Source organism: Amycolatopsis sp. NPDC043887 (genome assembly GCF_056435665.1).
Genome location: NZ_JBWKEB010000006.1, coordinates 337,492 through 395,162 on the forward strand (window position 1 = coordinate 337,492; position 57,671 = coordinate 395,162).

The following is a 57,671-nucleotide window of genomic DNA, read 5'->3' on the forward strand; positions in this document are numbered from 1 at the left end:
CCCTGGAGCCCGGCGAGCAGCAGGATGATGCCGAAGCCGATGTACTTCCAGGTGATCACCGCGAACAGGGTGTAGAGCACGATCCCCGGGTCGGCGAGCCAGTGCTGGACCAGCCCGCCGAGGCCGACACCGCGCAGTATCTGGTCCACGAAACCGTTCGGCTGCAACATCAGCAGCCAGATCACCGCGGTGATCGCCTCCGACAGCACGTAGGGCGCGAACACGAGCGCGCGGAGGACGGCGCGCCCGCGCAGTTTGCGGTTGAGCAGCAGCGCGAGCCCGATGGACAGCGGCAGCTGGACCACAAGGGACAGTCCCGCGATGATCAGGTTGTGCCCGATGGCGCCCTGGAACACCGAGCCGGACAGGGCGTCGGCGTAGTTGCCGAGGCCGACGAAATCGTCGAGCGGCCCGAAACCGTTCCACTCGTAAAGGCTGTAGAACGCCGCGATCCCGATCGGGACCAGCACGAACCCGGCGAACAGCACCAGCGCCGGGCCGAGCAGGAAGGTCAGTTCCAGCTTCTTGCGCACTCCCGGCGTCCGCCCCCGGACAGCGGTGGGTGCGGACGGCCGCGCCGCCGCCCGCACCCGCGTGGCCGTCGCCGTCACTTGTCGCCCGCCGCGGCCTTGTTCACCGCTTCGACGATGCCTTCCGGCGTGCCTTGCCCGGCGAAGAAGTTCGCGACGGCGTCGTTGAGCGCGGCCCCCACCGCGGTCGGGAACGCCTTGTCGAAGTACATCTGCACGTACGGGGCCTTCTGCCCGTAGTCGAAGACGGTCTTCAGCGACTCGGTCTTGAGGGACTTGGCCGCGGACGCGGTCATCGGCAGCCCGGCGCCCTTCGCCGCGAGCTGGTTCTGCACCGGTTCGCTGCCGAGGTACCGCAGGAAGTCCGCGCACGCCTTGGCCGCGCGAGTGGTGCAGGAGAAGCCGTCGCCGCCGCCGAGTACCGCGGCGGGATCACCTTGACCACCGGGGACCGACGGGAACGGGAACCAACCGACCTTCGAGTCGAGGTCCTTGTCCTCGGTGAGCGAGGACATCGTGCCGGGCTCCCAGTCGCCCTGCAGTTCCATCGCCGCCTTGCCGTTGGCCACCAGCCCGGCCGAACTGCCCGCGCCCTGTTGGGCGGGAGTGCCGGTGAAGCCGGGCTGGAACGGCTGGGTGGCCAGGAAAGCCTCCAGGTCACGCCCGGCCTTGGTCCAGCAAGGATCCCCGAGTTTCACCGCTTTCACCGACTGCTTCAGCGTGTCCGCCGAGCAGGCCCGCAGCGCGAAGTAGTTCCAGTAGAACGCGTCCGGCCAGCGATCCTTGCCCCCGACCGCGATCGGCGTGATCCCCGCCTGCTTGAGCTTGGCGACCGCGGCGTTGAGCTCGTCCAAAGTGGACGGCGGAGCGGTGACGCCCGCCTGCGCGAAAAGGTCCTTGCGGTACCAGAAACCGACGAAATGCTGCTCCCACGGGATCCCGTACTGCTTGCCGTCGACCAGCCAGCTCTCGGCGAGTTTGCCCACCGAGGAGAGCCAGTCCTTGGCCACGTCGGTCAGGTCCGCGACCTTGCCCGAGGTGGCCTGCGACGCCAGTTCGCCGCCGCCCCAGGACTGGTAGACGTCCGGCGGCTCGTTCGACTGCAGGGCGAGCGGGACCTTGGTGGTGAACTCCTCGTTCTGCAGCGGCTGTCCCTTGATCGTCACCTCGGGATGCGCCTTCTGGTAGTCGGCGACGACCTGGGCCCAGATCGATTTGATCGGGTCGGTGGTGCCGTTGTGCCACCAGGTGAGGGTGACCGGTCCGCTGGGCTCGGCCGCGGTCTCGGTGCCCCCGGAGCAGCCGGCGAGCGCGAGCGGGACGGCCGCCGCCAGCGCGGCGGCGGCGGCGGCGGGGATTCGGCGGTTCGAAAGCATGGTGAGTCCACTCCTGACGACTTCGGCCGAGTAGGACGGGGCGTGACTGCGCCCGGACTGGCGATGAGTTTGCGCGCCCGAAATTCCGATGTCAATCGTTGTCGATAACGTTTTACATGGCTAGTCTGACCGTATGCAGCCCAGTTCGAGGGTCACTATCCGTGACGTCGCGGCCCGCGCCGGCGTCTCCGTGGCCACGGTTTCCAAAGTGATCAACGACCGCTACGGCGTCGCCGCCGCGACGCTGGCCAAGGTCCGCGCGGTGATCGACGAACTCGGCTACGAGGCGAGCCTGGTCGCCCAGAGCCTGCGCAATCACAAGACGAACGTGATCGGGATCCTGGTCGCCGACCTCGAACCGTTCTCCACCGAATTGCTCAAGGGCGCGGCCGACGCCATCCGCGGCACCGGCTACGAACTCGTCGTCTACTCGGCGGGCGGCCGGGTCGGGGACGCGTCGGGCTGGGAGAAGCGTTATCTCTCAAGGCTTTCCGGCACTCTGGTCGACGGTGCCGTGCTGGTCACGCCGGTGGCTTCGCTGGAGGCCGTCCCCGGAACGCCGGTGGTCGCGGTCGACCCGCACACCGGTCCCTCGACGGTGCCCACCATCGATTCCGACAACCTGCGCGGCGCCCAGCTCGCGACCGAGCATCTGCTGGAGCTCGGTCACCGCCGCATCGGTTTCCTCGCCGGACGGCCCGATCTCGAATCGGCCGAACTGCGCAAGACCGGGTACCTGCGGGCACTCACCGCGGCGGGAGTGCCGATCGACGAGGACCTGATCCGGCTCGGCGCCTACGATCCGGAGATCTCCGCCCGGTCCGCCCGCGAGCTGCTGACCGGCGCGGACCGGCCGACGGCGGTGTTCGCCGCCAACGACATCTCGGCGATCGCGACCGTCGGGGCCGCCGCGGAACTCGGCTTGTCCGTCCCGGACGACCTGTCGGTGGTCGGTTTCGACAACGTCCCCGAATCCGCGCTCTGCACTCCGCCTCTGACGACGGTGGACCAGCCCATCCGCGAAATGGGCCACCGCGCCATCACTCTCCTGATCTCGCTGATCAGCGGGGAACCCGAAAAGGAAACCCACATCACCTTGTCCACGGGTCTCGTGGTGCGCCGCTCGACGCGGGCCCTCGGAGCCACGACGAAGGGCGGACGGCCTTGACCACCCAGCCCAGTGAGTCATCCCGGCCATGGCACGACACCACGGCGGATCCCGCCGATCGCGTCCGCGCGCTGATGGACCGGATGACCCTGCGGGAGAAGCTCGCCCAGCTCTACGGCGTCTGGGTCGGCATCGACTCCGGCGGCGAGATGGCCCCGCACCAGCACGACTTCGCCGACGCGGCACTGGACTGGGACGAACTGGTGCGGCACGGGATCGGCCAGCTGACGAGGGTGTACGGCACCCGGCCCGTCGATCCGGTGATCGGCGCGCACAGCCTGGCGCGCTCCCAGCGGGAGATCGTCGGAAGCGGCCGGTTCGGTATCCCGGCACTGGTCCACGAGGAGACGCTCACCGGTCTCGCCGCCTGGCAGGCCACCGTCTATCCGTCGCCGCTGTGCTGGGGAGCGAGTTTCGACCCGGACCTCGTGTACCGCATGGGCGCGCGGATCGGCGGCACGATGCGACGGCTGGGGGTCCACCAAGGACTCGCGCCGGTGCTGGACGTCGCACGCGACCTGCGTTGGGGCCGGGTCGAGGAGACCATCGGCGAGGATCCGCATCTGGTCGGCACGATCGGCGCGGCCTACGTGGCCGGGCTCGAATCCGCCGGAGTCATCGCGACGCTGAAGCATTTCGCCGGCTACTCGGCCTCGCGCGCCGGTCGCAACCTCGCACCGGTTTCGGTCGGCCCCAGGGAACTGGCCGACGTCCTGCTGCCGCCGTTCGAGATGGCGTTGCGCGCGGGCGCCCGGTCGGTGATGAACGCCTACATCGACAACGACGGCGTCCCCGCCGCCGCGGATCCGGCGCTGCTCACCGATCTGTTGCGTGACACCTACGGCTTCGAGGGAACCCTGGTCGCGGACTACTTCTCCGTGTCGTTCCTGCACACGCTGCACGGCGTCGCGGCCGATCGCGGTGAGGCCGCCGCGCAGGCGCTCGCCGCCGGAATCGACGTGGAACTGCCCACTGTGGACTGCTACGGCGAGCCGCTGCTCGCCGCGGTGGAACAGGGTGCGGTCGACGCCGCCGTCGTCGACCGCGCCCTCGAACGGGTGCTGCGGCAGAAATGCGAACTAGGCCTGCTCGACGAGGACTGGGCACCGGAAGTACCGGACGAGATCGACCTCGACGACCCGGACTCCCGTGCGCTGGCAAGGGAAATCGCCGAACGCTCGATCGTGCTGCTGCGGAACGACGGGGTCCTCCCCCTCTCCCCCGGCCGCCGGATCGCCGTGGTCGGCCCGCGGGCCGACGAACCCGGTGCGATGCTCGGCTGCTACTCGTTCCCGATGCACGTCGGCGTGCACCATCCCGACGTGCCCATCGGGATACCGGTTCCGACGGTGCTCGACGCGCTCGGCGAGGACCACGAGGTCACCTACGCCCTCGGCTGCCCCGTACTCGGCGGCGAGGACGCCGACATCGCCGCCGCCGTCACCGCGGCCGAAGAAGCGGAGATCTGCGTCGCGGTGCTCGGCGACCGCGCCGGCCTGTTCGGCGGTGGCACCTCGGGGGAAGGGTGCGACACTTCGGACCTCAAGTTGCCGGGACGACAGGAAGAACTCCTCGAAGCGCTCCTGTCGACCGGGACACCGGTGGTCCTGATCCTCCTCTGTGGACGCCCGTACGAACTGTCACGACAGGCCGATCGCCTCGCCGCGATCGTGTGCGGTTTCTACCCGGGCGAAGAGGGCGCCGCCGCGCTCGCCGGTGTCCTCAGTGGACGGATCGACCCTTCCGGCAGGCTCCCGGTCGGCTTCCCCGGCGACAAGGCCTCCCAGCCGTCGACCTACCTCACGGCTCCGCTCGGGCAGCGCAGTGAGGTCAGCACGGTCGACCCGACACCGCTTTTCCCGTTCGGGCACGGACTTTCCTACGGCGCCGTCAGCTGGGACGACGTCACGATGCCGGATCCCGCATGGCCCACGGACGGCCGCTGCCGGGTCCGGGTGACGCTGAGCAACACAGGCGATCGCACCACGACGGAGGTCGTCCAGATCTACCTGCACGACCCGGTGGCGGAGGTCGCCCGCCCGGTCCAGCAGCTGATCGCGGCGAAGCGGGTCGACCTGGCGCCCGGCGCGACCCAGGTGATCGAGATCGGGCTGCACGCCGATCTGACGTCCTACACCGGGCGGGCGGGCGAACGGATCGTCGAACCCGGCGACGTCGAACTGCGGATCGGGACGTCGAGTACCCGGATCGTCACGACCCTCCCCTGCGCGTTGACCGGCCCACGCCGCGAAGTGGGCTTCGACCGCGTGCTGACCCCGGACTTCACGTGAACCACCCGGCACGCGGATCTGGCCGCGTGCCGGGTGGCCCACCGAAGTGGCGCCGTTCGGGTCAGTCGTCGAGGGCGTCGAGTACGCGCTTGAGGTCGACGAACTTGAAGTTCGTGGCGTCCCGGCCCGGCTCCCCCGGCTTGTCGTCACCGTCCTGGACGACGAGCAGGCCGTTCGGGTACTTGCTGCCGAGTGGCTCGTTGAGGACGGCGGCGCCGTCGCTTTCCTCGGTGCCGTCGAGGGTCGCGGACGCGGCGATCACCCGGAAGCCGCCTTCGTACTCGTTGTCGTCACCGAGTTCGCGGTCGTAGGCGGCGAAGCTGTTGTCCCCCTGGCTGGACGCGAGGAGGTAGCCGTCACCGTCTTTCTGCTTGAGCAGGGTGAGACCTTCGACGTCGGCCGACAGGCGCGTGCCGCCGTAGCCCGGGTCGGATCCGGGTACGCACTCTTCGGTCGCCTCGTCGTAGGTCCCGGGGATGCCGTACTCGCGGACCTTGTCGATGAGCTTCGGAGTGCCTTCGAGGTCGGCGTCCACCCGCCAGATGCCCACGTCCTCCTGCCCGGCATAGAGAATGCCGTTCGCAGGATCGACGACCATCCCCTCGACCTGGGGCAATTCGCCCGGCTCGCCGCACGGGGTCCACGACTTGCCGTTCGGCAGCCTGAACTCGGACGGCAACGCGAGAGTGCGCACCTTGCGGTAGGAGACCGTGCCTCCGGCGCCCGCGGTCAGCTCCAGCAGGCTGAGAGCGGTGCGTTCCCGCTGGCTGACCACCGCGAACGAGCGGCCGCTGGAGGGATCGGTCCACGTCGCGAGACCGTAAGCGGTGCGCTGCTCGTTGATCTCCTCCTGCGACGAGGAGAAGATCGCCGGCACCGAGGGATCGGTGACGTCGGTGAGCGGGGCACCCACGTTGCCGCCGTCGATACGGTAGATCCGCAGCCGGTCACGGCCGCGATCACTGGCGACGGCCAGGTCGCTCACCCCGGAGCCGACCTTCATCCGGTGCACGAGGTCGACGTTGTTGAACCGGCCGGGGGCATCGTCCGGGCCGGGCGCTTTCGGCGCCGGTATCGACTGCACTTCGCGGCCGTCGAGGTTGTATACGCGCAGGCCACCTTCCTTGACCGTGGCGACGACGAGGCTGCGATCCGGAGCCGCCGCGTTACGCCAGATCGCCGGGTCGTCGGCGTCCGCGTTGCCGCCTGCTTCGTCGTCGTACACGGCAGGGGTTTCGGTCGTCGGCTTCACGCTCGGCAGTTCGTCGGCCGCGACGGCCGAAGGGGGCAAAGCCGCGACAACCGCCGCGACGAGCACGAGACCGCCGACGGTGACGCGGGCTCTGGAGGCCTGAGCCATCAAGGTGTTCCTTCCCTGGAGTGAATCGGGACAGCCCACTATGAAGTCACGGCGTGACAAGTTACCCGAAAGTAACGGCACATCCAGATGACCAGGACATGAACACCGCCGACCGTTCCCGGCGATCCGCTCACACAACACTCCATTGTGGACATTTACCACCGAAGGTCATCTCGCCCTACAGTCGGCGACATGGATGAAACCGAGACCGCTTGCGTGTTCTGTGAGATCGCGGCCGGCCGAGAGGGCGCCGGGCGCGTGCTGTTCGAGGACGAGCGGACGATCGCGTTCCTCGACCACACCGCCGTGATGCCGGGGCACACTCTGGTGACACCGCGGGCCCACGCCGCGGACCTCTGGGAGATCTCCGCCGACGACGCGGCCGCCGTCATGCGGACCGTCCATTCGATGGCCGCCCGGATCCATGAGGTACTGCGGCCGGACGGACTGACCTTGTTCCAGGCCAACCGATCCGCCGGCTGGCAGGACGTCTTCCACCTGCACGTCCACCTGGTGCCCAGATCGACAGGTGATCATCTGATCAGACCTTGGGTCGCCGCGGCGAAAGGCGACGAGGAGCTGGCGGCCATGCACACCCTGCTCGCGGCGCCACCCGAACCTCGAGTTTTCCCTTGACAGCGGGACCATCGTGCCTGCATCCTTAATTAGGAAAGTTTCTTTACTATAACCGGCCGCGCCGTCGCGGATCCGGACGAACTGGGGGACAGTTCACGGCTTTGTCCTATATGGACGCTGAAGGACTCCTCCTTTGTCATGCCCGCCAGCAGAGAAGGAAGTCCGCCGCTGTGACGCGTTCCGAGACCGCCGTTCGTCGCGCCAGAATGGCCGTGACGGGCGTTTTCGGGCTCTGCGGGCTGATCTGCGCCGTCTGGAGCGCGTCACTGCCGTCGATCAACACCCGGTTCGATCTCGGCGAGAGCCGGATCGGGCTGGTACTGCTGGTCACCGCGCTCGGCTCGATGGCCTGCATGCCGGTGGCCGGGCGGCTGGCCGACGCCTGGTCCAGCCGAGCGGTGTTACGGGTGATCGCGCCTGTCGCGGCGCTCGCGCTGCTCGGTCCCGCGCTGGCACCGAGTTTTCCGGTACTGCTGGCCACCGCGTTCGTGCTCGGCGGTGCGCTCGGTTCCTTGGACGTCGCTATGAACGGGCAGGCCGTCGAGGTGGAAGCCCGCTACGGACGCTCGATCATGTCGACGTTCCACGGGGTGTGGAGCCTGGGCGGGGTGGCCGGCGGCCTCACGATCACCGTCGGCTTGCATCTCGGCACGGGAGGCACGGCGCTGATGGTCGGCGCCGGCGTGGTCGCGGCAGTGCTGTTCCTCTTTCCCGGCAAGCATTTGCTGACCGGCGAGGCGCGGCACGGGGTGGCCGGTGACCCGGTCGTCTCTTCCGGTGGGCTGCCGACGAGCACCATCATGCTGCTCGGCCTGGTCGCGCTGGCCGGTTTCGTCAGCGAAGGCGCCGGTTACAGCTGGGCTTCCCTGCACGCACAAGGGATGCTCGGCGCGGATCCGGCGACGGCGTCGCTCGCGTACACGGCGTTCGCCGCCGCGCTGACCGTCTCCCGGCTCACCGCCGATCGGCTCCGGTCGAAGGTGAACCCGGCGAGCTGGATGCGGTACGCGGGATCGGTCGCCGTGCTGGGGTACGCGCTCGTTCTCGTCGCGCCACTGCTTCCCGGGGGACGGCTGGCTCTCGGCCTGGTCGGCTGGGTGGTCGTGGCGGCCGGTCTGGCGACCGTCGTACCGGCGATCTTCAGCGCCGTCGGCGCGGGTGGCGAGAACGCCGGGCGCGCGCTTTCCTGGGTGACCACCATGGCCTACGCCGGGCAGCTGGGCGGGCCCGCGGTCATCGGCCCGCTCGCCGACGTCACCTCGCTGGGCACCGCCATGGTGGTACCCGGCCTGCTCGCGGCGGTGATCGCCATCGCCGGACCGATCGTCGTCCGACGGGCGACCGTCAGGCATCTCACCACCGCACGACTGGATTGAGAGACACGCACCATGGGGGTAAATCGATGCTGTACGCCGGAATCGGCTGGACCGACGCGGGTTTCGAGATCGCGGTCCTCGACGGGAACGGGCACGGTGACCGGCCCGCCGTGCGGTTCGCCGCGGACCGCAGCAAGGAGATCGCGTCCTATCTGAACGGCCTCGGCGGCCCCGTGACCGCGGTCGTCGACAGCACCAACGGCATGCTCGACGGCGGTTTCATGGCCGCCGGCCTGGACATGTACCGCGCCGACCCGGCCATCCTGCCGCCGAGGCCGGGCTTCGGCTCGGTGCCCGCCGTCGAGCTGGCACGCGCGGCCTGGCGAGATCCCGCTTCCGTGGTGCGCCTGGAGATCGGGTCGGGGTCGCTCACCGGGCGGCTGGACGAACATCATGCGGCGATGGCCTCCAGTGACGAAGCGCTGGCCGCGATGACGGCGGCCGGGCGCTCGCTGGAACACGGCGACCGGACGCGCGCGCAGATCGCGCTCACGTTCGACGACGGCCCGCATCCTCCTTACACCGGGCGGATTCTCGATATTCTCGAGTCTTACGGCGTCTGCGCCACCTTCTTCTGTGTCGGGCTGAACGCGGGCGCGCGCGGCGAAGAGCTGCGCCGGATGGCGGAACAAGGCCATGGCGTCGGCAATCACACGTGGTCCCATCCCTATCTGCCGGATCTCTCGGCGACCGAGCTCACCGACCAGCTCAACCGCACCGGTGACGTGATAGCGGACGCCTTCGGCACCGTGCCCGCGTTCTTCCGCCCGCCCTACGGATCACGGACCCCCGCGGTGCTCCGCTCGTTGACGAACCTCGGCGCGCGGCTCGCGCTGTGGGACGTCGACACCGAGGACTGGGCGATGCCCGGCCCGGACGTGATCGCGCGAACCGTGCTGCGGCAAACGATTCCCGGCTCGATCGTGCTCATGCACGACGGTGGCGGCGACCGTTCCCAGACCGTCACCGCCTTGCCGTCGGTGATCGAAGGACTGCTTGACCGCGGACTCGAGTTCGTCCGCGTCGAAGACCTGGTGACCCCGAACTTCGCGACAGGAGAGAGATGACGATGCATCCCATCGAGCTTGCGGAGACCCACGTCGGACCGAGCATGCTGCGCAGGCTGGCGGCGGCCTGGCCCAAGCGCGCGACCATCCGCACCGACATGGCCGGGGTGGTCAACCCCGGTGACTACGATCCCAGCCTGCTGGACTACCCGCTGCACCTCATGCCGTTCTCGGAGCACCCGCGGTTCCTCGAAGCGTCGGAGGAACAGCGGCTGCTCGTCAACACGCTGGCGTGGATCGCCTACAACGAGCGTGTCATCGCCGCCGAGGAACACGTGGCGAACCCGACCTTCGAGAAGCTCGCGCACGGCGTCTTCCCCGGCGTCGACCGCTACGAGGTCAAGGAAGTCGTCCAGCAGTCCCATATCGACGAGGTGTGGCACACCTACATGCACATGATGGCGATGCAGCGCACCCGCGAGGCACGCGAGATCAGCCTCGAGGAATCCTTTGTGGAGCCGGTGACGAACCGCAGGCTCTACGCGCTCGCGGAGAGCATGGACGAGCAGTGGCAGCGCGATCTGCTCTATCTCATGTGGACGGTCGTCGGCGAGGTCAGCATCAACGCCTTCCTCGACCTGCTGGCGGGCGACAAGTCCATCCAGCCGATGCACGCGCTCATCGCCCGGCTGCACGCCCGCGACGAGGCGGCGCACGGTCCCGTGCTGGCCGAGCTGATGAAGGAGATCTACCCGAAACTGGAGCCGGAGCGGCAGGAGTTCTTCATCCGGTACCTCCCGGAGGCGATCACCGCGTTCGGCGCCGAGGACTACGAACTGTGGCCGCAGGTGCTCCGGTTCGCCGGGATCGAGCACGTCGACGAGATCATCGCCGACTGCCGCGCCGAGGAGGACGGCGAGGTCATGATGAACGATTTCGCCACCGTGCAGAGGCTGCTGCGGGACCTCGGGATCGAAGACAAGGTGAAGTACCGCTTCGTGACGGCCAAGGGCGGGGTGAAATGATCCTGACCGGGCCGGAGATCACCGAATCGGTGACCGACGGCCGGATCGCGATCTCCCCGTTCAGCCCGGACCAGGTCAACCCGAACAGCTACAACGTCCGGCTCGGCGGCACCCTGATGTCCTACCGGGACAAGGTCGTCGACGCCTACCGGCCGAACCCGACCGAGACGATCCAGCTGCCCGAGGACGGGTATGTGCTCCAGCCCGATCAGCTCTACCTCGGGCACACCGAGGAGCGCATCGGCTCGGACATCTACGTGCCGCTGTTGTTCGGCCGGTCCTCGGTCGGCAGGCTCGGCCTGTTCGTCGAGATCACCGCACCGATCGGGGACATCGGATTCCACGGCCAGTGGACGCTCATGCTCTCCCCCGTGCAGCCGTTGCGCGTCTACCGCGGCATGAAGATCGGCCAGATCATGTTCTTCGTGTCCTCCGGCGAGATCGATCTCTACGCGGGGAAGTATCAGTCGGCGGTCGGCCCGCAGGAGTCCCGCTATTGGCGCGACACGATGGCGGTCACCTCGTGATCCTCACCCGCAAGGCGATCGGGAAGGCGCTGGAGAGCGGGGACATCGTGATCGACCCGTTCGAGCCGGACCGGCTGTCGCCCAACGCGTACGACTGGCGTCTCGGCGAGAAGATGCGCGTGTTCGACACGGAACTGGACGCCGCCAGGTCGACGCCGTACACCGAGCTCGTCATCCCGCCCGAGGGCATGGTGCTCGAACCGGGGCGGCTGTACCTCGGTGTCACCCACGAGCGGACCCATTCCGAGCGCTACGCGCAGATGATCAACGGCGACCACACGATCGGCGGGCTCGGCATCTGGGTCCATGTCTCGGCGCCGCTCGGCCACGTCGGCCACGCGATCAACTGGACGCTGGAGATCAGGGTGGCCAGGCCGGTCCGGGTCTATCCGCTGATGACCTTCGGCAAGATCATCTTCTTGGTGGCGCACGGATCGCTGGCGAGCTATCAGCGCGTCGGCGTGAAGTACACGAGTACGGCGGGCATCGACATTTCCCGGCTGTACGAGGAACTGTCATGAAGACACTGACCGGGATCGACCTCCCGCCGGGCAGTCCCGGCGGGAGCGTCGAGCTCCTCAAGGACCTCTACCTCGCGCCGGACGCGCCGATCGAGGCGGATGTCTTCATGCTCGGCTCCGGCGCCGCACCTGGCGGGCCGGACCTGCTCGACGTGCCGGGAAAGCAGCTCGACGGGCCAGAATTCTGGTCCTATGTGGATACTCTCGCGACGGCGATCCGGCGCCGTTTCGACCCGGCCGATTTCGACGCGGTGCACTGGCAGCACCTGAGTTTCGGTGCCACACCCGCGTTGCTCCGCGCGTTCCCCGACCATCCGCGGATCGCGCTCGTGCACGGCACCGATCTGCTCTTCGCGGCGGAGCATCCCACCCAGCGTGAGGTGCTGCGCGAGGCCGCGGCGGCGGCGGGCGCGGTCGTCGTGCCGACCTCGGCGATGGCCGACCTCCTGCGCACGGTCACGCCGGTCGAACCGAAGCGGATCGTCCACGTGCCATGGGGAATCCCCGATCGGCTGCTGCACTCGCCGCCGCCGCCGCGGCCCGGGCCGCGGGACGGGTTCCGGGTGCTGTACGCCGGCCGGCTGACCGCGGAGAAGGGCGCGGCCGGGCTGATCTCGGACCTGACGGGGCTGCCCGGCGTGACCTTGTGCGTCGCGGCACCCGAGCACGAGTTCGCCGCACTCCCGGTGGACACGACGCGGGTCGACTACCTCGGCTGGTTCGACCGGCCCGCGTTGTGGCAGGCCTTCGCGCGGCACGACCTCCTCGTGATGCCGTCGACGACGTTGGAGGCGTTCGGGCTCGTCGCGGTCGAGGCGCAGGCCTGCGGGTTGCCGGTGGCGTATCAGCCGGTGCCGGGGCTGGCCGAGGTCCTGGGTGACTCGGCGATCCGGTTCACCCGGTCCACGCTCGCGGACACCATCCGGCTCCTGGCCAAGGACGACGGCGCGTTGACGGACCTGCGCACGGCCGGACTGCGCAACGCGGCCCGGTTCCCGTTGTCCAGGACCGCGGCCGGGCTGGCTGCCGTGACCGCCGGGGTGCGCCGGTGATCGCGCAGCGCGGACTGTTCGCCGGGCCTGATCCCGTGATCAGCAAGGATCTCTACGCTCAGGTCGTCTCGGGCAGCGCTCGCCGCGAGCGGACCACACTCATCGTCGAGCCGGCGTCGAAGGTCTCCGGCAACACGTACTTCGGGCGGTTCCCCGCGAGCTACTGGCAGCGCTGGACCACGATCGGTGCCGCCGAGGTCGAACTGGAGGCCGGTGGTTCCGGCACGGTTTCCCTGCTGGCGTCGGATTTCGAGGGCGAGCCGCGAGTGGTGGCGGCGCGGATCGTCGACGGCGAGCCGATCTCGCTGACCGCTCCGCTCGACCGGTTCGTCGACGGCGGCGCGTTGTGGCTGGACTGGGAAACCGAGCCAGGCGAACGACTTGTCGTCCGTGACGTGCGCTGGACGGTTCCGTCGGCCGCGCGAGCACGGCCGACGGTGGTGACCATCTGCACGATGGACCGCCCTGCCGACTGCCTCGCCACGCTCACCGCGATCGCCGACGACGACCTGGCGGCGGCCACGGTGCACGCCGTGTACGTCGTCGATCAGGGCACCGACCCTGTGCGGGCCGAGGGCGTTCTGCCGCCGGGCAAGCTGCGGTACCTGCGGCAGCCGAACCTGGGTGGCGCGGGCGGCTTCACGCGCGGCCTGTACGAGGTCGACGGCGAGAACGTGAACGTGCTGTTCATGGACGACGACATCGTGCTGGAACCCGACCTGCTCGTCCGGATGACGGCGTTTTCCGCGTCCACGGCGGAACCGCTGATCCTCGGCGGCCAGATGCTGAACCTGCTGCACCCCACCCGGCTGCACGCGGCGGCCGAGTACACCGACCTCGACGGCATCCGGCCGGGTATGCCGATCCGGCACAGCCTGCACGCGGTCGACCTGCTGGCCACGGATCCGGCCACCGGCAGGCCGTACCGGCAGGAGTTCCGCGTCGACGCGGGCTACAACGGCTGGTGGGCCTGCCTGATCCCGTACGAAGTGGTCAAGGAGGCCGGCTATCCGCTCCCCCTGTTCTTCCAGGGTGACGACGCCGAGTACTCCTACCGGGCAAGGGAGCACGGGTTCCCGACGGTGACGCTGCCGGGCGCGGGCCTGTGGCACACCGACTTCCCGTGGAAGGATTCCGACGAGCTCAACCGGTATTTCATCCTGCGCAACTACACGATCATCTCGGCACTGCACGGTGATTTCCCGGTGCTGAAGATCGCCGGAACCCTGCTCGCCGAGCTGATTCCCTCGCTGCTGGGCATGCGGTACGGCGCCGCGGCGACGGTGATCCAAGCGGTGTCGGACTTTCTCGACGGGCCGGACATCCTGCGCGACGGCGGAGTCGCGGCGCTCGCCCGGATCCGCGAGGTGCGTTCCCGCTATCCGGAGACCGTCGCGCATCCACCGGCGGCCGTACCGGGGCTCGCGTCGAACGACATCGCGATCAGCGAACCGAGTGTCTTCGATCGGCTGGCCCTCGGGCCGTTGCTCGGCGTGCACCGGCTCGCCCTGGGCTCCGTACCGGTTTCGGAGGCCGACTGGTGGCGTGTCGGCGCGCTGCGCACGGCGGTGGTGACCGACGCGTCGCAGCGAGGTGTCCGCGTCCGCACGTACGACCGGGAACACCTGGTCCGCCTGGCGTACCAGGGCGCGCGGGTGCTCACCCGGTTCATCCGCGACGGCGCCGCCGTCCGCGAGCAGTACCGCGCGGCGCTGCCGCGGCTGACCAGCCGGGACGCATGGACCGGATTGTTCTCGGACGGAGGATTGATGTCATGACGCCCTTGTTGGTGGCGACGGATCTCGACGGCACGGTGGTGCGCCCGGACGGCACGATCTCCGACCGCACGGTGTCGGCGTTCGCGCTCGTCGAGGAATCGGGCGCCGAATTCGTGGTCGCCACCGGCCGTCCGCCGCGGCTGGTGGCCGAGATCGCCGGGAGGTTCGGCGACCGGGGCCTCGCGATCTGCTCCAACGGCGCCTACCTGTACGACATGCACACCAGGACGGTCGTCGAGGAATACGCCATCACGACACCGGATCTGGCCGAAGCGGTCACCAGACTGCGGGCGGCGATCCCCGGCATCGGCATCGCCGTGGAGCACGCCGACCGGTTGGTCGCGGATCCGGTTTACGAGCCGTGGGAATGGGACCGCGGCGCCACGATCGAGCGCGCCGACGACGCGACGCTGCTGAGCCTGCCCGCGCCGAAGCTCCTCGGCAGGCACCCTTCGCTGTCCGCCGACGAACTCCTCGCGCTGGCCGGACCGGCTTTGGACGGGCTCGTCGCCGCGTACCACTCCAACGGCTCACGCCTGGTCGAAGCGATCGCGATCGGAGTGAACAAGGCGGCCGCGCTGGCCCGGCTGGCCGCGCGGAGCGGGGTGGCGGCCTCGGACGTGATCGCGTTCGGTGACATGCCCAACGACCTGCCGATGCTGTCCTGGGCAGGTACGGCCTACGGGGTGGCCAACGCGCACCCCGACGTGCTCGCACTGGTGGACCACGTGATCGGCGGCAACAGCGAAGACGGCGTCGCCGTCGTACTCGAACAGCTCTACGCGAAGGAGAACTCCGTTGTCGGTGAATGAGTTGGACCGGCTCGTCAACGCCTGCCTGCTGGCCGGGTACACCGGGGCCGAACCGCCGGCGTGGGTGCATTCGGCGCTCGGCGACGGGCTCGCCGGAGTCACCCTGTTCCCGGCCAATCTGGACGGTGGCAGGCAGGCGATCGTCCGGCACACCCGCGCGCTGCGGCGGACGGCGCCCGACGCGCTGATCGCGCTGGACGAGGAGGGCGGTGACGTCACCCGCCTCGACTACGAGACCGGCAGCGCGTATCCGGGTAACCTCGCGCTCGGCGAGATCGACGACCTGGCGTTGACCGCCGAAGTCGCCGCGGCCATCGCGGCGGATCTGAAGGCCTGCGGAGTCAACCTCAACCTGGCCCCGTCGATCGACGTCAACAGCGATCCGGACAACCCGATCATCGGCGTCCGGTCTTTCGGCGCGCGGCCGGATCTGGTCGCCGCACACGGCGCGGCGTTCATCGAGTCCATGCAGGACGGTGGCGTGTCCGTCTGTGCCAAGCACTTTCCCGGCCACGGCGCGACGGTGACCGACCCGCACCACGCACTGCCCATTGTGGACATTCCGGCCGCGACGTTCCGCGAGCGTGAGCTGGCGCCCTTCGTGTCGGCGATCAAGGCGGGCGTCCACGCGATGATGACCGCCCACGTGCTCTATCCCGCACTGGACCCGGACGACCCGGCGACGCTGAGCCGCCGCCTGCTCCACGACCTTGTCCGCGAAGAGCTGGGCTACGAAGGTGTGCTGCTGTCCAGCGCGATCGCCATCGAGGCAGGCCAAGGCAACCAGGACATCGGCGCGGTGGCCGTCCGTGCCCTGCGGGCGGGATCCGATCTGCTGCTGCTCGGCCCGGCCGAAGGTGCGGAGCTCTCCGCGGCCATCCGCGCGTCGGTCTCCGAAGCCGTCCGCGACGGCACACTTTCGTTGGAGACACTGGAAACCGCGGCCGCACGAGTGGCCGCTTTGCGTGCTCTGGCCGCTTCCCGCGCTCTCGGGCTCGAAGCCGCGCGGCGCGCTCTGCGCGTCGACGGACCGGTCGCCTTGACCGCGCCCGCCTTCGTGGTCGAACTGCGTGCCGGCGGCAACGCGCTGGGTGAAGCCCACTGGAGCCTCGCCGACCGGCTGGCCGAGCTCGGTGCGGCCCACTCGACGGTGCTCGCCACCGAAGACGACCCGGTGGTCTTGCCGTCGACGGGCCCGGTGGTGCTGGTGGTCAGGGACGCTTACCGGACCCCTTGGCAAGCGGCCCGGCTGGCCGAGGCCCTGGCCGCCCGGCCCGACGCGATCGTGGTCGCCGTCGGCATGCCGGACGACGTGACTCCGCGGGTCAAAGCCAGTATCCGCACTTACGGAGCCGGTGCGGTCAACATCGAGGCGGCGGTGGAACAGCTCACCGCCCAGTGGCCGTGAAGCCTAGGGGTCTTCACGGAGGATTCGCCGGCAGAGATGGATGCAGGTGCCCGCGGCGGGCGCACCGCTCAGGAGCGCGGCGATGCCGAGCGGGGTCACCTGCCCGGCCGAGTACAGCGGTACCAGCACCGCCGTGGCGAAGCCGCGCTTCGCCACGAAGATCGCGGTGCACACCTGATATCGGCGACGCCGGACCGGATCGCGCCGCCGGCCGAACCGATCGCCGCTTCGACGACGTGACCGGCCTGCGACTGTTTGCGCGATCCCGCCACCGCGGTCTATCTTCCTGCCTGTCCGAATAGCGCACCAACGGTGTCCGAATATCGGACGCCGTGCCTGATCCGGCCGACTCGACGAGGAGCGAAAGTGACGAACGTGCCCGCCTCGCACGAAACGGCCGGTTCGAGGTCCGTCAGTGTCAGCCGGTCGGCGTTCAGGCGAGTGCTGGCGGGCAGTACGGCCGGCGCGGTGCTCGAGTGGTACGACTTCGCGCTCTACGGAATCCTGGCGGCCACCGTGCTCGGGCCGCTGTTCTTCCCCGGCGGTGACGGGTTCGCCCAGCTGCTGCTCGCGCTGGCGACACAGGGGCTCGGCTTCGTCGCGCGCCCGATCGGCGGCATCGTCTTCGGGCATCTCGGCGATCGCCTCGGGCGCAAACCCATGCTGGTGACCACGTTCCTGTTGCTCGGTCTGTCGACCTCCGCGATCGGGCTGCTCCCCACCTACTCACAGGTCGGCATCGGGGCGACGATCTCGCTCGTCGTGCTGAGGCTGATCCAGGGGTTCGCCCTCGGTGGCGAGTTCGGCGCGGCGGTGCTGATGGTCAGCGAGTACGGAAGCCCGAAGCGGCGAGGCTTCTGGTCGGCGTGGCCGCAGGCGGGAGCGCCTCTGGGCACGGTGCTGGCCACGGCCGTGGTCGGCGGGATCGCCTTGGTACTCCCCGAAAACGCCTTCGACCAATGGGGGTGGCGCGTCGGTTTCCTGTTCGCGATCCCGCTTCTGGTCATCGGCTTCTGGATCCGGCGGCGCATCGACGAGTCGCCGGTGTTCCAGGAAGCACGGGCGCGGGCCACGGCATCCGCGGACGCCGTCAGGGAGCGGTCGAGCATCCTCGAGGCACTCGCCCATCCCGGTCCCGTCCTCCGTGGTCTCGGCGTGCGGCTGGGCGAGAACGTGGCCTTCTACGTCTACACCGTCTTCGTGGTCGCGTATGCCACGAAGACCTTCGGCTACGACAAGTCCGACGTCCTCCTCGCCGTGGCCGTCGGGTCACTGCTGCAGTTCGCGGGGATGCTGGCCGGCGGCTACTGGTCGGACCTCGTCGGGCGGCGTATCGCCATGCTGGTCCCGGCGGCAGGCCTCGCGGTGTGGGCACCGGTCTTCTTCGCCGTCGTCCAAGCGGACAATCTGCCTCTGCTTTATCTCGGCATCGGCGTCGGCGCGGCCTTGCACGGACTCCTGGCCGGACCGGAAGCCGCCTGGATCGCCGAACTCTTCCCGACCCGCCGCCGTTTCGCCGGTGCTTCCCTGGTGTTCCAGGGATCCTCGATCATCGCCGGCGCGCCCGCTCCCCTCATCGCCGTGTGGCTGGCCGAAAAACAGGGCCCCACGGCGGTCGTGCTGTACCTCGTCGGCACGATCGCCGTCACCCTCGTCGCCCTGCTCCTCAGCGCCGAGACCCGGGGCACCGACCTGAGTTCCGGCAGCAGGTGACGACGAGCACCGTGTGGCAGGCTGGTGTGGTGAAGGAGCCGCTGTACCGTCGCGTGAACACCCGGGCCAGGTTCGTCCACCACGACCACGGTGGGGACTACCGGCACCGACGCAACACGAAAACCGAACGAGTCTCCGACCTGACGCGCGGCTCCATGGGAGGGCGGGAACGCCGGGGCCTGGACTACACGCCGTTGTTCCGGTTCCTGCTCGGCAAGATCGGCGCGGACTGGGACGAGGTGCGCGACGAGGCCGCCGCCCGGCTCGACTCCACCGACCCGATCCATTGGCTGGTCGGCCGGCGGCCGCACGAACGGCGCGACTACGTGCGGATCGGCGAGGCCAGTTACTACAGCGGCCTCTACGTGGACGACGGCAACCGGTTGCAGGCCGTCAACCCCGAACTGGGTGCCGACGACCTGGAACCCGCATGCCCGTGCTGCACCCACACCTTCAACGGCGTCCGGTTCACCCGGAAGTACCGGCCACCGCTGTGATGGCCGCAGCCGGTTCACCGGCTGCGGCGGAGAACTCAGTGTCCGCGGGCGATCCATTCGGCCAGGTGCAAGGCCGATGCCACAGCCGCCGCGGTACTCGCCGCCCTGCCCGCGCTCGGCACCACGGCCCGCCGGCTGGCCGCCGCGCACAGTGACGAAGTCGGCCAGCAGCTCGTGCATCGCGCCAGCCCGCCGAAACCGATGGCCCGGACTCACCCGATCACGGCCGCGCTCTCGCGGCCGCGATCACCACCGCCCTTGAACAGACACCCAGCCTGACCCGCACCGAGTTCACCCGGCTACCTGGTCCGTCACCGGCCGACAATCAGCGCCTCAGTCGGGCACGTCTGCGCAGCGCTAACAGCTAGCCGCTCCGCATCACCTCAGGCCCAAGCCCTGCGCTACGCGGCCATCGGTCACTCGTCGCGTAGTCGCGCGCTACGGACTGCCAGCACTTGCCCACGCCAACCGCAGGTCATCTATGGCGGGACTGTCCCAGTAACGGTGTTTCCGGCCCGACACGCCGGGCGTGGGCTCGGCGGGATGGGCACGGTGTGTGATGACACTGGATGTTGTGACTTCACGATCGGCGGGTAAGAAGAAGGCAGCGAAGCCGCGGTCGGCGCAGGAGGAGCTGGCGGCCTCGATGGTCGCGCAGGCCCAGGCGCAGGGGCTGGCGTTGACCGGCCCGGACGGGCTGCTCAAGCATCTGACCAAGACGGTTCTCGAGGCGGCGTTGAACGCGGAGATGACCGAGCATCTCGGCCACGAGAAGCATCAGGCCGAACCGGGTCGTGCCAGCGCGAACGTGCGGAACGGCACGCGGTCGAAGACGGCGGTCTCGGACGCGGTGGGCGAGGTGGAGATCGCGGTGCCGCGGGATCGGGATTCGAGTTTCGAGCCGGTGGTCGTGAAAAAGCGGCAACGTCGTTTGGGGAGCGTGGATGAGATCGTGTTGTCGTTGTATGCGAAGGGTTTGACGACGGGCGAGATTTCGGCGCATTTCGCCGAAATCTATGGTGCGTCGGTGTCGAAGGAGACGGTGTCCCGGATCACCGATCAGGTTATCGGCGAGATGAGTGATTGGCAGTCGCGGCCACTGGATTCGGTGTATGCGGCGGTGTTCATTGACGCGGTGCACGTGAAGATCCGAGATGGTCAGGTCGCGAACCGGCCGATCTACGCGGCTATCGGTGTCACGCTGGAAGGCCGCCGGGATGTGCTCGGGCTGTGGGCCGGCCAGGGTGGCGAGGGCGCGAAGTTCTGGATGCAAGTGTTGGTGGACCTGAAGAACCGTGCGCTGGGCGATGTGTTCTTCGTGGTCTGTGACGGGCTGAAAGGTTTGCCCGAGGTGGTCGGGAACGTGCGGCCGGCGGCGATCGTGCAGACGTGCGTGGTGCATCTGCTGCGGAATACGTTCCGGCTCGCGTCGAAGCGGGACTGGGACGCGTTGAAGAGGGATGTGAAACCGATCTACACGGCACCGAACGCGGCTGCCGCGGCGGCCGCGTTGGATGAACTGGAGGAGGAGTGGGGTGGTAAGTATGGTGCGATGATTCGGCTGTGGCGTAACGCGTGGGAGGAGTTCATCCCGTTCTTGGACTATGATGTGGAGATCAGGCGTGTGTTGTGTTCCACGAACGCGATCGAGTCGTTGAATTCGCGGTATCGCCGCGCGGTGCGGACACGTGGTCATTTCCCGACGGAACAAGCTGCGCTAAAGTGCTTGTATCTGGTCACCCGGAGTCTGGACCCGACCGGCACCGGGCAGGCCCGGTGGACGATGCGCTGGAAACCCGCCTTGAACGCTTTCTCGATCACCTTCAGTGACCGCTGGCCGGGCGCTGAGACCTACTGACAACCACGGCCGGAAACACCGTTCGCGTTACAGTCCGTCCGACGGACGTCGCCTGCTGCGGTTGGACGAAGCCTCGCGGTCAATGGTGGCCTGGATCCGTTGTGGGAGCGGCCACGCGGTCGGACCGGTCGACGGAGTGCTCGCGGAATAGGCGAACGGCCACGGCGACGGTCCAGCAGAAGCCGGCGAGCAGGGCGAGGTGTTCGAGCAGGCCGGCCGGAGCAGAGCGCCATACGCCCTGGGTGTCAAGGCGATAAGCGATGCCCGCAGCGAAGGCGAAGATGATGACCAAGATGCCGGACAAGCGGGAGTAGATCGCCCAGCTCCGGCTGGTGTGGCCCAGCCGTCGGGCCAGGACGAACGCGGCCGCACTGAGCCCGGCGAACAGTGCCAGGCCCGCCACCTGGTGGATGGCACCGCCGGCGGTGACACCGCTCGCGGGTTGGCCGGGCGGGTAACCGAGTGCGGGATCGGTGGGTACGAGGCCGGCCAGGACGAGCCCGGCCGCCGCGGTGGCCAGCAGGCGAGGCCCCCAGGTGGCGCCGGGGCCTGACCGCAGCGCGCGGCGTAGTCCGAGGGCGAAGACGGCCAGTAGGAGGCCGCCGAGGACGAAGTTCGCGGTTTGCAGCCACGCGCGGTCACCGGTGCCGAGTTGGCTGGCGCCGTGGTGCCACAGGCTGTAGCCGGCACGGGTGGCGCCGTCGGCCCACAGGACCACCTCCACGAGAGCACCTGCGGGGACGCCGCAAGCCAGCAGCGCGCGGGCGGCAGTTTGGGGACTTGTCATCGGGATGCCCTCCTGTTTCTCCGCGACTTCGCCATGACGGCGAGCGCCGCGGGCCGACCAGACTTCCCGGCTGTCCCTTGGTGCGCCCCACGAGTTCGCGGAGCGATACAGTGAGTTTAGCTTATACTGAAATTACTGTAGGAAGTTGGTCACGTGCGCGAGCAAAAGGCGTTGCTGGAGTGGGTGGAGCAGGTCGCGATGTACCTGGCGCGCGACGGTGTGCCGCCGATCGCCGGGCGGGTGCTGGGTTGGCTGATGGTCTGCGACCCGCCGGAGCAGTCCGCCGGGCAGATCAGCGCCGCCATCGGCGCCAGTCGCGCCTCGCTGACCTCGAACCTGCGGGTGTTGTCCAGTATGGGGTTCCTGACCAGCCGGACCCGGCCGGGCGAGCGGACGGTCTACTACCGGATGGCGGAAGGAGCCTGGGCGGTCGTGGTCCGCAGGCAGATCGCCGGCATCACTTCATTCCTCGACATCACCCGCAAGGGCCTGGACCTGGTCGGCCCGGATGAGGGCCGCGCCGGGCGCGTTCGCGAGGCGCACACCACCTTCGAATGGATGGCCACGGTGTTCGACAACGCACCACCCCTGCATACCGACGACCCGACTGGCGGAAAGACAGCATGAGCCGATAAATTCGCGAATCTTCCGTAAAGCCGACGCGTTATCGTCGGCAGTGAAAGAACAGTTCAAGATACTCCGCTGACGTGACCGGCCACTCGCAGCCTTGAACCTTGTCCTCCGTCCTGAAGTCGGCGTGCTGCCAAGACCGGATCAATCGCCCTGGCCGAGCAGCGCACAGCGGGCAGATGCCCGTAAGCCTTCCGGGGTCGAGCCTAACGGCCTTGTGCACGATGATGTCCTAGATGCCACAGCGGCGCGTCCGGCCATGGACACATTGATCGAGCGTTCAAAACGTGCCATTTTTGACTTTGACGAGTCGTTTGGAGGACGAGTTTAATCCCGTAAGAATATTGAACCCGTCACGCTCGCATAGACGGCTGCAAACTGGTCCAACGGTTTAGATCGCGCCTCGCAATGCTCTCGGCATGCCGATGTGCACGCACCTCGTCCGGCGATCGTCGCACGGCCTCGTGATCCCGGCGTCGCACTCGTGTGTTCTGCTGCTGCTCAAGGAGAGCGGCGAGGTCGCCAGGCTCGAACCCGGCGTCCAGGAGGAGCACCTGGCGGTCGTCGTCGGCGATCCAGCCCCACAACCGGGCGTGGACCACGACCTCGCGCTCACGCGGCTGCGACAGATCGAAGCCGGCGAGCGGTGCATCGTCGGGGTGATGGAAAACGAACCGGCGGGCGCTGTTCACAGTGCAGGAGTTGCTGTAGAGCGCAGTGGCGGCGACACCCGGCCTGCGAATGTCGCGCCCCAGGGCGGCGAGCCGTGGCGGCACGGCAAACGGCTGGTACACGGCCGGCGAGTGGCGGCGGGTCAGCGGGACATGGACGGCCATCGCATACTCGATCCCCGTTCCCCCGCCCATCCGCATCACCTCCTCGTTCGGAACGAGGTGGACCGGGCTGGTCAGAGGTCGCGAGCGCCTTGCGCTCGAAGACCGTCAAAATCCACCAACGGTTCGAGGAGAGATTGCGTGACCCTGGCCGCCGGGCTGTTCGCCCCCGTTGGTTTGGTCGTCGCGTCGACCACCAGCGCGATCTCGCCCGAGCCGGTACCTGCCGCGGGGCGCAGGTCCTGGACGAAAGGGACATCAGACCCTGCTCGGCGGCGCCCCCGCCGGTGGAGTCTGGAGGCACGGCAAACCTGTCGATCTGTGGGGCACCGATGTGCTCGGCAGGTACTGGTGCGGATCGAGTAAGGGGGCAGGGCCATGGCTGCACCGGTCGTCGTCGGTGTCGACGATTCACCGGCTGGCGCGGCGGCGCTTTCCTGGGCGGCCGGGGAGGCCCGGCTGCGTGGTGCGGAATTGGTCGCGTGCACTGTTGTGGACTCGCAACGGTTACGGCACCCCTTGCACACCCTGGCCGGAGCTTCGGGCCGGTCGTTGGCCGCGGCTGCGGGCGGGTACCCGGTGACCGTTCACCGTCGGGTCGGGGAGGTAGCGGACGAGTTGGTCGCCGCGGGGGCGGACGCCGACTTGCTGGTGGTCGGATCGCACGGCCGTGGTCGTCTGGCGGCGCTGATGCTGGGTTCGGTCAGCCGGGCCTGTCTCGCGCACGCGCCCTGTCCGGTCGTCGTGGTGGGACCTCACACTGAGCACGACACCGCGCGGGGACGGGTGATCGTGGGTGTGGACGGTTCCGCGCCCTCCCGCCAGGCCTTGCTCGCCGCGGCCAGGGAGGCCACGCTGCGCGGCGCGACTCTCGACATCGTCCACGTCGTGCACTGGGATCGTGTCGGCACCGAACTGCTGACCCCGACGGTCGAGGAACTCGTCGAGTGGGGCCGGAAGCTCGTCTCCGCCGAGCTCGCCGCGACCGGGGTGGAAGGCAACACCGTGGTCGTCCACGGTGACGTCTCCGAACTGCTGGTGCGGTACAGCGCGGACGCCGACCTGCTCGTGCTGGGCTCCCGCGGACGCAACCCGGCCGTCGGCCTGCTGCTGGGGTCGACCAGCGAGCACTGCGCACGAGCCGCGCGGTGCCCCGTCATGGTCACCCGTAGCACCGACGGACGAGCTCGGGCCATCGAGCACGACGAGCTGACGTCATGACCTCCGCGATGTCCCCCTCGCTGGCCTCGTCGGCACCCGTGCACCACGGCTTGGCGGCGCATGAGGTGGTGCTGCTGCTGGAGACCGATCCGCACCGCGGCCTGACCGGTCAGGCCGCCGCCGAACGGCGGGCACGGTTCGGACCGAACGCCCTGCCCGCCCCCAAGGGTGCGGGTTTGGTGCTGCGGATTCTGCGCCAGTTCCACCACCCGTTGGTCTACGTGCTGCTCGCCGCCGGGGCGATCACCGCGGTACTGGGTGAGTACGTCGACAGCGCGGTGATCTTCGGCGTGGTGGCGATCAACGCGGTCGTCGGGTTCATCCAGGAGTCCAAGGCCGAAGCCGCGCTCGAAGGCCTGCGGTCGCTGGTGCGCACACACGCCAAGGTGGTGCGGGACGGCCATGAACGGACGGTGCCATCCGACGACCTGGTGCCCGGCGATCTCGTCCTGTTCGACGCGGGCGACAAGGTCCCCGCCGACGTGCGGCTGACCCGGGTGGCGGAGTTGCGGGTGAACGAGTCCGCGCTGACCGGTGAGTCGGTTCCGGTGGCCAAGGACGAGGTGGTGCTGCCGGAGGAGATCCCGGTGGCCGACCGGCGCAACATGGCCTACTCGGGCACCCTCGTCACCACCGGCAGCGGTGCGGGGATCGTGGTCGCGACCGGCGCCGAGACCGAGTTGGGTGAGATCCACCGGCTGGTCGGCGCCGCGGAAACCCTGGCGACACCGCTGACGCGGAAGCTCGCCGGGTTCAGCAAGATCCTCACCGTGGGCATTCTCGCCCTGGCCGCGGTCACCTTCGGCGTGGGGCTGCTGCGGGGGCAGGACGCGGTGGAGACATTCACCGCCGCGATCGCCCTCGCGGTCGGCGCCATCCCGGAAGGACTGCCGGCGGCGGTCACCATCACCCTGGCCATCGGGGTGGCCCGGATGGCCAGGCGGCGTGCGGTGATCCGCCGGTTGCCGGCGGTGGAGACGCTGGGCAGTACCACGGTGATCTGCTCGGACAAGACCGGCACCCTCACCGAGAACCAGATGACCGTACGCACCGTGTGGACCCCCGACGGTCGGTTCGAGGTCACCGGAGCGGGCTACGCCCCCGACGGGACACTCCACGACAGCCACGGCACGCCGCCGATACTCGACGCCCACGCGGCGCTGCGCTGGTCGCTGCTGGCCGGTGCCGCCTGCAACGACGCCGCCCTCACCGAACGAGATGGGCGATGGGACATCGTCGGCGACCCCACTGAAGGCGCGATGCTGGTCGTCGCCGCCAAAGCGGGCCTGGACGCCGATCGTGTCAAGGACCTGCTTCCCCGCTTGGCGACGATCCCGTTCAGCTCCGAACGCCAGTACATGGCCACCCTCCACCACGACCGCACAGCGGGCCAGGTAGTGCTGGTCAAGGGAGCCGTGGAACGGGTACTCGACCTGTGCGGCGCCCAGATGGACGCCGAAGGCACGGTCCGGCCTGTGGACCGTGCCGCCGCGCTCGACGCTGCCAGCGACCTGGCAGGCCGGGGACTGAGGGTCCTGGCGACGGCGATGCGCCCGGCCACCGGCCAGGACGAGTCCGATCCGAAGGGGTTCGGCGAGGAGACGCTCTCCGGTGGCATGGTGCTGACCGGGCTCCAGGCCATGCTCGATCCGCCCCGCGCCGCCGCGATACCCGCGGTGTCCGCCTGTCACACCGCGGGTATCGCGGTGAAGATGATCACCGGTGACCACGCCGCCACCGCCACCGCGATCGCCGGTCAGGTCGGCCTGTTCGACCACGACAGCCAGGCCCGCGACCGGGGCACCGTGCTGACCGGCACCGACCTGGCCGCGCTGCCCGCCGAGGAGTTCCCCGAGGCGGTGGACCACGCGACCGTGTTCGCCCGGGTCTCGCCAGAGCAGAAGTTGCGGCTGGTCGAGGCACTGCAGGCCCGCGGTCACGTGGTGGCCATGACCGGTGACGGCGTCAACGACGCTCCCGCGCTGCGGCAGGCCGGGATCGGTGTCGCCATGGGAGAAAGCGGAACCGAGGTGGCCAAGGACGCCGCCGACATGATCCTCACCGACGACGACTTCGCCACCATCGAAGCCGCGGTCGAGGAGGGCCGCGGCGTGTTCGACAACCTCACCAAGTTCATCACCTGGACACTGCCGACGAACATCGGCGAGGGCCTGGTCATCCTGGCCGCGATCGTGTTCGGCGCCGCACTGCCGATCCTGCCCACCCAGATCCTGTGGATCAACATGACCACCGCCGTCGCGCTCGGCCTGATGCTCGCCTTCGAGCCCAAGGAAACCGGCATCATGACGCGCCCGCCTCGCGACCCGGAGCAGCCCCTGCTGACCCGTGCGCTGATGGTGCGGATCCTGCTGGTGTCCACGCTGCTGGTCGCCGGTTCGTGGTGGCTGTTCGAATGGGAAATCGCCAACGGCGCCGGCCTGGCCGAAGCCCGCACCGCCGCGTTGAACCTGTTCGTGGTGGTCGAAGCGTTCTATCTCTTCAGCTGCCGCTCGCTCACCCGCTCCGCGTGGCGAATCGGGATGTTCTCCAACCGGTGGCTCATTGTCGGTGTCACGGTCCAGGCGATCGGGCAGCTCGCCATCACCTATCTGCCGGTCATGAACACGATCTTCGGCACGGCCCCGCTCGGCGGCGACGTGTGGCTGCGGATCCTGGCCATCGCCGTGGCGGCCGGCCTGGTGGTCGCGGTCGACAAGCGGCTGCGGCGAGGACACGCATGAGGATCACGGAGGACTGCTCGCTGTGTGCCCTGCCCGACAGCGAATGGCTGCTCACCTACCTCGACGACGACGTGGCTGCGGAGCTGAGCCGCGACCACGGCGCTGACCTGATCGGCGTGGGCACCGGAGGCCGCTCGTCGCTGGGTTACGCCCTGCTCGGCAGCGTTGCCCAGCACGTGCCGCGGGAGGCACCATCGAACGTCCTCGTCGTACCGGTCGCCGGGGAGAGCTGATCGTGGAATTTCACGCGTTCCCGCTCGTCGCGGTCATCCTGGCCATCGCCGCCGCGGCAGGGCTGCTGGCCGTGCGGCTGCGGCAGCCGCTGATCGTCGCGTTCATCGGCGTCGGCATCCTGGTCGGCCCGGTCGGCACCGGCTGGGTCGACGCCGACAGCACCATCGAACTACTGGCCCGGCTGGGCATCGCGATCCTGCTGTTCCTCGTCGGGTTGCGGCTGGACCTGCACCTGATCCGCAGCACCGGACCGGTCGCGCTGGCCACCGGTCTCGGCCAGGTCGTGTTCACCTCGGTGCTCGGCTACCTGATCGCGATCGCGTTCGGCATGGGCGGCGTCACCGCGCTCTACGTCGCGGTCGCCCTCACCTTCTCGTCCACGATCATCATCGTCAAACTGCTGTCCGACAAACGCGAACTCGACCAGCTCCACGGACGCATCGCCGTAGGCTTCCTGATCGTCCAGGACATCATCGTCATCCTGGTGATGATCGCGCTCATCGCGTTCGGGCAACCCACCGGCGACAACCTCACCCTCGGCATCGCCGCGATGCTCGGCAAAGGACTCGGCCTGCTCGCCGGCGTCGGCCTGCTCATGCGTTATGTCCTGCCTTCGCTGCTGCACCACATCGCACGATCCCAGGAGCTGCTCGTCCTCTTCGGCGTCGCCTACGCCGTCGCGATCGCCGCCCTGAGCGAATGGCTCGGGTTCAGCTCGGAGGTCGGTGCCTTCCTGGCCGGGATCTCCCTCGCCCAAACCACCTACCGCGACGCCATCGGCGCCCGGCTGGTCAGCCTCCGCGACTTCCTGCTGCTGTTCTTCTTCCTCGACCTAGGCGCCAAACTGGAGTTCACCGACGTCGCACAGCAGATCACCGAAGCCGCCGTCTTCTCCGTCTTCGTGCTCGTCGGCCACCCTGTGATCGTCATCGCGATCATGTCCGCCCTGCGCTACCCGGTCCGCGTCGGCTTCCTCACCGGACTCACCTCCGCCCAGATCTCCGAGTTCTCCCTCATTTTGGCCGCACTCGGGCTCAGCCTCGGGCACATCACCAACGCCACCGTCAGCCTGATCACCGTCGTCGGCCTGATCACCATCGGCGCCTCCACCTACCTGATCATGTACTCCCACCAGATCTACCGGCGCCTCCAACGCCGGCTCACCGTGTTCGAGCGCGCCCACACCAAATCCGACCAGTCGTCCGACAAGGACGACGACATCGACGTGATCCTCTACGGACTCGGCCGGTTCGGCGGCCACCTGGCCGACCGGCTCGGCCAGACCGGGAACCGGGTCCTCGCGATCGACTTCGACCCCCACACCATCGCCACCACCCGCCGCGACGGCGTCACCGCGGTGTTCGGCAGCGCCGAAGACATCCACTTCCTGGAGTCCCTCCCCCTGTCCCGCGCCCGAGCCGTTGTCAGCGCCATCCCCACCCGAGAAACCAATCTGACGCTGCTGCACAACCTGCGCCACCACAACTACGACGGCACGGTCGTGCTCACCGCACACACCAGCCACGACGCCGACCGACTCCGCACCGCCGGTGCCGACACCGTCCTCGAACCCTTCTCCACTGCCGCGACCACGACCTCGGACGCGCTATGCGCACTGCTCAGCACGAATCAGGACCCCGATCACGACGGATCGCGTTGAGCCACCGGCCAGCCGAAAGACGGGGTGCCGGTGCGCCGCCGGGGTCGGCGGTTACGTCAGGCCGGGCGATGACGATCACCAGGTTGGAGAGGTCCGGCGCGACCGTGTCGGGCCGGACGGTCGGATCGGTGAGCATGCGGAGGATCCCGGATGTTGATTCCGCGCTCATGCCGAACGACCAGACGCAGGGCATCAAGTCACGAGGTTCGGCGGTTGTTCGTGCTCTCCTTTGCATGTCGTCCTCCGTGCTGATGTCGTTGCGGGGCAGTCGATCCGCGCGGGTCGGCTGAGGTGCAGTGCCATCCAAGCCAATCCGAGAGCCACGGCACTTTTCCACAGTGCGCGGACGGCCAGGGCACGTAGGTGCTGCGGCTCGCGAGTACGTCGAGATACGTAGTCACGAAGCGCCCGTAAGCGGATGTGCCGCACCCAGGTCGCGCCGTAAATCCGCCGAACTCCCACCGGATCTGGTGAATGGAGAATTCGTGCGAATACGATCGGCTCACCCTCGTCGCGATCGCTTACGAAACCGGCCTGATCACTCCCGGGCAGCCAGCGCCACCGGGATTGACGCGGTCGTGCCGATGCCGACGGGGAGGCGACAGAAGCTGGGCAGGTGTCGGGTTCGAGCACCAGTGCCCTGGCGAAGCCGACGCGATGGCGCATTCCGCCCGAGAGTTCCTTGGGGTAGGCGGATTCGAAGCCATTGAGGCCGATGATGTCGATGGCTTTCAGTGCGGGTCTCACGGCCGCTGGAGTGATGCGCGTCTCTCAGCTCGGGAATCAACGATGCTGGGGCATTGGCACGAGAAGTCCTCAATGGACTGTTTTCGACAGGACGCAAAGTTCTGGCCGAGTCCAGCCGGCCGCCTTAATCTCTTTGCGGCCGCGGTCATCGGGGCCTGGCCACCCATAGAGACCGTGCCACTGGACCGCGAGGGCAGCCCAGGGTGGCCGGTTCTCGCGGCCACAATCAAGCAGTGACGCTCCTGCTCACAATCCGGGCGGTGGAGCTGAGGACTGCAACGGGAACACCGAAACGACTGAAAGCAGAAGGAGCTCAGAGTGAAAAAGCTTCTCGGCAGGGCTGCACTGCGAGTATTTGCAGTTATGGCCGCCCTGATCACTCCCCTGGCCATCGGCCAGACGCCGGCACAGGCAGATACCGGGTGCCGGGATAGTTTCCAGCGCCCGTACCCGAGTGACAAGGGCGGCAAGAACGCCACCGTGTGGATCACCCGCGAGGCCGAATGCGGCGAGCTCAAAAACGCGCAACTTTGGGCTGTATTCCACGCTTACGATGAGCTGCTCGTCATCTATAATTACCCCGTCGCGGGCAAGGTCTATGTCAACGTGGAGGTACTCGACCGCCACGGGAACGTCCTAGACAAAGACAGGATCACGGGGACTGAAAAGACGCACGAACTCGGCACTCCAGACGGAAGTCGCAACATTGCCGAAGGTCGCGTCGTCCGTATACAGGTATGCGGCACAATGATCCACTCAAACAAGAAGGAATGCAGCGCGTGGGGTACAGGAGTCGCCTGATAGGTCCGTTCTTGTAGCTGTTCAACGAGGACGGCAATCCCGGCGCCTGGGGCGCGATGCAAGTGGCGCCCCAGGCGTGCCGGCGAGAGACTCGACCTGCCAGGATCCACCATGATCGGGCGCTCCAGCCAGGCTGGCCGGGGCGAGATCAACAACCGCGCCGAGACCTGATCACGTCGTCGAGTACCGATGAGCCATCATGCCTGCCATGACCGAGGTTCACCTTCACACGACTATCGCCGAGTTGCGCGACGGAGCAGTCGAGTACAGATTCGATCGACGGTCCGGTCCCGCAGTGGTGATATTTCATGGCGGCCACATGAACGCCGGACTCGCTCTCGGAGAAGACACCTTCGCCGAGGCTGGCTACTCGGTGCTCGTGCCCTCACGACCGGGCTACGGGCGCACTCCGCTCTCGACCGGTAAGACAACCGGCGGGTTCGCAGACGTCATACGGTCGTTGTGCGCGCATCTCGGCATCGACCGCGCCGTGGCCGTCGTCGGTATTTCGGCCGGAGGGCCGACTTCGATGGCGATGGCCGCACGCCATCCTGACCTGGTGGAGCGAGTCGTCCTCCAGAGCGCGGTCGGCCCACTGCCTTGGCCGGACCGTCGAACCCGTATCGGCGCTCGTCTCGCGTTCGCTTCCACCACCGAGCGCCTTACCTGGTCAGCGGTGCGTGCACTCATACGCACCGCACCAGACGTCGGCCTTCGCATCCTGCTGAGCGACCTCTCCACACGACCGTCCCGGCAGGCTCTGGCGGCCCTTACGCCCGCGAACCGCGAGACGTTGCTCAGTCTGTTCGCCGGAATGCGGTCCGGCCACGGTTTCCTCAACGACCTCAGCGAAAACGGGGAAACCTGCGGTGAGGTCACGCAGCCGGCTCTAGTGATCGCCAGCCGGAACGATGGTGCCGTGCCCTTCACCCATGCCGAGTCGCTCGCCGCCGCCATCCAGCGCGGCAGGCTCGTCGAAAGCACCGCGCACAGCCATTTCATTTGGCTCAGCAAGGATTGGCCACTGATCAACGGCGAGATCCGAGACTTCCTCGACAGTTGAGCATGGGGCCGACGCCAGAGACCGCGTCAATCGCCGGCCGGCGGGAGTATTCCCGTCAGACCGGTTTTCGCGGCCAACCTGCGGATTCTCGGTGAAGGCAGGAAAAGCAGCGGTACTCCCACCGTCGCGCATCTCGTGTTGAGTCCGACCGAACACGAGAGCCCGCTGGAGGCACAGAACTCCACTCCGGTCAGATCGACGACCAGTCCATCCGGCGATAGGTCCATCAGCCTGTCGAACTCCGCGGCCGGCTTGACATGAGTGGTGAAGTCCAGGTCGCCGCCGACCACCATCGTCACGCGAGCCGCTTCCACCACAGTCGTCGCCGAGAACGGTGTCGACCGCTCCATCCTCTTGTCTCCTCCGGCGCGTCCGAGCTGTCCTCCAGGCGCGGCCCAGCGTACGTGCTGCTTTCAGTTTCGACCTGTTCGACCGGGCGCCACCTGTTGAGGCGATCGATGCAGCCAGCACCCGGAATTTTTGCGTTTTCTTGACGGTCGACCTGGGGTTCGGCCACTCAGCCGTCAAGACCGCGTTAGTAAGCGTTGCCGCGCACCGACAATTCGGGCACGTGTCACTAGGGTCCACGCGCGGAGGTCCTGGAGTATGCGTGGTCAGACACTGGTGGTCGGCTTCGGCGTGGCCGGCTCCAGCGCCGCGAGTTACCTGCTCGCCTACGGCACCAGACCCGTCGATCTCCTCGCCGTAGACGTCGCCCCGGATGCGGTACGGCTGGCTGGTGAACTCGGTGTCCCGTCGATCCTCGGGGACGGCACCGACCGGCAGGTGCTCACCCGCGCGGATTCCGGCCAAGTGCGGGAGAGTCCCCACCTTGACCTGGTTCGACGTCACGGCGCCGACCAAGCCGTGGTCACCGCCGAAGCCGCCGGCGAAGCTTTGGCCGAGGGCACTGCTCGATCATCGCGGACCGGCCTTTGCCCCGTGGACGCTCGATCAACGGCCTGCCCGATCGTCCGAGCTCGGGCAGCGGGTCGCCGAATGCGGTACGACCGCTGTCGGCCTGATCCAAAACGACCAGCGCTACTGGGGCCTCCACGCGACGCGACAACGCGTGGCCTCCGGCGACCACCTCGTCTTCCCTCTGTCCCCTCTCCCTCACGGAAACATAGGCCGCTCCCTCCATGCCCACATTCGCCTCCATAGCCAAACGCCTGCTCGTCGGCAGGCCGTTCCGCAGCGACCGCCTGTCACACACCCTGCTGCCCAAACGGATTGCGCTGCCCGTCTTCGCCTCCGACCCGATGTCGAGCGTTGCCTACGCACCGGAGGAGATCCTTCTGGTGCTGTCGGTCGCGGGCGCGTCGGCGTTCGTGTTCAGCCCCTGGATCGCGGTGCTGGTCGCCGTGGTGATGATCTCGGTGGTCGCGTCCTACCGGCAGAACGTCCGCGCGTACACCTCCGGTGGCGGGGACTACGAAGTCGCGACCGTCAACCACGGCCCGCGCTGGGGCTTGGTCGTCGGCAGTGCCCTGCTCGTCGACTACGTGCTGACCGTGGCGGTGTCGATCGCCTCCGCGGCGGCCAACATCGGCTCGGCCGTGCCCTTCGTGGGGGAACACAAGGTCGAGTTCGCCGTCGGCGCCATCGTGGTGCTGACCGCCATGAACCTCCGGGGTGTGCGGGAATCGGGCACCGCCTTCGCCATCCCGACCTACGCCTTCGTGTTCGGCATCCTCGCCATGATCGTCTGGGCGGTGGTGCGGGTCTTCATCCTGGGCGAGGAGGTACGGGCCGAAAGCGCGGACTTCACGCTGGTCGAGGAGGGCGGACATCTCGCTGGGCTTGGGTTCGCTTTCCTGATCCTGCGCGCGTTCTCCTCCGGGAGCGCGGCGCTGACCGGCGTGGAGGCGATCAGCAACGGTGTTCCCGCGTTCCGCAAACCCAAGGGGCGCAACGCCGCGACCACGCTGCTGATGATGGGCGTGCTCGCGATCACCATGTTCCTCGGCTTGATCATGCTCGCCCGGCTCACCGGCGCGCAGGTTGCGGAAGACCCCGCGCATCAGCTGATCGGCGCCCCGGCAGGCTACGAGCAGAAGACACTGGTAGCCCAGCTCGGCAACGCGGTGTTCGCGGGCTTCCCGCCGGCGACCTGGTTCGTCATCTTCTTCACCGGCCTGATCCTGGTGCTGGCGGCCAACACCGCCTTCAACGGATTTCCCGTGCTCGGCTCGATCCTCGCTCAGGACCGCTTCCTGCCGCGGCAGCTCTACACCCGCGGTGACCGGCTGGTGTTCTCCAACGGCATCGTCTTCCTCGCCGCGGCCGCGATCCTTCTCGTCGTGGCCTTCGACGCCGAGGTCACCCGCCTGATCCAGCTTTACATCGTCGGCGTGTTCATGTCCTTCGTGATCAGCCAGAGCGGGATGATCCGGCACTGGAACCGGTTGCTGCGCACCGAAACCGACCCCGCCGCGCGCCGCCGGATGCGCCGCTCCCAGTCGATCAACGCCTTCGGCTTCTCCATGACCGCCCTGGTGCTGGTGGTCATCCTCGTCACCAAGTTCACCCAGGGTGCCTGGATCTCGCTGGCCGCCATGGCCGCGATCTACCTGCTGATGACCGCGATCCGCCGTCACTATCAACGGGTCGGGGATGAACTCCACGACGCCGATGAGGATGAGCCGATCGTTCTCCCGTCGCGTAATCACGCGATCGTCCTGGTGTCGAAATTGCACCGGCCCACCCGCCGGGCGCTGGCCTACGCCAAGGCGGTCCGGCCTGACGTCCTCGAGGCGATAACCGTCAACGTCGACAACCAGGAAACCAACGAACTCCTCGACCGGTGGGCCAAACAGCCCTTCTCCATCCCGCTGAAGGTCATCGAGTCGCCCTACCGCGAGATCACCAAACCGATCCTCGACTACGTCAAACGCGTACGCACCAACAACCCGCGCGACGTGGTCACCGTGTTCATCCCCGAGTACGTCGTCGGCCATTGGTGGGAGAACGTCCTGCACAACCAGAGCGCGCTGCGGCTGAAAGGACGCCTCCTGTTCCAGCCCGGTGTCATGGTGACCAGCGTGCCCTGGCAACTCGCTTCTTCAGCCAAAGTCCGTCACCGCCCGGAACTGGCTCCTGGCTCAATCCGCCGGGGCCTGCAAGCCGAGAACACAGACCACCCTCCAAAGCGCAGCAACCGTGACCGAACGTGAAGCCGTCTAGCCGCGCGTTTCACCTTCATGCTGGTGAACGTCCGGGATGCCGTCGTGGTCGGAGTCGACCGACTCTTCGGCACAGATTCTGCGGTGCACCCGGTTGCGAATGCGCAGGATGATCGTGGCGACGAGACCGGCGAGCAGGGAGCCCACCAAGATCGCGATCTTCGCATGTTCGTCACTCTCGCTGCCTGCGCCGAAGGCGAGGTCACCGATGAGCAGGGACACGGTGAAGCCGATGCCGCCCAGCGCGGCCAGCCCGATCACGTCGGTCCAGGCGAGGTCGTCGTGGAGTTCCGCACGGGTGAACCGGGACACGAGGTAGGTGGCCCCGGTGATGCCGACGGTCTTGCCGAGCAAGAGCGCGAGGACGATACCCAGCGCCACAGGGTCGAGGAGTGAATCGGCCAGGCCGCCAAGGCCACCCACGGTGACACCGGCGGCGAAGAAAGCGAATACCGGGACCACCACGGCGGCCGAGATCGGCCGGAACCGGTGCTCGAAATGCTCGGCGAGCCCTGGCCCTTCGCCGTGCTTGCGGATCACGGGTACCGCGAACCCCAGCAGGACGCCGGCGACCGTCGCGTGAATTCCCGAAGCATGCACCAGCGCCCAGGTCGTCGCCGCGAGCGGAAGCAGCAGCCACCAAGATCGCACCCGGCGCTGAACCAGCACGGCGAACACGGCCAAGGGAAGCAGTGCCAGCAATAGCGGGCCGACCAGGAGCTCACGGGTGTAGAAAACGGCGATGATCACGATGGCGATCAGGTCGTCGACGACAGCCAACGTGAGCAAAAAGGTTCGCAGCGCGGACGGCAAGTGGTGCCCGATCACCGCCAAGACGGCCAAGGCGAACGCGATGTCCGTGGCTGTCGGGATCGCCCAGCCACCCAGCGCGGCCGAGTCACCGAGATTGATCGCGATGTAGATCAGAGCCGGTACGACGACGCCTCCGACAGCGGCGGCGACCGGGACCGCGGCCCGCCGGGGATCGCGCAGATCCCCGGCGACGAACTCGCGTTTGACCTCCAGGCCCGCGACGAAGAAGAAGATCGCGAGAAGCCCATCCGCGGCCCAGGTCGCCAAGCTGAGATCCAAATGCAGAGCCGCCGGTCCTACCCGGACCTCACGCAACGCCTCGTATGCGCCTGACCAAGGGGTGTTCGCCCACACCAAGGCGACGACGGCTCCGACCAGGAGCAGAACACCACCCACGGTCTCCTTGCGCAGGATCTCCGCGACGCGCTGCGCCTCCGGCCAGGACCCGCGGTCGAAAAGGCGGGCTCGCGGTGCGGCGCTCTCAGACATGGAACGCCGAGGTGCGCGATCCAGTGGCGGGAACAGTGCTCATGGGCTACTCCGGGTGCGGTTCGGCTCGGCTCGCCGACCAGTCTTCCCGGCACACCACGAGGCTGCGCCTCGACGCGGACACCATACCCACGCTTACGTATTCTTGACGAACTGAAAGCCAAGGACCGCTACCCGTGCCCTTGCCCGGCCCGCTCCCAGAGCCTGCCGAACCTGACGGTGATCTGGCGGCACAAGCGACTTGCTCTTCACCCAGGCCCGTTCGCCGTGGATTCCGCGGTGACTTCCATGGACTTCCTTCTCGTCCGTCAAGTGACGCGCTCGATGGCGCTGACCGCGGCTTCCAAACCGTTCTCCTCCCGAATCTCCCGCCCCAGGAGTTCGGCTCGCTCTCGCATCCCGGCATCACCGGTGGCTTGCCGCAGCGCCGCGGCGAGCCGATCGGAGGTGAGGTGCTGCTGCCGGATCGGCGGCGGAGCGACGCCGGCGGCGTGCATGCAGCGCGCCCAGTACGGCTGGTCGGCGACGAACGGGCACACCACCTGCGGCCTGCCCGCCGCGAGAGCGGCGCCGGTGGTGCCGCCGCCACCGTGATGCACGACCGCGCTCACCCGCGGGAACAGCCAATCGTGTGGCGCGTGCTCGATCACCAGGACGTCATCGTCGCCGACGTCACCGTCGATCCCGCCCCAGCCGGTCGCGACCACCGCGCGAACCCCGGCCTGCCGGACAGCGTTCTCGACCACTTCCCGCGTGCGCCGCGCGTCTCGGCCCGCCATGCTGCCGAATCCGATGTAGACAGGAGCCGTCCCAGCGTCGAGAAACTCCTGCAAGCGCGCGGGTGGCGACCACGTCGGCGCGGCGGGGAGATACCAGAAGCCGGTGGTGCGCACCGAATCCGGCCAATCGCCGGCGGCGGCTGTCACATGCCGGCTGAATGCCTGCAGCACCGGCCGGTCGCGGCCTTCCTTGTCGTGGAACAGGTCGTGGCTCCCCCGGCGACGCGGGAGCCCGAGTTCGGTGGTGCGCCAGGTGGTGGTGATCCCCGCGTACGTGCGCAGGATCGCGGACACCGCGAGGTAGCTGGCACGATTGAGGACCTTCGGCAGCCGCGGCAACGGCACCATCGGGCAGGGGAATTCGGAGGTGGGAACCCAGCCGGGTTGCAGGGCGACGACCACCGACGGGACGCCGAGCATCTCGGCGGCATGCTGGGCCGCCACCCCGGTCGTGTGCACGACGACGTCCGCGCGGGACGCCTTCGCCGCCACGCCGACGTCATGCAGGACCGCCACCATCCACGGCTTGAGGCGTTGCGCCGTCCGCACGGCGGTGATCTTGCCTCGTAGACCCCGGTAGCCGTTCTCCATTGCCTCCTTCACCACCGGGTCGTCCATCAACCGGTTCGGCCCCTCGTCCAGCGGCGCGAACTCGATCCCGTGCTCCGCCGCGGCGTCCCCGAACGATCCTGGCGCGGCCAGCACCGCTTCATGCCCTCGCTCCCGCAGGGCCACCGCGAGCGCCAGCATCGGCTGGACGTCGCCACGGGTGCCATGGGTGACGAGCAACGCCCTCATCGTCCCGCCTCCTGCTCTCCGATGGCCGAGTAGGCCTTCAGCCAGCGGTCGTCGGCGAACAGGCCGTCGGTGAGCATCTCCAAACCGGCCCGGGCGCCGCGTACCGCCGTCACGGTCTCCGCGGCATCGCCGTCGAGCAAGCGCCCCACGTGATCCCCGAGCACCAACGGTGCCAACAGCCACGACACATAGACGACCGCGCGCGCCCGCTTGTCCGCCGCGGCGCGCACCCAGCCTTCGCGCTCTCCTTCAGCGAGCCACTCCTCGGTGTGCTCCACGATCTCGTCGAACAGGGCGGACGCGGCACTCGTACCGTCCAGGAACGCCCGCGCGAGATAACGCCGCACTGGAGTGGCGGCCCGCAAAGCCTCCGCCAGAGCGGCGGTGCCGTCGTCTCCTCCGGAGCGGATGGCTTCGAGCACGTGATCGTCACATGCCTGCCGCAATCCCTCCTTCGAGCCGAAGTGATGCAGCACCAGCCCCGGCGACACGCCGGCGTCGACGGCGACAGCGCGCACCGACGTCCCAGGTACACCGTCGGCACCGAACCTCGCCAAGGCCACATCCCGGATCCGAGCCCGGGCGGTCAGATCAGACACTGAACGCATGATCAGAGCATTGAACACTCGTTCAGTCACTGTCAAGCACACGAGGAGAACCCTCACCGCCGATAGCCTGGACAGCTAGACCGGCGGGGACAATTCGAGCACCCTACGTCACCATGCTGTGACCGGCTTCGCCGTCTCGCCGGTTCACGTGACGTCCCTGCGCAGGGGCACGGCGACGGCAATCACAGCCGCGACGACGGCGTAACCGAGAAGCACGAGCGCCGCGGCCGGCGCTGACAGCAGTACTGCCGCGGCGCCCCCGGTCTGGCTCGCGGTGGCCTCGGCGAGGTAGGTGAAGCCGGTCAGCGCGGCGGAGGCACCGCCGGGCAGGTAGGGGTAGACGGCGTTGACGCCGGGAATCAGCAGTAGCGCGAACTCGCCGAGATAGAAGTAGGCCCCGACGACGACCAGCGCGGCCACTTGATTGCGGAGCAGCGCTCCGAAGGCGACACCGAGAACGGTGTACACCGTCATCGCTACCGCGACGCGGAGCAGCGTGACGACGATTTCCCCGGCAGGCAGGCCGAGTTCCACATTGCGAAGGACCGCGACGGCGAACAGTCCGGCTCCTGCACACAGAACCACGAGGAGCGCGTAGACCAACCCTGCGATCGCATGGACGACCAGCTTCGCTGCCAGCACGCTCCATCGCCTCGGCGCGAAGAGGTAGGTGGAGGTGATCGTCTGGTGCCGGTACTCGGCGGTCACGGCGCTGGTGCCCAGCAACGCGGGCACGAAGGCCAGAATCCCGAGCATCCCCAGCAGCAGCCGAGTGCCGTCCTCGGTCGTGAGGCCCGGCATCGGAGGCTGAAAGTTCTCCGGCCCGACGAGTGCAAGCAGAGCGATGAAGCCACCACTTACCACCGCGGCGACCAGCCCCCACAGCCAGAACTTCGTTGTGAGCAGGCGACGGACTTCGGCCGAGAGCAAAGAGCGCACCATCACCGGAGACCTCCGGATTCTTTCGTGGTCAAGGAAAGGAACACTTCTTCCAGGTTGATCCGCTGAGGTGTGAGCTCGTTGAGCGCGACACCATGCCGGAGGGCGATATCGGCGATGCGTGCCGTGGACAAGCCCTCGATCCGCGCAACCCCGTCCCCTACCGGCACACAGTGAAATCCTTGCCCGGTAACCATTTCGGCGGTCAACGCGACCGTGAGCCGGTCCAGGTCCGGCGTCCTGACCAGCACGCCCTGCCGCCGGCCTTGGGCGAGGTCGGCCATCTCGCCGGAGAACGCCAACGCGCCGTCACGGATCACGACGACCCGGTCCGCCATCTGCTCGATCTCGCCCAGCAGGTGACTGGACACCAGCGCGGCTCCACCTTGTGCGGCGAACTCGCGAACGAACCGCCGCAGCCAGGCGATGCCCTCGGGATCCAGCCCGTTGCCGGGTTCGTCGAGCAGCAGGACCCGCGGATCACCAAGCAGGGCGGTGGCCAGGCTGAGCCGTTGCCGCATTCCGGTCGATAGGCCACGGGTCTTCCGATCGGCGTACGACGCCGCACCGGTGCGTTCGAGGACTTCCACAACCCGGGAATCCGGGTAGCCGCCCATCCGCGCGTACACCCGCAAGTGGTCGCGGCCGGTACGAGCGGGATGGAAACCCGAGCGGTCGAGCAGGGCGCCGACCGTCCCGGCCGGACGCGGAAGTTCCCGATAGCGCGCACCGCCGATGGTCGCCGTGCCGGAGGTCGGCGTCACCAAGCCGAGGATCATCCGCATCGTGGTGGTCTTACCCGCACCGTTCGGCCCCAGGAAGCCGGTCACACAACCGGCTTCCACCACGAAACTCAGGTCGTCGACGGCCGTGACCGGCCCGAATCGCTTCGTCAGGTGGGTTACGCGGATCGCGGCCTCGGTCATGCCTTCACCTCGGCGCCCAACCGCTGAACGAGTTCAGCCGCGTCGGACGTGCTGAGAATCAGCTCACGGAACCGGGGATCGCCTTCGACCTCCACCCGCGGTGCGGGCAGTCCCTTCTGTATCGACACGAGCCGCCTGCCAGACCAGATGCCGACCTTCTGCACACCGGTCACCTCCACTCCCCTACGGGTTCCGTTGACCGCCCACAACGGCCGCCTGAGGAGCAGGACGTGTCGGATCGCCGTCAACGGGACCCGTACCTCGCTCCGCCGGCTGATCAACCGCTCCCATGAGGTCAGCCGGACGCTGAGCTCGCGGCCCTGAATCATCACCTGAGCCATGACACCTCCAGTACTATTTGTTCTATTAGATGTATAGCAGATAGACTAAGTGGTGTGCGGCTGACGATGAACCTCGACAGCGATGTGCCGATCCATCAGCAGATCCGGGACAGGGTCGTCGAGGCGATAGCCCGCGGTGAAGCGAAGGCAGGCGACGCCCTGCCTTCGACACGGCAACTCGCCGCCGATTTCGGGATCAACTTCCACACCGTGAACAAGGCCTACGACCTGTTGCGGCAGCAAGGAATCATCGGGACTCGAGTACCCGCATCGGACTCGGGCTGAGCGTCGCCAAGGGTTTCACCGACGCGATGGGCGGCACGATCGACGTCGAGCACACCCCGGGCGGGGGTCTCACCATCGTCATTTCGCTGCCCTCCCACCACGCCGCAGCACGGACACCGGTATGACCACCATTCTCGTGGTCGATGACGAGCCACAGATCCTCAGCACACTGCGGATCTCCCTCTCGGCCTGCGGCTACGAGGTCCAGACCGCCGATGACGGGCAGGCGGCGCTCACGGCCGCCGCGGACGGGAACCCGGATGCCGTGATGCTCGACCTCGGCCTCCCGGACATCGACGGCACCGACGTCATCTCGACGCTGCGCGAGCGGACGGCCGTACCGATCATCGTCCTGCGCAGGCTCGGATCACTCATCCGCTACATCCCCCACCCGGTGGTATCGGGTTTCATGGGCGGAATCGCGCTGATCATCATCATCGGCGAACTGGACCAGGTGCAAAGAAGTTTCCTGGTCGTGGCGGTCACGATCGTGCTCATGCTCGCGTCCGCACGCGTGATCAAGTCGATACCGGCGAGCCTGGTCTCGCTCGTGATCATCACCGCACTGCTGGGCTCGATCGACTCGCTGCTGACCTCGGTCGTCATGGACACCATCACCGGTGGCCGGCATCGCAGCAACAAAGAACTCGTCGGCCAGGGACTCGGGAACATCGCCAGCGGGCTGTTCGGCGGTATGGCCGCCGCCGGCGCGACCGTCAGGTCCGTGGTCAACATCCGGATCGGTGGCCGGACCGCCTTGTCCGCCGCCACGCACAGCGTCATCCTTCTCGCCCTGGTCGCCGGCCTCGGAGCCGTCGTTCAGTACATTCCCCTCGCCGCGCTGTCGGGAATCCTGATCCTGACCGCGATCGGCATGTTCGACTGGGAGAGCCTGCGCAAGGTACACGTATCGCCGCGAGGGGACATCGTCGTGATGTTCGCGACGATGCTCATCACCGTCCTCGTCGATCTGACCGTGGCGGTCGGTGTCGGCGTCGTTCTGGCACTGATCTTCCACGGCGTGCAGTCACGCCGGCGCAAAGCCTCGATCGTCCACGACGACACCGGCACGCACCACATCGACGGACCACTGTCCTTCCTGACCACCGACCGCGTCTTCACCGCCTTGCGCGACGGCCAGTCGACCCTCACGGTGAACATGGCGAACGTGACCTACCTGGACCTGTCAGGGGCGAAGGGCTTGCTGACTTTCCTCGATCACTCGCATAAGTCCGGTGTCGAGGTCGGCCTAAAGGAGATGCCTCCACACCTCGAGCACAAGTTGACCGCGCTGGCGAACGACGAACAACGCGAGAAGCTGAAGAGTGCCGTCAGAAGCGGGTCGCCCGCGACCGCGGGAGAAAGTCCCACGACTGCTCAAGCTCCAGAATAACGGCTGCCATCACGCATGACAGGAGCTTCATTACCGCGATCGACGTACTGCTCAAGCGAAACGGCGAACTCGGCAACGTGGTGCCGGGCGATCGGCGCTCTCCGCGACCGAAATCTTCGGTCTCATCCAAGGCGAGTCGCATGTGCTGCGCAACGCGGGCGGCGTGGTGACCGACGACATCCGCTCGCTCGCCCTCAGCCAACGAAAATTGGGCACCCGCGAAGTGATGATCGTGCAGCACACCAACTGCGGTCTGTCACTGGTCACCGAGGACGACTTCAAGGACGAACTCGAGGCCGACACGGGGCTCCGGCCGACAGAGGTCGAGTAGACACCGGATCGACAGCGACACCGGCTTTCCTCAACGACGCAGCCTGGCGACGTTCCCCTGGCACACCCGGCCTCTTCCTCGAAGACGCCATCGGCGTGGGCCCGGTACGCCACCGGCTCAGAAGAACGGGGCAGCATCGAGTACACCCTCAGCGTGCTCAAGTGCCCACTGGTCGTGGTCCTCGGCCACGACCAGTGCGGCGCGGTCGCCGCCACAGGCACCGCGCTCGCCGAAGGCCTCGGCACCGACGGCTTCGTCCGCGACGACATCGAACGCGCCACCCCAGCCACCTCCGGCGGCTTCTTCCCCATGACGTCAATGGCGACGGGAACCGCGCCGAGCATCGTGATCGCGAGTGGGCTCAGTGTGCTCCTGGGGTGATCAGCCCGGTCTCGTAGGCGATCGCGACGAGCCGCGCGCGATCGCGGGCGCCGAGCTTGCCGAGCAGGCGGCCGACGTGGGTACGCGCGGTGGCCGGGCTCATGTGCAGGCTTCGCCCGATCTCGGCGTTCGACTGGCCCGCCCCGACCTTGGCGAGGACCTCGCGTTCCCGTGCGGTGAGCCTGTCGAGCCGCTCGGCCGAGCCTCTGCGCGGGCTCGCCGCCGCGGCCCGCATGACCCGGCGTGTCACGGAAGGTGAGAGCAAGGCGTCGCCGCGGGCGACGGTCCGCACGGCTCCGCGCAGGTCGTCCGGGCTTGTGTCCTTCAGCAGGAACCCGGCCGCGCCCGCCCTGATCGCGTCGAGGATGTGCTCGTCGGTGTCGAAAGTGGTGAGCACGACGACCTGCACCTGCCGCAGCTCCGGGTCCGCGACGATCCGGCGGGTCGCCGCGATGCCGTCTTCGGCCGGCATCCGGATGTCCATCAGCACGACATCCGGACGCTCCCGCGCGATGAGCACGATGCCTGCGGCGGCGTCGCCCGCTTCTCCGACGACGGTGATGTCGTCGGCACGTTCCAGCAGAGACCGGAGCCCCTCCCGGACCAGCGGCTGGTCGTCCACGAGCACCACGCGGATCACGCGCGTCCTCGCACGGGGATCCGGGCCTGGACCACGAACGATTCGCCGGGTCGGGATCGGACGTCCAAGTCGCCGCCGAGCAGGACCAGCCGCTCGCGCATGCCGGCGATACCCCAGCCCGTGGAGGTGTCAGCGGGCGCTTCGCTGCCGCGGCCGTTGTCGGTCACGCTGATTCCCACGGAGTCGTTGTCGTAGTCCAGTTCGATGAGCACGGTACTGGCATCGGCGTGCCTGAGCACATTGCTCAGCGCCTCCTGGATCAACCGGTAGGCGGTCACGTCCGCGATCGCGGGCAGCGAGACCGGTGTACCGATGGTGCGCACCCGTACCTCAAGTCCGGCGTCGGTGGCGGTGCCGACGAGAACGTCCAACCGGTCGAGCCCGGGCGCCGGGGATTCGTGGGCTCCCTCGGGTTCGCGCAGGGCGTGCAGCGTCGCCCGCAGCTCCTCGCCCACGTTCCGGCACGCCGCCCGAGCCGCCGCGAGCGAACGTCTCGCCGTCTCGGGGTCGTCGGCCAAAGTCTCCCTCGCCACGTCGGTGTGCAGTGAGATCACCGATACCGTATGCGCCATGAGATCGTGCAGGTCCCGCGCGATCCGCACGCGCTCTTGCTCGACCCGGGCCGCCGCCTCACGCTCTCGCTCCATCTGGGCGGCCTGGGCTTGTTTGACCAGTTCGGCCCGCCAGCCACGCCGGGAACGAAGACTGTCGCCCAGCGCGATGACCGTCGCCATCAGCGCGGCCGACGTCGGCACCTCCAGGCCGAGCACGAAACCGAGGTTGTCGCCCTGGCCGATCCGCATCCCAGTGGAGATGGCCAGCAACCCCGCGGCAGTGCCGACGGCCCAGTACAGCCGGCCGTACTCGGTGGCCGAGAACAGTGCCGCGGCCACCGGCACGGCGAGACCGATCGGCGGGTAGGACAGCATGTAGTAGCCCAGCAGAGCGACTGCCGTGACGAGCAGCGTCGCGACCGGCCAGCGTCGACGCACCATCATCAACGAGCCGAACAACGCTCCGAACAAATAGGCGGCGAGACCCGGCGAGGACGGGCCGCCCACGTTCGCGGCGATAGCCGTGCCGACCGCGACCAGCACGAGCATGCCGAGACCGAGATCGACGAGGAACCGCCGTCTGCCGTCGGGGCCAGCCTCCCCTGTGGACTGTCCGATGGCCACGATCCTGCCCCTTCCGGTTCACTTCCGTTGGCGTAGTCCCGAAACCATCTTGGCCAACAGCCATCCGACGGCACCGCTCGCCGCGCCGGTGAGCATCCCGGTGAACAGACTGCTGCCGAACGCGAAGATCCGCAGCACCACTGCCTCCGTGGACGGCGGCAGTGTGCCGGTCAGGTTGCCACCAAGACTCGGTGGCCCACCGGGGAATGCCTCGGTCCACAACAACTGATGGGTGATGCCGAGCAGGACACCGTGGACCAAGCCCACCATGAGTAAGGTGAGGAACGGATTCGGCACCCGGCGCCACAGCACGATCGCGAGCCAGATGGCGAGCGGCACGAACACCAGCAGCGCGTTGCCCACCGGCCCCACCAGGCCGAGGTCGTGCGCGACCACCCTGGGTACGCCGAGAGCGGCGAGGCCGAGGATTCCCGGCAGGGAGATGCCGAGTGAGGGACGATCCCTGCCCTTCACGCCTGACCTCCGCAAAGCGAGCGCGCCTGGTGGCAGCGCAGGAAACCGATGAAGGCCAGCGTCGCGGTGACCGCGCTGAACGTGAGCCGGAACCAGTGACCGGTCTCGAACTCGACCGCCGTCTGACGGAGGAACTCCACGGAATGCACAGCGAGCCCCTCCTCGAACATGATGTCGTTACGTGGCCAGAAATAGAACACAGAGAACAGAAATTCGCCGACCACCAGGGTCGCGAGGCTCCCGGTGATCCACCACCTCGCCTGCCGTGACCGGCGAAATAGCAGCAGGGTGACCACGGCCGCCACCACGGTGGCCGCGCCCATCGGAGGGAAGAAGTCGGCCGGTCCGGTGACCACGAAGAATTCCATTGACTTGGCCAAGGACGCTGGGGCGTCGTGGAAGACGTTCGGATAGATGACTATGGTTTCGACCGCGATACCTCCGAAAGCCACCATGGCTATCCAGACATAGGCGCCCGAAACGGCAAGGGAAATGCCATTGTGTCGCACGTGCTTCTCCGCTCGACGGGAAAGGAACCACTACCTCGTCGAAGGTATGTCCCTCCTCGGCTACTCACATCCGCATGCGGTCTCCATCCGAGTACGTAAATCGACGTAGTGACAACGACCAGAGCTCAGGTATTCGGATCCCGGCGGCGGTAGCCGAGGCACCGAGCAATGCGGCGATCGGCGAGGTGTCCGTACGGTGTGAGGTAGGTCAGCCAGAGAGTGTTGCTCTTGCTCCACCCGCACGGCTTGTCCTCGGGGGACTTCGTGCCCGCTGAGGCAGTTCCTCGGCTCGACGAAAGGCCTGTCGGGACCGGTGGTCACGAAGCTGACCGAGCAGTGGAATTCCGAGCAGCGCGCGTTCTGCGAGCGCAACCTGTCCACTGTCGACTTCGTGTATCTGTGGGCGGACGGGATCCACGTCAACATCCGCCTGGAGGAACAGAAGCTGTGCCCGCTGGTGATGATCGGGATGCACACTGACGGCCGCAAGGAACCCGGAACGCTCGGGTTCTGGAGCACGCTGCGTGAGGTTTCCCCGAGACGTGGGAACAGCGGTGCTGGTTCCACAAGATCGCCAACGCCCTCACGGCATTGCCCAAGTCCGCGCGTCCCGGGGCGAAGAAGGTCCTCGCCGAGATCTTGGAACGCCGAAGACCGCCGCCTCGCCCTCGATGCGGTGAAGGCGTTCGACGCCGCCTACGGCGCCAAGTTCCCCAAGGCCGTCGCCAAGATCACCGATGACGTTGAGGAGCTACTGGCGTTCTATGGCTACCCTGCCGAGCACTGGATCCACCTGCGCACCACGAACCCGATCGAGTCGACCTTTGCCACCGTGCGGCACCCGCGCAAGCGGGGTTGGTCCCGCGTAGGCGAACTTCACCAGCAGAGGGTGCCGGTCGTCACTGCGCGAGCGGGGTTGGTCCCGAGGTGATGTCGAGCGCCAGCTCCTCATCAGTGTCGTCCCCGCGCAGGCGGGGCTAGTCCGGCGGCGGTTTTGAGTTTCCAGCCGGACGGCGTGTCGTCCCCGCGCGAGCGGGGCTGGTCCCTACGAACTCTCGTCCGATCCGGTCGAGGTCGCGTCCTCCCCGCGCGAGCGGGGTTGGTCCCGCCTGGTCGATCGTGACCGGTAGCCCAGGAGGTCGTCCCCGCAGACGAGGTACCGACAGGAACCACGCACTCTCTCAGCCCTCTGAGCTGCGGCTTTCCGCCACACTGAGGATCAACCGGCTCCGCCGAGACCGTGGTGGAGACGCGTCATGAACAGCGTCCGCTCGCCGAGCGCCTGATGTGGACCTATTACCAGCACGAACACACCCAAGGCCGAACACCCACCGGCGCCGAACTCGACCGCATCGCCGGCACCCACAACTACGGCCGCCGCATCCTCCGAAAATGGCGCGAAGAAGGCACACTCCCGCGCTCAAACCCAGCCGGTCCCGAACCGCATCGGCCAAGTGATATCCCGTCCGGGCCCCAAACGACGACGCCATCGAGCCCGCTTCCGCACACCGGTACCTCAAGAAATGAACTCGCCGAATCGACAACCTGAGGCTCACCAGCCCGAATCCACCGGGTTAGAGCTGGCTATTCGTGAAGAGGCGTAACGAAACCGGTTCCTCGCGTACACCTTCCCGTCTCGCTCACCACGCCCGACCCGTCCGGCAGTACCCGGCCGACGCGACTTTGTCGAGGCTGCTCCCGCCCAACCCAGCGACCCCTGGGTCAGACTGCCTCAAGCTTCACCCCGCCGCTACGACGACGGAGCGATGGACGGTCTTCCACCTCCATCCGCAACAACAGCGCCTCGTGGCGCACCCGAACCCGAACAGGAACGTCAGCCCGACCGCGATCCCCACCATGGTGCTCACCGCCGACACAACCGGATCGCGCCGCTCCCCACCGTCATCGTCCACACCACCCGACAACGCAGCCCTTCAAGACGGCTGGACCAGTCGGCAGGGTCCGGTATCCGCGAGCCCGAGACGAGCCCGAGAGGCCCGAAACAGTCCGACACCAGGCGACACACCCCGTCACAGCGGATGCCTCGCGACCAGACGAAAAGGTCTTGTTCGACATCACTCGACACCATCCGACACGCCCAGGTGCCGACCCTTAACCAGCGGGTTCGGGGTTCGAGTCCCTGATGTCGCACAGTAAGAAACCAAAGCCCACCTCCAGGATTTCTCCGCAAAGAGGATCTTGCCGGTGGGCTTTGATCTTGGGCGGGTCCGGATGAGGCCGTACCTGCCACCCCTTTCATTTCTCGGCCTTCTTGCCTAGGCTGCTGCCTCATTTCCCTAGCGCTATGAGCCAAGCAGGGCACACGCCTGCGGCCAGCGACAGCCTGGCCTTCCTCGATCGCGGCCAGTGCGTCCCCGCACCGGCCCAAATCACCGAAATCGGCTAAGAGATTACTTATCGAGCTGACGACGGCCGTCCCTCGAATGCCGATGGCCTACCCGGATGCCGGTCAACCGGTCGGGCCAGGTATGACCAGGTCCTGCTCGCGTCTGCCCGTGTCGACCGATCGGCCGTCGGCACCCTGTTCGCACCGACCGTCACTTACCGGAGCCGTGGAGCCCGTGACCGTATGGTGGTCATGGGCTCCACAGGGTCAGCTCATTGGACGGTGAGACTGTATTCGGCGGTACCGGTTTTCCCGGTGCTGTCGGTGGCGGTGATGATGATCTTGTAGGTGCCGCGCTGGAACGGGGCGGCGATGGACATGCGTGATGTACCACCCGGGGCGACAGTGGCTGGCTGGAACATCGGGTTCAGCGTAAGGCCTGTCGCGGTGAGGGTGCTGTTGCCCGTTCCTCCGGCGACGGTGACGGTCGCATTGACGAACGAGCCGGATGTCACCGTTCCCGCACCGGGAGAGACAGTCGGCTTGGGACCTTCCGTGGTACCACCGTCACCGACGGTCAGAGTGTAGTCGGCGGACTTGGTGCCGGACGAGCCTTTCGCCGTGACGGTGATCCGGTGTGTGCCTTTTGGAGTGCTCGCCGCGGTCTCCACGGTGAGTTTGGCGACGTCGCCGGAGTTGAGGGACGCGCCGGGCTGGAACGTGGCCGTCGCGCCGGCGGGCAGGCCGGTGGCGGCCAAGTCGACCTTTTCGGGTCCCGCGTCGCCAGCCTTGGTCACGACGGAGGTCGAGATGTACTTGCCGGGCTCGGTTTTGCCCGCCGCCGGGCTGAGGGAGACGCCGAACTTCCCGTCACCGGGCTGAGTGCCGCCGATCTCGCCGCGGGCCCAGTCGCCCATCTCGTTGGTGAGCCGGGCCATGATGCTGTAGCGGTCGCATCCGCTTGAGCCCCACGAGACGACGCCGACGATCACGCCGTCCACGATGAACGGCCCGCCGCTGTCGCCGGAGCAGGTCGCGGTGCGCCCGTCGTTGTACCCGACGCACACCATGAGGTCAGGGTTCACCCGCACGTTGAACACCTGGCAGGCGTTCGCGTCGTTGACCGGCATCGTGGTCTTGTACAGCGTGCCGGATCCACCGCCGGCCGAGGTGCGTCCGTAGCCGACCGCGGTGCCCGACTTCCCCGGTGCGGTCAGCTCGGCGTCACCCGACCCGGCCACCTTGGCCCACTGGTTCTCCGGGACGGGAAGGTCGGTCTCGGTGGTGATCACCGCGACGTCGTAGCCGGTCTGCCAGGAGTTCGGGCCGGTGTAGCGGGGGTGCACTTTGTAGGAGGCGACAGGGGTGCGGAAGGTTTCGTCGCCTGGGGTGTTCAGGTCGTCGTCGCCGTAGAGGTAGCTCTTCGCACCGCCGACGTCGATCATGCAATGCGCCGCGGTGATGATCTTGCGTTTGCCGACGACGGAAGCGGTGCAGGACTGACCCTGTGGGCCGCCGCCACCCGCTCGCAGGCCCGCGATGATGTAAGGGTTCTCCCGCACGGTCGTGCGTTGCCCGTTGACCACCCGGGCTCCCATGTCCGGGGGCCGCAGCTGATCGGTGGGGGTCGCGGCGGTGGCGGCGGGATCGGCGTTCGCCGTCCCGATGGCGGGCAGAGTGATCACGGCAAGGGCCATGACGGCGGCTGTGACCAGACGTGCTGTTCTCATCGTGCTCCTTTGGTTCGCAGGGGGCGTTCCGGATCAGAACGTGACCGACCAGCCGGTCAGGGTGCCGGTGTCGAAGCGGTGGATGTCGCGCACTTGAAGCTTCCAGGTGCCGTTGGCGTTCTCGCCGGAGGCGTTCACGGTGAAGGTCTGGTGCACACCGCCGGCGTCGCCGATTCCACCCGCTCGTTTGAGGGGCCACGTGGCCCCGCTCGGTCCGATCAGGTCGATCACAAGATCCGCCGAGTAGGTATGGTCGATGTCCGCCCGTACGGCCAGTTCCGCTGAAACGTTGCCGTCGCAACCGCTCTGGGTCACGGCGCTGCCCACGGTCGTCCCGTCGTCGGGGATGGACACATCCTCGTCATTGGACTTGACACCGCACTTGGGCGGCGTGCCGCCGCCGATGAATCCGGTGTAGAGCAACGCGTCCGGCGAGCCGGCGCCGGGATCGGTCACCAGCCCCGGTGTGGCGTTGCGGACGAGCGCGTCGCGTACTTGCTGCGGTGTCGCGCCGGGATTCGCGGCTAGGTACAGCGCCGCCGCACCCGCACCGTGTGGCGAGGCCATCGAGGTGCCGCTGCCGGTACGGAAGCCGCCAGTGTGGTCGGTGGAATAGATGTTGCCGCCCGGGGCGAACAGGTCGACGCACTTCCCGTAGTTCCCGCTACGGCCGCCGCCCTGGTTGATCCAGCCGACGGTCAACGCTTCGGGGGTACGGCCAGGGCTGGCCGTACAAGCGTCCTGGCCGTTGTTGCCCGCGGCTACCGCAACCACGAAACCCTTGTCCACCAACGCTTTCACTTGGGCGTCTCCGACGCCCACGGTGTCCATGACCAGGCTCAGGTTGACCACGGCCGGTTTGACCCCGTTGGCGGCCACCCATTCCAGTCCGCTGACGGTCGCCGAGTCCGGTCCGGAACCGCCACAGCCCAGCGAGCGAACCGCGACCACCTTGGCCTTCTTGGCGACGCCGACGGTTTTGCCCGCGATGGTGCCCGCTACGTGGGAGCCGTGCCAGAAGCAGTCGCTCGCGTCGTTGTCGTTGTCGATGAAGTCGCGGCCGTGCGCGGCCCGGCCTTCGAATTCGGTATGCCGAATACCGACGCCGGAGTCGACGACATACGCGGTGACCCCCTCGCCGGCGTTGGGGTAGACGTACTTCTTGTCCAAGACCTTCGTGCGCTGGTCGATCTGGTCCAGCCCCCACGACGGCGGGTTCGGCTGCTCTCCGGCGGCACGGGCGACGCCGTCCTGATGCACCGTCCGCACCGCCGGGTCGGCGGCCAGGCGCCGGGCCTGCCGCTCGCTCAGGTCTCGGACCGAGAACCCGTTCAGAGTCAGCGCGTAGGTGTCGACCACCGCACCGCCGTAGCGCTGGGTCAACGAGGCGGCCCCACCCTGAGCGGCCGCCTGCGCGCCGTCCCGGAGGACCACTATGTAGCGACCGGCAATGGGCTGCCGGGCTTGCACGACGTCGCTTTCGGGTGTCGCGGCCGACGCGGCGGGGCTCACCGCCACCAGTGCGGCCGCGATGCCGAACAGACCTAACGTCATCCGGGCCTTTTGCATCTCTCCTCCATTTCCCGTGTGCGCCTGGCGCACCGCTTCACCATTCGGCGCGGGCGGAGGGGAAACAATCGTGGTGAGACCCCGGAGGGGTACGGCATTACCGTGATCAGGGTTACGTGGTGGCGCCGGTCCGAAGTATCGTTGCGGCCTCCTGGAACCGGTGTGACCAGCGCGAGGTGGCAATGGACGGAGAGAGGGCATGTCCGCCGAGGTTCGGCACGGGTTCTGTGTCGACGCGCGGACGATCCACGCCGATGGTCGGCCGGACCGCGGAACTGGCCGCCCTGTTGGACGTCGTCACCTGCCCGCCCGCGGTGGCGTTCCTGGAGGGCGAGGCGGGGACCGGAAAGACCGCCTTGATCGGCGCCCTCGCGACGGCGGTGCGCGGCAGGAATCTGTGGATGGCCGTCGGTACCTGTCAGCCGCTGGACGAACCCTTCCCCTATGGCCCGTTACTCGACTGTCTCGGGCGAGCTGGGGACAGGATGGGCCATCCCGATCCGGTGACCGGCGCACTTCGCGGACACCTGCCGGAACTCGCCGATCTCCTGCCTCCGGCACCGCCACCCCTGGACCTCCCGGAGGCCGAGCGCCATCGGATGTTCCGTGCGGTCTGCGCGCTGGTGCGCGCGCTCGGGCAGGCCGTGCTCGTCGTCGAAGACGTGCACTGGGCGGACGAAGACACCCGTCAGGTGCTGAGATTTCTGCTCGCCGATCCGCCGCCCGGTCTGTCCCTGGTCATGACCTATCGGCGTGAGGATCTCCCCGGTGATGCCCCGCTGGAGCCGGTCGTGCACCCGCCGTCCGAGGTCGCCACCGCGCATCTGGGACTACGCCCCTTCGAGGAGCCGGACGTACGGGCACTGACCGAAGCCGTGACGGGTGGCGTCGTTTCGGAGTCGTTCACGACCGCGGTTCTGCACGCGACCGGCGGAATTCCTTTCATGGTCGCGGAAACGGTCCGTGCGCTGCGTGACCGGCTCGTGGACACCCGGATCGAGGGGGTGGCGGCGAGTCGGGTCCTGGCCGCCGTCGATGTGCCTGTCCTGGTGACGGAGTCGGTGCTCGAACGACTGCACCGGCTGATCGAACCGGAGCGCGCGGTCGCCGAGGCGGCGGCCGTGGTGGGCGAGGCGGCGCCGGGGGAGATCCTCGCCGCGGTCGCGGGGTCTACCGGAGTGCAGCCGGTGGTGAACTTGGTGCGCTCCGGTGTGCTGTCGGAAGGCCCGCCGAACCGGTACGGTCTCCGGCACGACATGGCGCGGAGGGCGGTGTACGCGGCCTTGCCGGGACCGCGGCGGCGGGAGCTGCACGGCGCCGCGGCACGTGTGCTGGCCGACGTGGCCGGGTGGCCGGTCGCTCGGCTCGCCAGGCACTGCGCCGAGGCCGGCATGCCGGAAGAGTGGTTGCGATACAGCGAAAGCGCCGCGGACGCCGCGGCCGAGGCGAAGGACATGTCCATCGCGGTGGGCGTGCTCTCCCGAGTGGTCTCCGACCGCGACGTGCCTGCCGAGGACTTGAACCGGATGGCCGCGAAACTCTGTGGTTACGCGCTGGCCGGGCTGCCTGACGCTGACGTGATCATGCGCTTCGAGGCGCTGCAGTCAGATCCCAGATTGACCGCCGACGTGCGCGGCGAGGTGCGCCTGTGCTTCGGCACCCTGCTGGTGCGCGAGTCCATGCTGGACCGCGGCTGTGCCGAAATCACCCATGCGCTGGAGCTTCTCGGCGACCAGCCCGAGCGCATCGCGTCCGGGATGGCCCTGCTCTCCGTGCCATACCTTGACATCACCACCGTAGCCGACCATCGGACCTGGCTTCAGCGGGTAGAGGACCTGCTCGCCCAGTTGCCACAGCGCCCTGCGCGCACAGCGGTACTGGCCACGGTGCTCGGGGGGCAGCTCATTGTCGGCGACCCGGTCGTCTGGGACCGGATCACCCTGCTGCCCGCCCTCAACGACATCGACGACCCCACCGAGCTCAGGCACCTCGCCCGAGCCCACGCCAACCTGGCCGACGCGTGCTCGTGGACCGGCCGGGACCGGCAGGGACGAACGTTCCTGAACACCGGGTTGGCGATGGCCTCACGGGCGGGCGCCGATTATGTGGTGGCGACGGCCGAAGCCACCGCGGCCCGGCTGGATTGGCTCGCGGGCGAGTGGTCAGGTCTGGCTGAGCGGGTACAAGCCCTGATCAATGCCTATGCCCATCTGCCACACATCGCGAACGAACTAAACCTGGTCATCGGCTGGCTGGCCGCCGCACGCGGCGACTGGCTGACCGCCGAGCACGCATTCCACGCCACCCTGGACATTCACCCGACGGCGGTGATCCCGGTGGCGGTGGCCGCGGCGGGAGGGATGGCCGCCATGCTGCTCAGCCGGGACGACGCCGCAGCTCGCGGTCACGCGGAGCGCGGGCTTGCCCTCCTCCGCGCGAAGGGCTCCTGGGCATGGACCGCCGAGATAGTCCCCCAGGCTGTTGCGTGCTATCTCGCCGACGACGAGACCGGTGCCGCGCGGCAGCTCGTCGCGGAGGCCGAGGAGGAGCTGGTCGGAATCGACGTGCCCTCGGCGCGGATTGCGCTCACGGTGTGCCAGGCACAGGTTGCCGCCGCGGCGGGAGATCACGACGACGCGGAGCAGTACTACCGTGAAGCGCAGCTGCGATACCAGGAACTCGGGCAGCGCTACCGCGCCGCTCAGTGCGCCGACCGAGCCGCTCGCAGCACCGGCGCCGATCCCGCGGTGTTCCGTGAGCTGGCCGTCACGTTCGACGCCCTGGGCGCCACCGTCGACGCTGCCCGCTGCCGTCACCACATCCGCAGCACCGGCACAGTCATACCTTCCGTCCGTGGCCGCCGCAGCTACGGTACGCAGCTGTCGCCGCGCGAACACGATGTCGCACGTCTGCTGGCGAACGGCCACACCAACCGGGAGATCGCTCAAGCCCTGTTCATCTCACGGCGCACCGTCGAGGACCACGTCGCCAACGTACTCCGCAAACTCGACGCGTCCTCCCGGCGCGATGTCCGGCTCTGAACCCGCTAGGGGCCAAAGCGACCCGGCCAACCGGCTCGAAGCTGAGTTGAAGACGATCCGACACTACAAGCTGATCATCATCGACGAAGTCGGCTACATCCCGTTCGACCAGGACTCGGCGAACCTGTTCTTCCAGCTCGTCGCCTCCCGCAACGAGCAGGGCGCGGTCTTCCAGGTAAGCCGACCAGTCGCGACGGACACCGGCGGTGAGCCCGAGCTCCGCCCCCGCAACCGTACGAAGAGGCGGGACTTAGACTGGCGAAGCACCCTGACCTCGACGGATTCAACGACAGAACCCGACACCCGCGAGCCCGAGGCGAGCCCGAGAGCGCACGGACAGGACAACACTCGTTGACATTTGTCGACACCAAGAGGTCTGCTAAAGCCGTTCCGACCAGACGAAAAGGTCTTGTCCGGCATTACTCGGGACCGTCCGACACGCCCAAGTGCCGCTCTTAACCAGCGGGTTCGGGGTTCGAGTCCCTGATGGCGCACAGTAAGAAACCAAAGCCCACCAACGATTTTCCCGTCATTTCAGGGGTGCCGTTGGTGGGCTTTGTTGGTGTGTGAGCCCGAGGTGGGGCCACCGTGAGCGGCCAGCGACGGGCGTGTCACGGCAACTGCGCAAGCCGCGGATGGACCAAGATCGGGTCGTCGGACGCGACCCCGCAAAGGCTCTATCTGTGACCGAGGACACGCCTGATCGAGATGTGTGCCGCGGCCGGCGAAGCGCTCGCGCGCGCTGCCGCCGGAGAAACACTGGACGCGTTGGTGAAAGACGCGTATGCGAAAGGCGCGGCGCTAAAGCCGAGGTCAGGACCTGGTGCGCGGCCAACGACATCGAGCTGGTCTGCACACCCACCAACGCCTCCTGGCTGAACTGGATCGAGTGCGAGTTCACCGCGATCCGCTACTTCACCCTCGACGGCAGCGACTACCCCAGCCACGCAGTCCAGGAAGCCGCCATCGCCGACTACCTCCGCCGGCGCAACCGCCACTGCCACCCCAAACGCCACTTCGCCGTAAACTCCACAATCCGCCACCCGGATTACCTAACCAACGTTGCTTGATACGGCACTAGTGAGCTTCCCCCCGTAGCGTGGAGGACTCCACTATGCTGCTTGCTGTTCGGGGTTGGTGGCGGTGTTTTCGTAGTCGATCGGGGATATCAGTCCACATCGACTGTGTCGCCGTTTCCTATTATAGAAGTCGACGATCCATTTCACAACCACAGTTTTCGCTTCCGTGCGCGTGCTAAAGTGGTGTCGCGAGAGCACCTCGTGCTCGAGCGTGGAAAAGAATGATTCCGCGGCGGCGTTGTCGAAGCACGATCCGACTCGTCCCATGGATTGCTGGATATCGATCTTCGTGCACAGCTTGGTGAAACTCGTCGCGGTGTATGTGGAGCCGCGGTCGGTGTGGAAGATGACTCCCGCGACGTCGCCACCGCGGGTGGCGACGGCCATCTTGATAGCCTGACCAGCGAGTTCGGCGTCCGGATGCGCACTGGTGGGGTAACCGGGCAATCGTCGGGAGTACAGGTCAATCACCGTCGCCAGATACAGTTTTCCCTCATCGGTGGGGATCTCGGTCATATCCCCGACCCATTTCTGGTCCGGCGCGTCCGCGGTGAAGTCACGTCGCACCAGATCCGGGAACGGAATCTTCGATTTATCCTGGCGGGTGAGGTTCTTCCGCCGTTTCTTGCCGCGCGCGATCAAGCCTTGTTCCGCCATCGACTTGGCAACCGTTTTCTCGCTCACCTCCCATCCGTCGTCGCGTAATTCGGCGTGCACCCGGGGCGAACCATAGAGACCACCCGAGGCGTCGAAGGCGGCCTTGACCGCCTCGTCCACCTCGGCGCGGCGCCGCTGGGCCACCGTGGGCTCGCGGTGGTTCCACTTGTAGAACCACGACTCCGACACCTCCAGAGCCCGGCAGGCGACCGCGTGCGGCACGTAGTGGCTGGTCCTCTGGTCGGCGATGAACGCGGCCAGGCTCACCGCGTCGCCTCCTTCACCCACAGGACCACGGATCGCTTGAGCACATCACGCTCCATCCGGAGCTCGGCGTTCTCCGCCCGCAACCGCGCCAGCTCCGCGCGCTCGTCGCCGGTCACCCCTTCGGCCTCGCCCCGCTCGACCTTGTCCTTATTGACCCAGTTCCGCAGGGTCTGCTCGACAATCCCCAGGTCACGAGCTACCTCGGGAACCGACTTCCCCGTCTCCCGCACGATCCGGACCGCTCCCTCACGGAACTCCGCATCGAACTTCCTTCGCTTCTCAGGCACAACTCATGATCCTCTAAGTCCATGCCTCCACGGTTTGGGGGGGGGAACCTCACTAGCTTGGCCTTGCCACGAAGGAAGTACGCACCCCACCCTTCTGGCACCCACCTGAAGCTGTTATAGCCGGTCGCCCTCGACAACCGCTCTTTGGTTTCCCGCGCACGCCAGAGACCATCCCGCTTGCGAATCCACGCCGACGCATACCTTGGCGAGCTCAAAGGTGCATATCCGGCCCACCTCGCGACCACGGCCTCTACCACCCAGCCGAACTATTCGCCCTCACTGACCGGGTTCACGCCGCGCCAAGCCAACCACTCTTCAAACGATTCCTTCAGACTGTCGCTAACCGCATTGGCAGGACCCGCAGCCAATCCAGCCAAAAGAGTTTCCACTGATTCACGATCTAGATGCAGGGTCAGGAAGATAGCCGGGTCGACAAGTAATGGATCAGAAGCCAACCCTACACCCTTGATGACCGAAACCACCTGCGATGCCTCACCAGCAGTCAGATCAGGTAAGTCGATACTCCAGCAGAACGGCTGCTCGACAACATGGCGATCTTCCACCTTCAACATCCAATTAGGTACGGGCGACATCACCATCGGCCGCTTTCGCGCCTGCCAAGTAAATCGTTGCGACAACCCGCTATTCGATCCGCTCCACACCAATTGTTCGGAGAACATCGGACAGCCAGACCAGACCGTAGCCAACTACTTTGGAGTCATCTTCGAGCATTTCGACGAGGTTCGCCCAAGACTCTGAGACTTGACCGACAGTGAGCTCACTCGGTTGCTCGTACACGTTGTTCAACTCATCGGGAGGAACCGACCAAAAGTAGTCATGCCCCACATTGAGAGCACTGCCCGCCTGATCGCCCACATGGCGGAGCAGCAGGTCAAAAACCTTTCGGAGCTCGTCGATGGACACCCGGAGCGGGTCTTCAAACATCAGCAGTGACCTCCGATACCGGGAACGG

52 protein-coding genes and 5 pseudogenes (1 of these 57 running past the window's edge) are annotated in these 57,671 nt (G+C 67.6%); 34 read left to right on the top strand and 23 right to left on the bottom strand.

Annotated features, from left to right (window positions below; all coding sequences use genetic code 11):
• Both AC069H_RS18635 and AC069H_RS18640 read right to left on the bottom strand, forming a co-directional pair.
• Positions 1–611, bottom strand: partial view of a carbohydrate ABC transporter permease gene (locus tag AC069H_RS18635; protein ID WP_478228066.1) — the 5' portion only. It extends 358 nt beyond the left edge of the window; only the first 611 of its 969 coding nucleotides appear in the window; it begins with the start codon at positions 609–611; the stop codon falls past the left edge of the window.
• Positions 608–1,906: an ABC transporter substrate-binding protein gene (locus AC069H_RS18640; protein WP_478233148.1), complete on the bottom strand. Its 1,299-nt coding sequence runs from the start codon at positions 1,904–1,906 to the stop codon at positions 608–610. Before AC069H_RS18640 ends, AC069H_RS18635 begins: the two co-directional genes overlap by 4 nt.
• Before the next feature lie 133 nt (positions 1,907–2,039).
• On the opposite strand from AC069H_RS18640, the gene AC069H_RS18645 reads away from it, so the two are divergent.
• Entirely contained in the window at positions 2,040–3,074 is a 1,035-nt protein-coding gene (locus AC069H_RS18645) for a LacI family DNA-binding transcriptional regulator (RefSeq protein WP_478228068.1), read from the top strand.
• A complete protein-coding gene (locus AC069H_RS18650; protein ID WP_478233149.1) occupies positions 3,071–5,365 on the top strand; it encodes a beta-xylosidase/alpha-l-arabinosidase in 2,295 nt (764 codons plus the stop codon). The genes AC069H_RS18645 and AC069H_RS18650 overlap by 4 nt, the downstream gene beginning before the upstream one ends.
• Positions 5,366–5,426: 61 nt before the next feature.
• On the opposite strand, the gene AC069H_RS18655 is transcribed toward AC069H_RS18650, so the two are convergent.
• Positions 5,427–6,725 (bottom strand): phytase, encoded by a 1,299-nt coding sequence (locus AC069H_RS18655; protein WP_478233150.1) that lies wholly within the window; start codon positions 6,723–6,725, stop codon positions 5,427–5,429.
• Between the two features lie 192 nt (positions 6,726–6,917).
• On the opposite strand from AC069H_RS18655, the gene AC069H_RS18660 reads away from it, so the two are divergent.
• From AC069H_RS18660 to AC069H_RS18705, 10 genes are all read left to right on the top strand, one after another.
• Positions 6,918–7,361, top strand: coding sequence for an HIT family protein (locus tag AC069H_RS18660; RefSeq protein WP_478233151.1), 444 nt, complete (start codon positions 6,918–6,920; stop codon positions 7,359–7,361).
• A gap of 170 nt (positions 7,362–7,531) precedes the next feature.
• Entirely contained in the window at positions 7,532–8,737 is a 1,206-nt protein-coding gene (locus tag AC069H_RS18665; RefSeq protein WP_478233152.1) for an MFS transporter, read from the top strand.
• 26 nt (positions 8,738–8,763) lie between these two features.
• Positions 8,764–9,804, top strand: coding sequence for a polysaccharide deacetylase family protein (locus tag AC069H_RS18670; RefSeq protein WP_478233153.1), 1,041 nt, complete (start codon positions 8,764–8,766; stop codon positions 9,802–9,804).
• Positions 9,801–10,769: a diiron oxygenase gene (locus tag AC069H_RS18675; protein WP_478228074.1), complete on the top strand. Its 969-nt coding sequence runs from the start codon at positions 9,801–9,803 to the stop codon at positions 10,767–10,769. The genes AC069H_RS18670 and AC069H_RS18675 overlap by 4 nt, the downstream gene beginning before the upstream one ends.
• A complete protein-coding gene (gene dcd / locus AC069H_RS18680) occupies positions 10,766–11,296 on the top strand; it encodes a dCTP deaminase (RefSeq protein ID WP_340688019.1) in 531 nt (176 codons plus the stop codon). The genes AC069H_RS18675 and dcd overlap by 4 nt, the downstream gene beginning before the upstream one ends.
• The gene (locus AC069H_RS18685) at positions 11,266–11,817 is read left to right on the top strand and encodes a dCTP deaminase (protein ID WP_478228075.1); all 552 of its coding nucleotides are present in this window, start codon (positions 11,266–11,268) and stop codon (positions 11,815–11,817) included. The genes dcd and AC069H_RS18685 overlap by 31 nt, the downstream gene beginning before the upstream one ends.
• Positions 11,814–12,869, top strand: coding sequence for a glycosyltransferase family 4 protein (locus tag AC069H_RS18690; RefSeq protein WP_478233154.1), 1,056 nt, complete (start codon positions 11,814–11,816; stop codon positions 12,867–12,869). The genes AC069H_RS18685 and AC069H_RS18690 overlap by 4 nt, the downstream gene beginning before the upstream one ends.
• Positions 12,866–14,647, top strand: a complete 1,782-nt coding sequence (locus AC069H_RS18695; protein WP_478233155.1) for a glycosyltransferase — start codon at positions 12,866–12,868, stop codon at positions 14,645–14,647. Before AC069H_RS18690 ends, AC069H_RS18695 begins: the two co-directional genes overlap by 4 nt.
• Positions 14,644–15,459 (top strand): HAD family hydrolase, encoded by an 816-nt coding sequence (locus AC069H_RS18700; RefSeq protein ID WP_478228078.1) that lies wholly within the window; start codon positions 14,644–14,646, stop codon positions 15,457–15,459. Before AC069H_RS18695 ends, AC069H_RS18700 begins: the two co-directional genes overlap by 4 nt.
• Positions 15,452–16,867: a glycoside hydrolase family 3 protein gene (locus tag AC069H_RS18705; RefSeq protein WP_478233254.1), complete on the top strand. Its 1,416-nt coding sequence runs from the start codon at positions 15,452–15,454 to the stop codon at positions 16,865–16,867. The genes AC069H_RS18700 and AC069H_RS18705 overlap by 8 nt, the downstream gene beginning before the upstream one ends.
• Positions 16,868–16,870: 3 nt before the next feature.
• Here the strand turns inward: AC069H_RS18705 and AC069H_RS18710 are convergent, their stop codons facing one another.
• On the bottom strand, positions 16,871–17,041 hold the full coding sequence (locus tag AC069H_RS18710; protein WP_478233156.1) for a hypothetical protein: 171 nt from the start codon (positions 17,039–17,041) through the stop codon (positions 16,871–16,873).
• A gap of 192 nt (positions 17,042–17,233) precedes the next feature.
• Here AC069H_RS18710 and AC069H_RS18715 point away from each other — a divergent pair, with 192 nt between their 5' ends.
• From AC069H_RS18715 to AC069H_RS18725, 3 genes are all read left to right on the top strand, one after another.
• Complete coding sequence (locus AC069H_RS18715) at positions 17,234–18,580, top strand: MFS transporter (protein ID WP_478233157.1); 1,347 nt, start codon at positions 17,234–17,236, stop codon at positions 18,578–18,580.
• A 29-nt stretch (positions 18,581–18,609) separates the two neighbouring features.
• Positions 18,610–19,077: a hypothetical protein gene (locus AC069H_RS18720; RefSeq protein WP_478233158.1), complete on the top strand. Its 468-nt coding sequence runs from the start codon at positions 18,610–18,612 to the stop codon at positions 19,075–19,077.
• A gap of 559 nt (positions 19,078–19,636) precedes the next feature.
• Positions 19,637–20,935 (top strand): IS256 family transposase, encoded by a 1,299-nt coding sequence (locus AC069H_RS18725; protein WP_478233159.1) that lies wholly within the window; start codon positions 19,637–19,639, stop codon positions 20,933–20,935.
• A gap of 79 nt (positions 20,936–21,014) precedes the next feature.
• Here the strand turns inward: AC069H_RS18725 and AC069H_RS18730 are convergent, their stop codons facing one another.
• Entirely contained in the window at positions 21,015–21,659 is a 645-nt protein-coding gene (locus tag AC069H_RS18730) for a DUF998 domain-containing protein (protein WP_478233160.1), read from the bottom strand.
• Positions 21,660–21,875: 216 nt separating this feature from the next.
• Here AC069H_RS18730 and AC069H_RS18735 point away from each other — a divergent pair, with 216 nt between their 5' ends.
• A complete protein-coding gene (locus AC069H_RS18735; RefSeq protein WP_478233161.1) occupies positions 21,876–22,349 on the top strand; it encodes a GbsR/MarR family transcriptional regulator in 474 nt (157 codons plus the stop codon).
• Between the two features lie 356 nt (positions 22,350–22,705).
• Here AC069H_RS18735 and AC069H_RS18740 read toward each other — a convergent pair whose 3' ends face one another.
• Positions 22,706–23,218 carry a hypothetical protein gene (locus AC069H_RS18740; protein WP_478233162.1) on the bottom strand — a complete coding sequence of 171 codons (513 nt, stop codon included), beginning with the start codon at positions 23,216–23,218 and terminating at the stop codon, positions 22,706–22,708.
• A 345-nt stretch (positions 23,219–23,563) separates the two neighbouring features.
• On the opposite strand from AC069H_RS18740, the gene AC069H_RS18745 reads away from it, so the two are divergent.
• From AC069H_RS18745 to AC069H_RS18770, 6 genes are all read left to right on the top strand, one after another.
• On the top strand, positions 23,564–24,406 hold the full coding sequence (locus AC069H_RS18745; RefSeq protein ID WP_478233163.1) for a universal stress protein: 843 nt from the start codon (positions 23,564–23,566) through the stop codon (positions 24,404–24,406).
• Positions 24,403–27,147: a cation-transporting P-type ATPase gene (locus AC069H_RS18750; RefSeq protein WP_478233164.1), complete on the top strand. Its 2,745-nt coding sequence runs from the start codon at positions 24,403–24,405 to the stop codon at positions 27,145–27,147. Before AC069H_RS18745 ends, AC069H_RS18750 begins: the two co-directional genes overlap by 4 nt.
• Positions 27,144–27,380, top strand: coding sequence for a universal stress protein (locus tag AC069H_RS18755; protein ID WP_478233165.1), 237 nt, complete (start codon positions 27,144–27,146; stop codon positions 27,378–27,380). Before AC069H_RS18750 ends, AC069H_RS18755 begins: the two co-directional genes overlap by 4 nt.
• 2 nt (positions 27,381–27,382) lie before the next feature.
• Positions 27,383–29,041, top strand: coding sequence for a cation:proton antiporter (locus AC069H_RS18760; RefSeq protein WP_478233166.1), 1,659 nt, complete (start codon positions 27,383–27,385; stop codon positions 29,039–29,041).
• Positions 29,042–30,106: 1,065 nt separating this feature from the next.
• Positions 30,107–30,589 carry a hypothetical protein gene (locus AC069H_RS18765; protein ID WP_478233167.1) on the top strand — a complete coding sequence of 161 codons (483 nt, stop codon included), beginning with the start codon at positions 30,107–30,109 and terminating at the stop codon, positions 30,587–30,589.
• A 208-nt stretch (positions 30,590–30,797) separates the two neighbouring features.
• Positions 30,798–31,652, top strand: a complete 855-nt coding sequence (locus tag AC069H_RS18770) for an alpha/beta fold hydrolase (RefSeq protein WP_478233168.1) — start codon at positions 30,798–30,800, stop codon at positions 31,650–31,652.
• A 26-nt stretch (positions 31,653–31,678) separates the two neighbouring features.
• Here AC069H_RS18770 and AC069H_RS18775 read toward each other — a convergent pair whose 3' ends face one another.
• Positions 31,679–32,002, bottom strand: coding sequence for an STAS domain-containing protein (locus AC069H_RS18775; protein WP_478233169.1), 324 nt, complete (start codon positions 32,000–32,002; stop codon positions 31,679–31,681).
• 256 nt (positions 32,003–32,258) lie between these two features.
• Between AC069H_RS18775 and AC069H_RS18780 the strand changes: the two genes are divergently transcribed.
• Both AC069H_RS18780 and AC069H_RS18785 read left to right on the top strand, forming a co-directional pair.
• Entirely contained in the window at positions 32,259–32,816 is a 558-nt protein-coding gene (locus tag AC069H_RS18780) for an NAD-binding protein (RefSeq protein WP_478233170.1), read from the top strand.
• The gene (locus AC069H_RS18785) at positions 32,795–34,828 is read left to right on the top strand and encodes an APC family permease (RefSeq protein ID WP_478233171.1); all 2,034 of its coding nucleotides are present in this window, start codon (positions 32,795–32,797) and stop codon (positions 34,826–34,828) included. Before AC069H_RS18780 ends, AC069H_RS18785 begins: the two co-directional genes overlap by 22 nt.
• Positions 34,829–34,834: 6 nt before the next feature.
• Here AC069H_RS18785 and nhaA read toward each other — a convergent pair whose 3' ends face one another.
• From nhaA to AC069H_RS18815, 6 genes are all read right to left on the bottom strand, one after another.
• Positions 34,835–36,139: a Na+/H+ antiporter NhaA gene (gene nhaA, locus AC069H_RS18790; protein WP_478233172.1), complete on the bottom strand. Its 1,305-nt coding sequence runs from the start codon at positions 36,137–36,139 to the stop codon at positions 34,835–34,837.
• Between the two features lie 308 nt (positions 36,140–36,447).
• On the bottom strand, positions 36,448–37,716 hold the full coding sequence (locus tag AC069H_RS18795; RefSeq protein ID WP_478233173.1) for a glycosyltransferase: 1,269 nt from the start codon (positions 37,714–37,716) through the stop codon (positions 36,448–36,450).
• Positions 37,713–38,324 (bottom strand): TetR/AcrR family transcriptional regulator, encoded by a 612-nt coding sequence (locus AC069H_RS18800; protein WP_478233174.1) that lies wholly within the window; start codon positions 38,322–38,324, stop codon positions 37,713–37,715. The genes AC069H_RS18795 and AC069H_RS18800 overlap by 4 nt, the downstream gene beginning before the upstream one ends.
• 144 nt (positions 38,325–38,468) lie before the next feature.
• A complete protein-coding gene (locus AC069H_RS18805; RefSeq protein WP_478233255.1) occupies positions 38,469–39,263 on the bottom strand; it encodes an ABC transporter permease in 795 nt (264 codons plus the stop codon).
• Between the two features lie 2 nt (positions 39,264–39,265).
• A complete protein-coding gene (locus AC069H_RS18810; RefSeq protein ID WP_478228091.1) occupies positions 39,266–40,189 on the bottom strand; it encodes an ABC transporter ATP-binding protein in 924 nt (307 codons plus the stop codon).
• The gene (locus tag AC069H_RS18815) at positions 40,186–40,530 is read right to left on the bottom strand and encodes a hypothetical protein (RefSeq protein ID WP_478233175.1); all 345 of its coding nucleotides are present in this window, start codon (positions 40,528–40,530) and stop codon (positions 40,186–40,188) included. The genes AC069H_RS18810 and AC069H_RS18815 overlap by 4 nt, the downstream gene beginning before the upstream one ends.
• A gap of 66 nt (positions 40,531–40,596) precedes the next feature.
• Here AC069H_RS18815 and AC069H_RS18820 point away from each other — a divergent pair, with 66 nt between their 5' ends.
• The 6 genes and pseudogenes from AC069H_RS18820 to AC069H_RS18845 all read left to right on the top strand — a co-directional run bounded on the left by AC069H_RS18820 (position 40,597) and on the right by AC069H_RS18845 (position 42,920).
• Entirely contained in the window at positions 40,597–40,815 is a 219-nt protein-coding gene (locus tag AC069H_RS18820; protein ID WP_478233256.1) for a GntR family transcriptional regulator, read from the top strand.
• Positions 40,782–40,940 (top strand): annotated as a pseudogene (locus tag AC069H_RS18825) (ATP-binding protein); the annotation flags it as partial. The gene AC069H_RS18820 and the pseudogene AC069H_RS18825, both read left to right, overlap by 34 nt.
• Positions 40,937–41,257, top strand: a pseudogene (locus AC069H_RS18830) (response regulator); the annotation flags it as partial. The pseudogenes AC069H_RS18825 and AC069H_RS18830, both read left to right, overlap by 4 nt.
• A gap of 105 nt (positions 41,258–41,362) precedes the next feature.
• A pseudogene (locus tag AC069H_RS18835) lies at positions 41,363–42,208 on the top strand (SulP family inorganic anion transporter); the annotation flags it as partial.
• A gap of 29 nt (positions 42,209–42,237) precedes the next feature.
• Positions 42,238–42,527, top strand: a pseudogene (locus AC069H_RS18840) (carbonic anhydrase); the annotation flags it as partial.
• Between the two features lie 69 nt (positions 42,528–42,596).
• Complete coding sequence (locus AC069H_RS18845) at positions 42,597–42,920, top strand: carbonic anhydrase (RefSeq protein ID WP_478233257.1); 324 nt, start codon at positions 42,597–42,599, stop codon at positions 42,918–42,920.
• Here the strand turns inward: AC069H_RS18845 and AC069H_RS18850 are convergent.
• Genes AC069H_RS18850 through AC069H_RS18865 form a run of 4 tightly spaced genes read right to left on the bottom strand, consistent with a single transcriptional unit; the run spans position 42,901 to position 45,721 of the window.
• On the bottom strand, positions 42,901–43,560 hold the full coding sequence (locus tag AC069H_RS18850) for a response regulator (RefSeq protein ID WP_478233176.1): 660 nt from the start codon (positions 43,558–43,560) through the stop codon (positions 42,901–42,903). The two genes, AC069H_RS18845 and AC069H_RS18850, sit on opposite strands and share 20 nt — an antisense overlap.
• On the bottom strand, positions 43,557–44,738 hold the full coding sequence (locus AC069H_RS18855) for a sensor histidine kinase (RefSeq protein ID WP_478233177.1): 1,182 nt from the start codon (positions 44,736–44,738) through the stop codon (positions 43,557–43,559). Before AC069H_RS18855 ends, AC069H_RS18850 begins: the two co-directional genes overlap by 4 nt.
• A gap of 18 nt (positions 44,739–44,756) precedes the next feature.
• Positions 44,757–45,212: a hypothetical protein gene (locus AC069H_RS18860; RefSeq protein WP_478233178.1), complete on the bottom strand. Its 456-nt coding sequence runs from the start codon at positions 45,210–45,212 to the stop codon at positions 44,757–44,759.
• Positions 45,209–45,721 carry an anthrone oxygenase family protein gene (locus tag AC069H_RS18865; RefSeq protein WP_478233179.1) on the bottom strand — a complete coding sequence of 171 codons (513 nt, stop codon included), beginning with the start codon at positions 45,719–45,721 and terminating at the stop codon, positions 45,209–45,211. Before AC069H_RS18865 ends, AC069H_RS18860 begins: the two co-directional genes overlap by 4 nt.
• Before the next feature lie 219 nt (positions 45,722–45,940).
• Between AC069H_RS18865 and AC069H_RS18870 the strand changes: the two are divergent.
• A pseudogene (locus tag AC069H_RS18870) lies at positions 45,941–46,559 on the top strand (transposase); the annotation flags it as partial.
• Between the two features lie 1,781 nt (positions 46,560–48,340).
• Here AC069H_RS18870 and AC069H_RS18875 read toward each other — a convergent pair.
• Together AC069H_RS18875 and AC069H_RS18880 are read right to left on the bottom strand one after the other, a co-directional pair.
• Positions 48,341–49,798 carry a trypsin-like serine protease gene (locus tag AC069H_RS18875; protein WP_478233180.1) on the bottom strand — a complete coding sequence of 486 codons (1,458 nt, stop codon included), beginning with the start codon at positions 49,796–49,798 and terminating at the stop codon, positions 48,341–48,343.
• Positions 49,799–49,831: 33 nt separating this feature from the next.
• Positions 49,832–51,352, bottom strand: a complete 1,521-nt coding sequence (locus AC069H_RS18880) for a S8 family serine peptidase (protein WP_478233181.1) — start codon at positions 51,350–51,352, stop codon at positions 49,832–49,834.
• Positions 51,353–51,621: 269 nt separating this feature from the next.
• Here AC069H_RS18880 and AC069H_RS18885 point away from each other — a divergent pair, with 269 nt between their 5' ends.
• The 3 genes from AC069H_RS18885 (at position 51,622) to AC069H_RS18895 (ending at position 55,478) form a co-directional block, all read left to right on the top strand.
• Positions 51,622–54,408, top strand: a complete 2,787-nt coding sequence (locus AC069H_RS18885; RefSeq protein WP_478233182.1) for an ATP-binding protein — start codon at positions 51,622–51,624, stop codon at positions 54,406–54,408.
• Positions 54,395–54,763 carry an ATP-binding protein gene (locus AC069H_RS18890; RefSeq protein WP_478233183.1) on the top strand — a complete coding sequence of 123 codons (369 nt, stop codon included), beginning with the start codon at positions 54,395–54,397 and terminating at the stop codon, positions 54,761–54,763. The genes AC069H_RS18885 and AC069H_RS18890 overlap by 14 nt, the downstream gene beginning before the upstream one ends.
• Before the next feature lie 328 nt (positions 54,764–55,091).
• A complete protein-coding gene (locus AC069H_RS18895) occupies positions 55,092–55,478 on the top strand; it encodes a hypothetical protein (RefSeq protein WP_478233184.1) in 387 nt (128 codons plus the stop codon).
• Between the two features lie 42 nt (positions 55,479–55,520).
• Here AC069H_RS18895 and AC069H_RS18900 read toward each other — a convergent pair whose 3' ends face one another.
• The 4 genes from AC069H_RS18900 to AC069H_RS18915 all read right to left on the bottom strand — a co-directional run bounded on the left by AC069H_RS18900 (position 55,521) and on the right by AC069H_RS18915 (position 57,643).
• Positions 55,521–56,411 (bottom strand): IS3 family transposase, encoded by an 891-nt coding sequence (locus tag AC069H_RS18900; protein ID WP_478233185.1) that lies wholly within the window; start codon positions 56,409–56,411, stop codon positions 55,521–55,523.
• The gene (locus tag AC069H_RS18905) at positions 56,408–56,698 is read right to left on the bottom strand and encodes a transposase (RefSeq protein WP_478230853.1); all 291 of its coding nucleotides are present in this window, start codon (positions 56,696–56,698) and stop codon (positions 56,408–56,410) included. Before AC069H_RS18905 ends, AC069H_RS18900 begins: the two co-directional genes overlap by 4 nt.
• Before the next feature lie 266 nt (positions 56,699–56,964).
• Positions 56,965–57,270: a hypothetical protein gene (locus tag AC069H_RS18910; protein ID WP_478233186.1), complete on the bottom strand. Its 306-nt coding sequence runs from the start codon at positions 57,268–57,270 to the stop codon at positions 56,965–56,967.
• Positions 57,271–57,340: 70 nt separating this feature from the next.
• Positions 57,341–57,643 carry a hypothetical protein gene (locus AC069H_RS18915; RefSeq protein ID WP_478229915.1) on the bottom strand — a complete coding sequence of 101 codons (303 nt, stop codon included), beginning with the start codon at positions 57,641–57,643 and terminating at the stop codon, positions 57,341–57,343.
• Positions 57,644–57,671 lie beyond the last annotated feature (28 nt).

Excerpts from the sequence above, each read along its gene's own strand:
- AC069H_RS18640 (WP_478233148.1), bottom strand. The coding sequence starts at position 1,906 with ATGCTTTCGAACCGCCGAATCCCCGCCGCCGCCGCCGCCGCGCTGGCG.
- AC069H_RS18645 (WP_478228068.1), top strand. The coding sequence starts at position 2,040 with ATGCAGCCCAGTTCGAGGGTCACTATCCGTGACGTCGCGGCCCGCGCC.
- AC069H_RS18655 (WP_478233150.1), bottom strand. The coding sequence starts at position 6,725 with ATGGCTCAGGCCTCCAGAGCCCGCGTCACCGTCGGCGGTCTCGTGCTC.
- AC069H_RS18660 (WP_478233151.1), top strand. The coding sequence starts at position 6,918 with ATGGATGAAACCGAGACCGCTTGCGTGTTCTGTGAGATCGCGGCCGGC.
- AC069H_RS18670 (WP_478233153.1), top strand. The coding sequence starts at position 8,764 with ATGCTGTACGCCGGAATCGGCTGGACCGACGCGGGTTTCGAGATCGCG.
- AC069H_RS18675 (WP_478228074.1), top strand. The coding sequence starts at position 9,801 with ATGACGATGCATCCCATCGAGCTTGCGGAGACCCACGTCGGACCGAGC.
- dcd (WP_340688019.1), top strand. The coding sequence starts at position 10,766 with ATGATCCTGACCGGGCCGGAGATCACCGAATCGGTGACCGACGGCCGG.
- AC069H_RS18690 (WP_478233154.1), top strand. The coding sequence starts at position 11,814 with ATGAAGACACTGACCGGGATCGACCTCCCGCCGGGCAGTCCCGGCGGG.
- AC069H_RS18700 (WP_478228078.1), top strand. The coding sequence starts at position 14,644 with ATGACGCCCTTGTTGGTGGCGACGGATCTCGACGGCACGGTGGTGCGC.
- AC069H_RS18725 (WP_478233159.1), top strand. The coding sequence starts at position 19,637 with ATGACACTGGATGTTGTGACTTCACGATCGGCGGGTAAGAAGAAGGCA.
- AC069H_RS18740 (WP_478233162.1), bottom strand. The coding sequence starts at position 23,218 with ATGGGCGGGGGAACGGGGATCGAGTATGCGATGGCCGTCCATGTCCCG.
- AC069H_RS18745 (WP_478233163.1), top strand. The coding sequence starts at position 23,564 with ATGGCTGCACCGGTCGTCGTCGGTGTCGACGATTCACCGGCTGGCGCG.
- AC069H_RS18750 (WP_478233164.1), top strand. The coding sequence starts at position 24,403 with ATGACCTCCGCGATGTCCCCCTCGCTGGCCTCGTCGGCACCCGTGCAC.
- AC069H_RS18755 (WP_478233165.1), top strand. The coding sequence starts at position 27,144 with ATGAGGATCACGGAGGACTGCTCGCTGTGTGCCCTGCCCGACAGCGAA.
- AC069H_RS18770 (WP_478233168.1), top strand. The coding sequence starts at position 30,798 with ATGACCGAGGTTCACCTTCACACGACTATCGCCGAGTTGCGCGACGGA.
- AC069H_RS18775 (WP_478233169.1), bottom strand. The coding sequence starts at position 32,002 with ATGGAGCGGTCGACACCGTTCTCGGCGACGACTGTGGTGGAAGCGGCT.
- AC069H_RS18780 (WP_478233170.1), top strand. The coding sequence starts at position 32,259 with ATGCGTGGTCAGACACTGGTGGTCGGCTTCGGCGTGGCCGGCTCCAGC.
- AC069H_RS18785 (WP_478233171.1), top strand. The coding sequence starts at position 32,795 with ATGCCCACATTCGCCTCCATAGCCAAACGCCTGCTCGTCGGCAGGCCG.
- nhaA (WP_478233172.1), bottom strand. The coding sequence starts at position 36,139 with ATGTCTGAGAGCGCCGCACCGCGAGCCCGCCTTTTCGACCGCGGGTCC.
- AC069H_RS18795 (WP_478233173.1), bottom strand. The coding sequence starts at position 37,716 with ATGAGGGCGTTGCTCGTCACCCATGGCACCCGTGGCGACGTCCAGCCG.
- AC069H_RS18800 (WP_478233174.1), bottom strand. The coding sequence starts at position 38,324 with ATGCGTTCAGTGTCTGATCTGACCGCCCGGGCTCGGATCCGGGATGTG.
- AC069H_RS18810 (WP_478228091.1), bottom strand. The coding sequence starts at position 40,189 with ATGACCGAGGCCGCGATCCGCGTAACCCACCTGACGAAGCGATTCGGG.
- AC069H_RS18815 (WP_478233175.1), bottom strand. The coding sequence starts at position 40,530 with ATGGCTCAGGTGATGATTCAGGGCCGCGAGCTCAGCGTCCGGCTGACC.
- AC069H_RS18820 (WP_478233256.1), top strand. The coding sequence starts at position 40,597 with ATGAACCTCGACAGCGATGTGCCGATCCATCAGCAGATCCGGGACAGG.
- AC069H_RS18875 (WP_478233180.1), bottom strand. The coding sequence starts at position 49,798 with ATGAGAACAGCACGTCTGGTCACAGCCGCCGTCATGGCCCTTGCCGTG.
- AC069H_RS18880 (WP_478233181.1), bottom strand. The coding sequence starts at position 51,352 with ATGACGTTAGGTCTGTTCGGCATCGCGGCCGCACTGGTGGCGGTGAGC.
- AC069H_RS18885 (WP_478233182.1), top strand. The coding sequence starts at position 51,622 with ATGGTCGGCCGGACCGCGGAACTGGCCGCCCTGTTGGACGTCGTCACC.
- AC069H_RS18890 (WP_478233183.1), top strand. The coding sequence starts at position 54,395 with ATGTCCGGCTCTGAACCCGCTAGGGGCCAAAGCGACCCGGCCAACCGG.
- AC069H_RS18910 (WP_478233186.1), bottom strand. The coding sequence starts at position 57,270 with ATGTTGAAGGTGGAAGATCGCCATGTTGTCGAGCAGCCGTTCTGCTGG.
- AC069H_RS18915 (WP_478229915.1), bottom strand. The coding sequence starts at position 57,643 with ATGTTTGAAGACCCGCTCCGGGTGTCCATCGACGAGCTCCGAAAGGTT.